Here is a 57,671-nt window from a genome sequence, read left to right on the forward strand (position 1 = left end):
TCTAATACAGCTTCAACTATTGTTCTCAATTGGCTAGAAGTTGAAGGCGCTACGAGTTATAACATTCAATACCAATTGGCCGGAAGCAATTCATGGATTACGACTGCATCGACTACAAATTCAAAAATGATTAGCGGACTCATTGCTGCAACGGCTTATGAATTTAGAGTGCAAGCGGTTTGTGCCTTCACCGGAGATTACAGTAGTGTTGCAAGTTTTACTACTTATAATGATGGTACGGATACTTTTATTGCGGCCAATTCAACCTGGAAATATTTAGACAATGGCACCAATCAAGGAACGGCTTGGCGCGATGCTTCGTTTAATGATGCCGCTTGGGCCAGCAACAATGCAGAATTAGGATATGGTGATGGTGATGAAAGAACCGTTGTTAGTTACGGGCCAGATGCAAACAATAAATACCTTACCACTTATTTCAGAAAATCATTTACGGTACTCAATCCGGCGGCTTATACTGAACTTACATTAGGTGTCGTGTTTGATGATGGTGTCGTAGTGTACCTCAACGGAAATGAAGTCTATAGAGCGAACATGCCTACAGGAATCATCAATTACAATACTCCAGCATCGGTATCGGTGAGTAGTCCGGCGGAATCGGCTTGGAATACCATTGCGTTAAATTCATCGCTGTTTTTGACTGGCACCAATGTATTAACGGCAGAAGTGCACCAACAATCTTATGACAGTTCAGACCTTAGTTTTAATGCTAGATTAACTGCACCAAGCAGCACCATTGCTACGGTTGTTACTCGCGGTGCTTACTTGCAAAAATTAAATTCAAATGGCATTACCATTCGTTGGAGAACTGACATTGCTTCAAATTCTCAAGTACAATATGGAACTAGTATGGCTTATGGTACTGTAGCTTCCAATGCGAATTTGGTTACAGAGCATGAAGTGACTTTAACAGGGTTAACGCCCAATACAAAATATTTCTATTCGATAGGAACAACGTCACAAACCTTACAAGGTGATTTGAAAAATAATTTTATAACTGCGCCAGTTGTTGGCAGCACAACACCGGTTCGCATTTGGGGTATTGGTGATTTCGGTACCGGAAGCAACAACCAATTGAATGTACGAAACTCCTATATGAATTACACCGGAACAACGCCTACTAACATTTGGATGTGGTTGGGTGATAATGCCTATACAACAGGTACTGATTCTGAATTTCAAGATCGTGTTTTCAATCAATATACCGATCAATTCAAAAATATGGCGGTATTCCCTACTCCAGGGAATCACGATTATAATGAAACCGGATATCAGCAACCAGCTACATTGACAACCAATTATCCTTATTTCTCTATTTTCTCTTTACCACAAAATGGAGAATGTGGCGGTGTGGCTTCGGGTTCACCTAAATATTATTCGTTCAATTATGCCAACATTCATTTTATTTCAATAGACAGTTATGGCACATTGAATGCTCCTGGAAGTCCAATGCACTCTTGGCTTACGAACGACTTAGCAGCCAACACACAACGTTGGACCATCGTTTTCATGCACTATCCGCCTTACACTTACGGCACACATAATAGCGATACTGAAACCACGCTAATCGATATGCGAACCATTCTTGTTCCGTTACTCGAAAGTTATCATGTGGATCTGGTGCTTACTGGACATTCGCACGTGAATGAAAGAAGTTATTTAATCAAAGGACATTATGATGTGGCTTCCACTTTTACAGCAGCGATGAAAGTCAGTCCGGAAACCAATAATTTTGTAAAAACACCACCTTACGATGGTACAGTATATGCGGTTTGTGGTACATCAGGTCAAAATCCTGAAGTGGTTAATCAACCAGGATTCCCAATGCCTGCTATGTATTTTAGCAATAATACCAACAACTGTTCTCTCGTTATCGATGTTGATAATAATAAGCTGTCTTGCAAATACCTTGCTTCTACTGGAGCCATTGTAGATGACTTTTCAATCACTAAAATAGGCAGTAGTGCGAGAAATGCTTCATTAACCAATGATGAAGATGTAAAAGATACTTTGAATGTATTTGCCAATAAAAGCACCATCACACTAGATTATACTTTGAATGAAGATTCCGAAGTATCCGCCGAATTGATCAACCTCATGGGTGAAATCATGATGACCATCAAACAAATACCGAATTCACAATCGAAAGGAAGTTATAATTTTGAAGTGCCAACAGGACATTATTTAGCCGACGGTTTCTATTTTATAAGAATGGTTATCAATGGAAAACCTTTAGTTAAAAAAGTATATGTAATGAAATAAAACATTTTTAAAATAACCTTTTTACTAACCGAATTTCACTAATCAGCACCAATTAATTCGTGCTCATTAGTGAAATTCGTGTTTAAATTAATTCCAATAATAAACTACGATTTGTATATTTACCTACTTAAAATTTAAACCCAAAAAAATGCAACACCTCATAGACCGTTTTATCAGTTATGTTACGATTGATACCGAATCTGATCCGAATTCAACTACAACGCCAAGTACAAAAAAGCAATTGGTGCTCGCTAATTTATTAGTTAAAGAACTCAAAGCTATCGGAATGACCGACGTAACGATTGATAAAAATGGCTACGTTATGGGAACTTTGGAAAGCAATGTCGAACATCAAGTGCCTACAATCGGGTTTGTTTCGCATTATGATACCACGCCGGATTTTACGGGTTTGAATGTAAAACCGCAAATCGTCAAGAATTATGATGGCGGCGATATTGTGTTGAATAAAGCACAGAATATCATCTTATCTCCAAATTATTTCAAAGATTTATTATTGTATAAAGGCCAAACGTTAATCACAACGAATGGTTTGACATTACTAGGCGCCGACGACAAAGCCGGATTGACCGAAATCGTAACTGCGATGGAATATCTGATTCAAAACCCTGACATCAAACATGGAAAAATCAGAGTTGGTTTTACGCCTGATGAAGAAATTGGCCGTGGCGCAGATTTATTCGATGTAGAGAAATTCGGAGCCGAATGGGCTTACACGATGGATGGCAGTCAGATTGGTGAACTCGAATATGAAAACTTCAACGCTGCTGGTGCCAAAATTACTTTCAAAGGAAAGAGCGTGCATCCGGGTTATGCGAAAGGAAAGATGATCAATTCGATGTTGATTGCGAATGATTTCATCAATGAATTGCCGAAGCATGAAACGCCTCAAGAAACAAAAAATTACGAAGGTTTTTTCCATGTGCATCATTTGACCGGTTCGATTGAAGAAACCGTTCTTGAAATTATCATTCGCGATCACGATGCGAAAAAATTCAAAAAACGCAAAGAATTGATTCATTCGATTACCAAAAAATTCAATAAGAAATTTGCCAAACAGTTCGGTGAAGATATTGTGATTGCTGAAGTCAAAGACCAATATTACAACATGAAAGAAAAAGTGGAACCTGTAATGTTCATTGTCGACTTAGCCGAAAAAGCAATGAAAAAATTAGGTATTAAACCACTAATTAAACCGATTCGTGGCGGAACAGACGGTTGCAGATTGTCATATATGGGATTGCCTTGTCCGAACATTTTTGCGGGCGGGCATAACTTTCACGGCAAATACGAATACGTTCCTGTAGAAAGTATGCAAAAAGCCGTTGATGTGATTATTAAAATTGCTGAACTTACTGCTACTACAGATTTCACCAAAAAAGACAAGAAGAAGAAAAAATAAATCCGTTGGAAAAGGAATCGAAAAATACCTGGGATAAAACCAATAGTTGGAGCGTGGAGCTTGAACTGCTCAGGGAAATTATCGTCAAAACCCAACTCGTAACTACGAACAAATGGGGCGGTGAAGTGTATACTTTCAACGGAAAAAATGTCGTGGGAATTGGCGGTTTTAAAAACTATTTTACGATTTGGTTTTTTAATGGTGTATTTCTGAAAGACGCTAAAAATGTATTGGTCAATGCGCAGGAAGGTGTGACAAAATCATTGCGACAATGGCGTTTTTATTCGAAAGATGAACTTGACGAAAAACTGATTTTGGCTTATATCGACGAAGCCATCGAAAATGAAAAGCTCGGTATGAAACTGGCGCCTGCCAAAAAGCAAACCATTATTTCTGATTTTTTTCAAAACGAATTGAAAGCCGATTTAGAATTGAAAAAAGGTTTTGAAAAACTCACGCCAGGAAAACAACGCGAATATGTTGAGTATATTGATACTGCAAAGCGTGAGGAAACTAAAGTCACACGCATGGAAAAAATCAAGCCTATGATCATTTCCGGAATTGGATTCAATGATAAATACAAATAAACAAATACAGTATATCTAAAAACACTTTGCGGCTCTGCGTCTTTGCGAGATTAATAAATGTCACGCAAATACGCAGAGCCGCAAAGTTATAAGAGGAAACCAAAATCACGCGTATGGAAAAAATCAAGCCTATGATTATTTCGGGAATTGGACTCAATGATAAATACAAATAGACAAATACAGTATATCTAAAAAAAATTTGCGGCTCTGCGTCTTTGCGAGATTAATAAATGTCACGCAAAGACGCAAAGCCGCAAAGTTATAAAACGAAAGGTTTTATTTTTTCGCCAATGCCGCGCTCATTTCCATCGAAATGGCAGAACGTTCCATTTTTAGTTTTCCTGACATGGTTTCGATGACGATGGTCGTGTCTGCCAATTCAGCGATTTTTCCGTGAATACCGCTTTTGGTAACGATTTTATCACCTACTTTCAATTCTGCTTCGAATTTTTTTTCATCTTTCGCTCTTTTTTGTTGTGGTCGTATCATGAAAAAATAAATCACTACGAACATTAAAATAAACGGTAAGAATTGTTGAATTTGTGCCATATAGTTATTGTGTTATTGCTATCAGGTTTTAAACTGATTATTATTAATTGTAAATTATTGCTGTTTTTTACATCAAACCTCTACCGGTTTTATTGAGTCGATTGTTGGTTTGAAATTCCTTCACCAAATTATCCAAAATACCATTAATGAAAATACTGCTTTTTGGTGTTGAATATTCTTTGGCAATTTCTAGATATTCATTGATGGTCACTTTCATCGGAATCGAAGGAAATTTCAGAAATTCACAAATCGCCATTTTAAGTATGATGGTGTCGATTTCCGCAATACGTTCGGTATCCCAATTGGGTGTTTTGTTGATATATTCTTTGGCGAGTTCGGTTTCGTTGAGAATGGTTTTTCGGAATAAATCCGTTACAAATTGTTCGTCTTCGCTGTCTTTGTAAAGCTTTGGTACCGAGAAATTATCGTTCGATTTCATCGCTTTCAATTGCTTGATGATTTGCGTATTGACTACCGGAATATCATCGACCCAAGTGAGTTTGTAATCTTCGAGATAATCATAAAGCTTGTCATTCGCAGCAATCACTTCCATGAAAAGTGCTACAGCAAATTCTTGATCTTCATCGAAAGTATTGACGCGATTTTTCATGTATGTCGCATACAAATTACTCTTTTTGATATCGGCTAAAAGCAATAGAATGTAATCATCGTTTAATGTCCAATTCGTGATTTTACGATCTTCGATGGCTTGCAGTAAAGATTTGTTTTCCGACAACAATTTGAAAATCGCATTGTTGATAAACTTCTTGTTGGCGTTTTTATCTTCGGCAGTCGCCAAATGTTTGATGCTTGATTTGTCGAGAAAAAGGGCTTCTTTTTTACAGATTTCTATTAAAGTAGAAAACATGAGCAAGTATAAATCTAGAATGTTATCAATACTGTAGCGCAGAAACTTTTCTTGTTTCTCAATATTATCGGAACCATTTTGATGCATCGCATAAATCGATTGCATTACTTTAACACGGATGTGACGTCTGTTTAGCACCTGGTAAGAACTTTTAAAAATTAAACGGAGCGAAAGAAAATCAATCGCTCCGCAAAAATAACAATATTATTGATACCTGATTAGGTATTCTGATTTTCTTTTTTTCTGTCGGTAATGCGTTTCTGAGCAATTGACAAAGCCGCTTGATGCGTTGTAATACCTTGCTTTTCTGCAAAACTGAAAATCTCTAAAGTCGTATTGAAGATATTTTCGGTTCTTTTCAAAGCTTCTTCTTTACCATAACCTACGATTTCTCCGTATACGTTGATGATTCCACCCGCGTTTATTAAGAAATCAGGTGCGTAAGCAATGCCTTTTTCTTTCAAAATTTGCCCATGAATTTGCTCATTCGCCAATTGATTGTTCGCAGCTCCAGCAATGACTTGCGCTTTAATTTTATGAATGGTATCGTCATTAATCGTAGCTCCTAAAGCACATGGCGCGTAAATATCAACATCAGCAGCATACAAATCAGCACCTTTAAATATAGTCGCTCCGTATTTAGACTGCATTTCTTGAAGGCGGTTTTCATTAATATCGGTAATCTGAACCAGTGCACCTTCTTTAGTTAGAAAATCTACCAAAGTTTCACCAACATGCCCGATACCTTGCACCAAAACTTTTTTACCATCGAGTTTTTCTGAACCAAATTTATATTTTGCCGCAGCTTTCATTCCCATATAAACGCCATAAGCCGTTACAGGCGAAGGATTTCCTGAACCACCTCTGGCTTCAGAGATTCCGGTTACATAAGGTGTAATGTCACGAATCATATCCATGTCTGGTGTAGTCGTTCCCACATCTTCGGCCGTAATATATTTTCCGCTTAAAGAATGAACATACTCCGCGAATTTTTTTATCATTTCAGGAGTTTTATCAACCTTAGCATCGGCAATGATTACGGCTTTTCCACCACCAAGGTTTAAACCTGAAATGGCTGATTTATAAGTCATACCTCTTGAAAGTCTCAAGACGTCATTCAATGCTTCCCATTCGTTGGCGTATTTCCACATTCTAGTGCCACCTAAAGCCGGGCCTAAAACTGTATTATGAATTCCTATTATTGCTTTTAATCCAGTATCTTTGTCGTTGCAAAAAACGATTTGTTCGTGGTCATTAAAAGACACTTGCCCGAAGACAGGATCTACTTTTTGCAGCTCTTTTGGGGTAACGATTTCTGTGATCATAATTTTGAGTTTGCTATTGGGGGATTATCAAAAATGCTATGCAAATTTATTATTAAAATCAAAATATCATAATATATTTGGATTTAATTATCGATTTACTAAAATAGTATTGATATACAGGATTTTATACAATTATCAAAACCGCTTTTGCTTTAACAAAATAACAGAGTATTATCTTTAGATTATCATAATAAAATGAAAGAATTACAATATTTGAATAAATATTTCATCAAATACAAATACAGTTTTTTAATAGGAATTATCACTACAATCGTCGCTCAGATTTTCTCGCTATTCACGCCAAAATTAATCAGCAAATCGTTTAAAGCTATAGAAGATTTTTCGAAACAAAATAGCGTCGATTCATCATTGATTCAAAAGGAATTGATTCACAATATTTTACTGATTATTGCTACGACCATCATTGCCGGTTTTTTGACTTTTTTGATGCGACAAACTTTAATTGTGATGTCACGCCACATTGAATTCGATGTAAAAAACGAAGTGTTCCGCCAATACGAAAACCTCTCACAAAATTTCTACAAACAAAACCGAACCGGCGATTTGATGAACCGAATTAGTGAAGATGTTGGCAAAGTCCGCATGTATGTTGGCCCGGCAGTCATGTATACGATCAACACTTTCATCCGTTTCGCCATTGTCATTGTCTATATGTATAATGTTTCACCGCGACTGACCTTATATTCGTTGCTTCCACTGCCGATTTTGTCTTATATCATTTTCAAATTGAGTTCAGAAATCAACAAGCGCAGTACGATTTTTCAACAGTATTTATCGAAAGTATCGAGTTTTACGCAAGAAGTATTTTCGGGAATTCGTGTGATTAAAGCGTATTCATTAGAAAATCAATATCAAAATAACCTCGTTGAATTATCCGAAGAAAGCAAAACCAAAAGTTTGCATTTGGCGAAAGTGCAATCACTGTTTGGTCCGTTAATGCTCGCGTTGATTGGCGTGAGTAACTTGGTCGTGATTTATTTTGGTGGTATGATGTATATTAATGGTACCATTCAAAGCATTGGAACCATTGCTGAATTTATTTTGTATATCAATATGCTAACCTGGCCGGTGGCCTCTTTGGGTTGGGTTTCATCGATGGTGCAAGAAGCAGAAGCATCGCAAAAGAGAATTAATGAATTTCTTAAAATTCAACCGGACATTCAAAACAATCATGCTGAAAAATCAATTATTGATGGTTCAATCGAGTTTAAAAATGTAAGCTTCGTTTATGATGACACCCATATTACAGCATTGAAAAATTTAAGTTTTTCCATTAAAAAAGGAGAAACATTAGCGATACTTGGAAAAACCGGTTCGGGAAAATCGAGTATACTGTCGCTCATTAGTAGACTTTACGATGTAACTGAAGGCGAAATTTTAATCGATGGTCAACCCATCAACCAAATCAATCTTTATGATTTGAGAAATAGTATTGGCATCGTGCCTCAAGATGCTTTCCTGTTTTCAGATTCGATTAGCAACAACATCAAGTTCGGAAAGGAAACTGCCACTACCGAAGAAGTGCAAGCTGCGGCCAAGAAAGCAGTGGTTCATGACAACATCATGCAATTCAACAAAGCTTACGAAACCATACTTGGCGAACGTGGTATTACGATTTCCGGCGGGCAAAAACAGCGCGTTTCTATTGCTCGAGCCATTATCAAAAACGCCCCGATTCTGCTGCTTGATGATTGCTTATCAGCTGTAGATACTGAGACTGAAGAAACGATTCTCAATAACTTATTGACTTTCTGTAAAGACAAAACCACCATCATTGTGAGTCATCGTGTATCGTCAGCAAAAAATGCCGATCAGATTATTATTTTGGATGAAGGAAAAATTATCCAACAAGGTTCTCATAATCAATTAATAAACGAAAAAGGATATTATGCCGAATTGTATTTGAAACAACTTTCGGAAAAAGAATTGTCATAATTTTTGTTTTGTAATACATTTTTTACCATTTTTGAAATGAAATTAACACCAAACTAATTGATTGTAGGATTATGAGAGAAAATGATATGTTAGAAAAAGAGGAAATTTTTTCTAAAGTTTTAAGAGCTGGAAGAAGAACGTATTTCTTTGATGTTAGAGCTACAAAGGCCGATGATTATTACATAACCATTACAGAAAGTAAAAAGTTTACGGAGGAAGATGGTTCTTTTCATTTCAAAAAACACAAGATTTATTTGTATAAAGAAGATTTTGCTGCCTTTCAGGAAATTTTAGAAGATATGACTTCGTATGTGCTGAATCATAAAGGAGAAGAAGTTATTTCTGAGCGCCATCAAAAAGATTTTAAGAAAGAATATACCACCGAAAAAACAGAAGAAGATTCGTCGAAAACCAATAGTTTTACGGACATAGAATTTGACGATATTTAATTTTAGATTGCTGTCAACTTATAAATTAAGTCTAAGAACACTGCGTTTTTAGGCTTTTTTTATGTTTTGATTTACCTTATTTTGTTTGTCATATTATTGTGATTCGATTGTATCATTTATTTAAATTGCTCTCAAAAAAATTAAGTGTAGAAAATAAAGTTAATATATGTTAAAAATTAATCTTTTGATAAGGTGATTTATAATGAAAATAATTTAATTTTGAAACGGAAAATTTAAAATAGAATCTTTTAAAATGGAAACAACAGTCGAAAAAAATAAAGTTTTTAATTGCCGTAACTTTTTGAAAATCAATTTTAATGCTTCCAAACAATTAGTGTATTGAATGAATGTCGTATACATTGCTCTTTTTGATTTAAAAGAAAAGAAGTAACTATTAATATTATGAAAATTATTACCCTCAAATTGAATATAAAAACCTTATTATTATTTCTCTTACTGACCCATAGTTTATTGGCACAGCAAAAAGCCATTGGTCGGAAAGATAGAATACATACTACTAAAGAATTTTCGGAAAGATCTAGTTTAGCACCCAATGCAACGATTACCGGAAATTTCAGTATTTGTTTGCCTGGTCCAAATACCACACAGTTAACGGGTTCCGGAATACCTGACGCAACCACACCATGGACCTCTTTAAATCCGGCAGTAGCAACAATTGACAATGCCGGTTTAGTAACCGCTGTTTCGTTTGGAGCCACGACCATTTCTTATAAAGACAATTTGGGAAATATTGTTTCTGTGAATGTATATGTTAGTACATTTCCAACCATTACATCACCAAGTGGTTCTTTTACAACCTGTGAAGCGGGAACATTACAACTAAACGGTTCTATTTTCCCTAATGCAATAACACCTTGGGAATCTATGAATACGGGTATTGCGACCGTAGACAATACCGGATTAGTAACCGGAGTTGCGGGCGGAGTTGTTAATATTTTATATAGAAATTTAGGTGGATGTACGGTTTTACAACCCATTACTATCAATCCTTTATTATCCCCTACTATTGTTTGTGGTGCTACAACATTCAATCAAATTACATTCAATTGGGGAGCCGTGCCAGGCGCTTCAACATATACAATAGCTTATACTGTCAATGGTGGCGCTTTTCAACTTGGTGGTTTTGGTGCAGCAACAACTTATACACAATCAGGATTATTGCCCGGAGATTATGTAGACATTTATGTGACACCTTCAGGGCCGGTAGGTACTTGTTTTACAAATGGTACCGTTCGTTGTTATACAACAGCATGTACACCTGCTACGAGTCCATTAACACCAACAGTAACAACAACACAACCGACTTGCTCATTGGCTACTGGAACAATAACGATCACTGCTGTAGCCGGAGAAACTTACAGCTTTGATGGAGGTACTTATTCAGCAACTTTAATTTACAGCGGATTGGCGGCTGGTTCTGCTCATACAGTAACGGCTAAAAATGCCGTGGGTTGTATTTCTCCTGTTGCTAATATTGTTTTGAATGCTCAGCCAGCAACACCAGCGGCACCAATATTAACTCCAACTCAACCAACATGTACAGTGGCAACCGGTTGTGTAACAATAACAGCCACAGCCGGAGAAACATACAGTTTCGATGGAAGTGCCTATTCAGCCACTTTAGTATACTGTGGATTAGCAGCAGGTTCTTCTCATAATGTAACTGCAAAAAATGCGGCAGGTTGTATTTCTCCTGTTGCTAATATTGTTTTAAATGCCCAACCGCCTACACCTGCAGCACCAACTTTAACACCTACTCAACCAACATGTACAGTAGCAACCGGTTGTGTAACTATAACTGCTGTTGCCGGTGAAACTTATAGCTTTGATGGAAGCGCCTATTCCGCTACTTTAATCTATTGTGGATTGGCTGCGGGTTCTTCGCATAATGTAACCTCTAAAAATGCTTCGGGTTGTATTTCTACCATTGCTAATATCGTTTTGAACGCACAACCTGCAACACCTGCGGCGCCAACCTTAACACCAACTCAACCAACATGTGCTGTGGCAACCGGTTGCGTAACCATAACAGCAGTTGCCGGTGAAACCTATAGCTTCGATGGAAGTGCTTATTCTGCTACTTTAGTCTATTGTGGATTGGCTGCTGGTTCTTCCCATAATGTCACCGCTCAAAATGCAGCGGGTTGTATTTCTCCTATTGCTAATATTGTTTTGAATGTTCAGCCAGCTACACCTGCAGCACCAACTTTAACCCCTACTCAACCAACATGTACTGTGGCAACTGGTTGTGTAACTATAACCTCCACGGCAGGTGAAACTTATAGTTTTGACGGAAGTGCCTATTCAGCGACTTTAGTATACTGTGGATTAGCAGCAGGTTCTTCTCATAATGTAACGGCTAAAAATGCAGCAGGTTGTATTTCTGCTATTGCGAATATTGTTTTGAATGCACAGCCGCCTACGCCTGCAGCACCAACTTTAACACCTACTCAGCCAACATGTACAGTCGCTACCGGTTGTGTTACTATAACTGCTGTTGCCGGTGAAACTTATAGCTTTGATGGAAGCGCCTATTCCGCTACTTTAATCTATTGTGGATTGCCTGCGGGTTCTTCGCATAATGTAACCGCTAAAAATGCTTCGGGTTGTATTTCTACCATTGCTAATATTGTTTTGAACGCACAGCCTGCAACGCCTGCGGCACCAACATTAACACCTACTCAACCTACTTGTACAGTAGCTACAGGTTGTGTCACCATAACAGCTGTTGCCGGGGAAACTTATAGCTTTGACGGAAGCGCTTATTCAGCAACTTTAATCTATTGCGGATTGGCTGCTGGTTCTTCCCATAATGTCACTACTCAAAATGCAGCAGGTTGTATTTCTGCTATCGCTAATATTGTTTTGAATACACAGCCAGCAACACCTGCAGCACCAACCTTAACACCAACACAACCAACATGTACAGTAGCTACTGGTTGTGTAACCATAACTGCTACAGCCGGCGAAACTTATAGTTTTGACGGAAGTGCTTATTCAGCAACTTTAGTATACTGCGGATTGACAGACGGTTCATCTCATAATGTAACGGCTAAAAATGCAGCAGGTTGTATTTCCAGTATTGCTAATATTGTTTTGAATGTACAGCCGCCTACACCTGCAGCACCAACATTAACACCGACAGAACCTACTTGTACAGTAGCAACTGGTTGTGTCACCATAACTGCTGTTGCTGGTGAAACCTATAGTTTTGACGGAAGCCCATATTCAGCTACTTTAGTCTATTGTGGATTGGCTGCGGGTTCTTCGCATAATGTAACTGCTAAAAATGCTTCAGGTTGTATTTCTGCTATTGCCAACATTGTTTTGATTTCTCAGCCGATATCGCCTTTGGCGCCAACACTAACGCCAACACATCCTAGCTGTACGTTGGCAACCGGAACTATTACCATTACCGGTGTCGCGGGAGAAACTTATAGTTTTGATGGTAATCTATATTCTGGAACATTAGTTTATAGTGGCTTGGCGGCTGGTTCTTCCCATAATGTAACGGCTCAAAATGCAGGTGGTTGTATTTCTCCTATTGCTAATGTTGTATTGAATGCACAACCGACAAGTCCGGTAGCTCCGATTTCAACAGGAAATATTACGGAATGTGAATTATCGCCAATACAAACACTTGATGCTAATAATGCCATCACGCCAATTCCGGGAATAACCATTTCTTGGTATGATGCAGCTGTACTTGGAAATTCCGTTGGAAGCCCAACACTCAATACTGTAGGAACCATAACTTATTACGCAGAAGCCAATGATGGAACTTGTCCTTCATTTACCAGAACTGCTGTGACATTAACCATCAATCCTGCTCCAACGGCTCCGATTTCAACCGGGAATATTACCGAATGTGAAATATCGCCAATACAAACACTCAATGCCAATGCAGCCATCACCCCAATTCCGGGAATCAATATCATTTGGTATGATGCTGCGGTACTTGGAAATACTGTTGGAAGTCCAACACTAAATACTGTCGGAACCATTACATATTATGCAGAAGCTAATGACGGAACTTGTCCTTCTTATTCGAGAACAGCCGTTACATTGACTATTAATCCTGCTCCGACTGCGCCTATTTCAACAGGAAATATTACTGAGTGTGAATTGTCGCCAATACAAACACTTGATGCTAATAATGCCATCTCACCAATTCCGGGAATAACAATTTCTTGGTATGATGCGGCAGTACTTGGTAATTTAGTTGGAAGTCCAACACTCAATACTGTTGGAACGGTTACTTATTACGCACAAGCCAATGATGGAACTTGCGATTCATTAACCAGAACTGCCGTAACATTAACCATCAATCCGGCTCCAACTGCGCCTATTTCGACCGGAAATATTACCCAATGTGAAATATCGCCAATACAAACGCTCAATGCTAATGCTGCTATCACACCAATTCCGGGAATCAATATCATTTGGTATGATGCTGCGGTACTTGGAAATACTGTTGGAAGTCCAACACTAAATACTGTTGGAACCATTACATATTATGCAGAAGCTAATGACGGAACTTGTCCTTCTTATTCGAGAACGGCCGTTACATTAACGATTAATCCTGCTCCAACTGCTCCGATTTCAACAGGAAATATTACGGAATGTGAATTGTCGCCAATACAAACACTTGATGCTAATAATGCCATCTCACCAATTCCGGGAATAACCATTTCTTGGTATGATGCGGCGGTACTTGGTAATTTAGTTGGAAGTCCAACACGCAATACTGTTGGAACGGTTACTTATTACGCACAAGCCAATGATGGAACTTGTCCTTCTTATTCGAGAACTGCAGTGACACTTAAAATTAATCCTGCTCCGGCAGCACCAATTTCAACTGGGAATATTACCGAGTGTGAATTGTCTCCAATACAAACACTCAATGCCATCAATGCCATCACTCCTACTCCGGGACAAACGATAACTTGGTATGATGCGGCAACGCTTGGCAATGTGATTGTTAGTCCAACATTAAATACTGTTGGAACCATTACTTATTATCCAGAATCTAACGATGGAACTTGTCCTTCACTCACGAGAACTGCGGTGACCTTAACAATCAATCCTGCACCTACAGCACCTGTATCGAATGGCAATATCACACAATGCGAACAATCGCCAATACAAACCCTTAATGCCGTTTCCGCAATCACGCCGATTCCGGGACAAAATGTAAGTTGGTATACTACTGCTACGCTCGGAACTGCGGTTGCAACACCAACATTAAATACGGTTGGAACGATTATTTATTATGGAGAATCGAATGATGGAACTTGTCCTTCTTATTCCAGAACGGCGATTACATTAACCATCAATCCAGCTCCTGCTGCGCCAATTTCAACAGGTAATATTATCGAATGCGAATGGTCTCCAATACAAACGCTCAATGCCAATAATGCTATAACTCCTATTTCGGGACATACAGTCACTTGGTATACTGCGGCAACGCTTGGAAGTGTTATTGCCAGTCCAACATTAAATACTGTCGGAACCATTACCGTTTTTGGTGAAGATAATGATGGAACTTGCCCTTCACTTACAAGAACTGCCGTTACATTAACTATTAATCCGGCTCCAACTGCGCCAATTTCTAATGGCAATATCACACAATGTCAACAATCGCCAATACAAACGCTTAATGCCAATGCTGCCATCACGCCAATTCCGGGAATCAATATCACTTGGTATGATGCGGCTGTACTTGGAAATTCCGTTGGAAGTCCAACACTTAATACTGTCGGAACGATTACTTATTATGCAGAATCCAACGATGGAACTTGTCCTTCTTATTCGAGAACGGCGGTTACATTAACCATTAATCCTGCGCCAAGTGCCGCCATTTCAACCGGTAATATTACGGAGTGTGAATTATCACCGATACAAACGCTTGATGCTAATAATGCTATTCCGACTATTTCGGGAATAACCTTAGCTTGGTATGCAACAGCAACACTTGGAATTTCTGTTCCAAGTCCAATAAAAAATACTACCGGAAGTATTACTTATTATGCACAAACCAATGATGGAACTTGTAATTCATTAACCAGAACGGCTGTTACATTAACGATCAACCCGGCTCCGGCGGCACCAATATCAACAGGTAATATTACCCAATGTCAAATCTCACCGATACAAACGCTTAATGCCAATAATGCGATTACACCCATTCCGGGAATTAATATCACTTGGTTTGATGTATTAGGAAATAGTATTGCCATTCCAAAGCTCAATGCCATTGGAAGCATTACTTATTATGCGCAAGCCAATGATGGAACTTGTTCCTCATTCAACAGAACTGCCGTTACATTAACCATCAATCCGGCTCCGGCTGCTCCGATTACTGGAGGTGATATTTTTGAATGTGTACTACCAACTATACAAACCATAACTGCAACTGCGACTGTACCTGCCGGGCAAACCATCGCTTGGTATGATGCGCCGATTGCCGGAAATATTATAAGTCCTCCTTCTATCAACACTGCGATATCCGTTATTTATTATGCGCAAGCCAACGACGGAACCTGTAATTCATTAACCAGAACACCCGTGATTCTAACGATAAACCCTTTACCGGTGACACCAACAATAGGCTTAGTTACCCAACCGGATTGTTTCACTGCTACGGGTTCTGTTACGATTTTCCCTGTTCAAGCTGGAGTAACATATAGTTTAGACAGCGGTCCGTTCACCAATACTGCATTCTATGATTTGCTAAGTGCCGGAACAACACATACTTTAATTGCAAAAAATGCCGGTGGTTGTCTTTCTCCGACAGCTTTAGTCAATATTATAACGCAACCAACAACGCCAATCAGACCAATACTTGTAGCTACTCAACCCACTTGTACAGACCCAACTGGATCAATATCCATAAGTGGAGTTTCGGGAGAAGTTTATAGTTTTGACGGTGGTCCGTATACCAATACACTAACTTATACAGGTTTAATCGCGAGTTCAACGCATACTGTTAAAGCTAAAAATACTTCCGGTTGTATATCGCCGATTGCTACACTTACTTTAAATGTACAGCCATTAACACCATCAGCACCAACGCTAACACCTATACAACCAACTTGTACAGTTGCCACAGGAAGCGTTTTGATTTCCGGAGTTGTTGGAGAAGCCTATAGTTTCGATGGCGGTGCATTCACCAATAGTTTAACCTATGCGAATCTAACGGACGGATCAACCCATAATGTAAGAGCCATCAACGGATCAGGTTGTATTTCCACCGCAACGACAATTACTTTGGATATACAACCACCAACGCCAGCCGCGCCTTCATTCATAACCACTCAACCAAGTTGTACTTCAGCTGTTGGAGAATTCATCATCCTAAATGTCGCTGGTGAAACCTATAGTTTTGACGGAAGCACGTATTCCAACACTTTACTTTATAGTAATGTCGCTCCGGGCACTTATCCATTGACAGCGCAAAACGGATTCGGTTGTATATCTGCCATCGCCAATGTCATCATCAATCCACAACCGATAACAGCTACACCGGCTATTACTGATGGTGTCATTTGTGTGGATCTAATCACGGGAATTCCTTTTCAAACCTATACATTAGACACCCGAATGGATGCTGCAACCCATACTTTTGTTTGGGCTTTAGACGGTGTCTTTACTTCAGATTCAGGAAGCTCAGTAATCGCCACACAACCCGGAATTTATACGGTTGTCGCAACCAATATCGCTACCGGATGCCCATCGCCAACAGCAACAGCAAGCGTTACCGAATCGTTCCCTGGCTTGGGTATAACAACGCTTGTCGAAGGTCAATTTAGTAATGATACGAGTATTATAGCAACCGTGAACACGGGAACAGGACCATTCTACTACCAATTAGATCATGGTCCGATGCAAGAATCAAATGTATTTGCTTCAGTAGCTCCGGGCACTCATACCATCATAGTTAGAGATGCTAATGGTTGTACTTACTTAACCACCGATGTAATCGTTCTCGGCTATATGAATTACTTCACACCCAATAACGATGGCTATAACGATGCGTGGAATGTTATTGGATTGAAAACCCAACCATCGGCTAAGATTCATATTTTCGATCGATATGGTAAATACATCAAACAAATAAGTCCCGCAGATGAAGGCTGGGATGGTACATTCAATGACCAAGCAATGCCATCAACAGACTATTGGTTTACAGCAGAATACACTGAAAATGGACAACAAAAAGAATTCAAAAGCCACTTTTCATTAGTACGATAATTTTCAAAAACTTTCATAATAGGAGTTTAATTGTGAGCGATTTCAATAAAAAACAAATCCCGCTTCCAATTAAATTCCTATTTTTGTCTTGAAAACTATAACCCAACTATTGTATGCTAATTATTGGAATTGCAGGCGGAACCGGTAGCGGAAAAACTACCGTAGTGCACCAAATCATGAATGAATTGCCCGAAACTGAAGTCGGCATCATCTCGCAAGATTCGTATTACAAAGACAACTCCAACCTGAGTTTCGACGAACGTGCCCTAATCAATTTTGATCATCCGCGCGCCATCGATTTCGATTTGTTAGTGAAACATCTCCAAGAATTAAAAGCAGGAAACACTGTAGATCAACCCGTATATTCTTTCGTGACGCACAACAGAACCGACGATACCATTTTTACACACCCAAGAAAAGTCATGATTGTCGAAGGCATCCTAATCCTAGCCCATCCCGAATTGCGCGACCTTTTTGATGTTAAAATTTTCGTACACGCCGATTCAGACGAACGATTAATCCGTCGTTTAAAACGTGACATCGCAGAACGTGGCCGCGACATGGATGAGGTCCTCAACCGTTACCAAACCACGCTCAAACCCATGCACCAGCAATTCATCGAACCCACAAAAGCCTTCGCCGACATCATCATCCCGAACGACAAATACAACACCGTCGCCATCGATGTGGTGCGCGCTGTAATAAATCAAAGAATATCCTAAAAATTTCATACTTTTATGCTGCTTTTTCAGGAGCTAATCCCGCTATACGTTCCCAATCTTTTGCGCCACCCGAGCCTTGGCGAACTGACGAAGTAAACAACGGCACAAAAGGATACCACTGCAAACACGAAGTGTTCATCGAACACCTCTGAAAATAAAAGTTAAGTGAGATAATCGGGGCTAATACACTAGAATACCATGGAAGAATCGCATCAAGAGAAACACTGGTTCATCAAATTCATCAGCAACAAATACGTTTGGGTATTGCTGTTCTTTTGCACTTGGATGTTGTTTCTGGACAATTATTCCTACTTCGATCATCGCGTGCTCAACAAAGAAATCAATGAACTAGAAGCCAACAAAAAATACTACCAAGAAGAAATCAAAAAAGATCAGGAGAATATCAAGTTGCTCAAAAATCCTGATCAAATCGAAAAATTCGCACGTGAGAAATACTATATGAAACGCGACAGTGAAGACATTTACATCATCGAATACGAAGGCGACACGGTAAAAAAACCATAAAATTTCAAATACCAAATTCCAATGGCTGACAATTTATTTAACGAATTTGAACCCGTTTCTTCCAAACAATGGAAACAACAAATACAGTTCGAACTCAAAGGTGCCGACTACAACGACACCCTACTTTGGAATGCGCCTGAAGACATCAAAGTCAAACCTTTCTACCATATTGACGAAGCTGCGAAACCATTGTCGGTAACCACCAAAGCCACCGAATTCAAAATCGGGCAATCCATTTTCGTACACGACCTCGACAAATCCATAGCAAGAGCGATTGACAGTTGCAAGCGTGGCGCCGAAAGCCTTTATTTTACCATAGAAAACGAACAAACCGATGTTGTGAAATTGCTTGAAAATCTTCCTTTAGATTCAATTACAATTCACTTTCACTTGCAGTTTCTTTCCATCGATTTCGTAAAAAAAATCGAGGTTATTGCTAAAACGAAAAACGCCAAGATATTTCTAAACCTCGACCCGATCGGGCAATTGGCCAAAGAAGGAAATTGGTTTACCACAAAAGAAAAAGACAACTTCGAAACGTTGCATTTGCTTTCAACTGAAAGTGCATTACTAAGCGTCGACGGAAGTTTATACCAAAATGCCGGTGCGAATATGGTGCAACAAATTGCTTATACTTTGGGTCACGCCAACGAATATTTCAATCGATTTGCATTCATCAACAAGCCGATTGTTTTGCGAATTTCAGTCGGAACCAATTACTTTTTCGAAATTGCCAAACTGCGTGCACTTCGATTATTATTCAACCTAATTGCACAAGAATACAACCACACACAAGATTGTCATTTATTAGTCACACCAACAAAACGCAACAAAACGATATACGATTATAACGTCAATATGCTGCGTACAACAACCGAATGCATGAGCGCGATTTTTGGTGGCGCCGATACGATTGTCAATTTGCCTTACGATGCGTTGTACCATAAAGACAACGAATTCGGCGACAGAATTTCAAGAAACCAATTGCTGATCCTCAAAAAAGAAAGTTACTTCGACAAAGTCGATAATCCCGCTGACGGCAGCTATTATATTGAAAGCTTGACGCAGCAACTTGCAGAAAAAGCCTTAACTTTATTCAAAGACATCGAAGCCAATGGTGGGTTTTTAAAACAACTCAACGAAGGAACCATCAAAAGAAAAATTCAGGAAAGTGCCGATACAGAACAAAAACTGTTTGATGAAGGCAAGGAAATTCTATTGGGCACGAATAAATATCCAAACAAAAAAGACAAGATGAGTCATGATTTGGAACTGTTTCCATTCGTTAAAATCAAACCTAGAAAAACTTTGATCACACCGATTATCGAACGAAGATTGGCGGAACAAAACGAGCAACATCGACTTGAACTAGAGAAAAGCAATTCCAATGCATAAACACCTTTTGATATACTTTGTATTGTTTGCCGGATTTGCTTTCAGTCAAGGCAAGGTCAGGATTCCGCCAACGTATTGCCCTAGCAAGCCATTCAATCCTATTACAGTCAAACACAACGACACCATTGTTTCCCTAGCGGCTGTTGGAATAATAAAACCTGAATTTCCGGGTGGCATCAATGCATTCTACAAATCTTTTGGAGCAGCATTTAAAATGCCAACAGAAAAACCCGATTTGACAGGACGCATTTTCGTCTCATTTGTTGTTAGAAAAGACGGCTCGATGTCAGACATCAGGATTTTAAGGGATTTAGGATATGGAACTGGTGCAGAAGCAATTCGCGTCATCAAAAAAATGACAAAATGGAAACCTGCACAATATCAAGGAAAAGCGGTTCATTGTGATTATTCTTTGCCGATAAAAATTCCTTATGAACCTTTCAAACCTAGCATTTCAAAATTGAAAGTAGTTGAAATTCCTGATAAACATTAAGATGAGAAAAGACCTCCAACATATAACACTGAATAATTCCGAACCGAATGTCTCCCCGAGCACAGTCGAGGGATTCCTCACGGCTGAAGGCATCGAACTCAAATCCAACTACTCCAAAACCGATATCGAAAATCTCGAACACATCGGTTTCGCTGCAGGCTTTGCTCCCAACCTGCGCGGTCCGTATGCCACAATGTATGTTCGTCGCCCATGGACCATTCGCCAATACGCAGGATTTTCCACCGCTGAAGAAAGCAATGCTTTTTACAGAAGAAATCTCGCCGCCGGACAAAAAGGATTGTCGATTGCGTTCGATTTACCGACACACCGAGGTTACGATTCCGATCACGAACGCGTGGTTGGTGATGTAGGAAAAGCTGGCGTTGCAATTGATACGGTCGAAGATATGAAAGTGTTGTTCGACCAAATTCCACTTCAGGAAATGTCGGTTTCTATGACTATGAATGGCGCAGTTTTGCCGATTATGGCTTTTTATATTGTCGCTGCTGAAGAACAAGGTGTTGCTCCGGAACAACTTTCGGGAACAATTCAAAATGATATTTTAAAAGAATTCATGGTGCGGAATACCTACATCTATCCTCCGACACCATCGATGCAAATCATTGCCGATATTTTTGAATTCACGAGCAAAAAAATGCCGAAATTCAATTCGATTTCAATTTCAGGTTATCACATGCAAGAAGCTGGAGCTACAGCTGATATTGAGTTAGCCTACACTTTAGCCGATGGATTGGAATACATCCGAACCGGTTTAGCCACCGGAATGAAAATCGATGAGTTCGCACCAAGACTTTCGTTTTTCTGGGCCATTGGTATGAATCATTTTATGGAAATCGCGAAAATGCGTGCCGGAAGAATGATTTGGGCGAAACTCGTCAAACAATTCCATCCCAAAGATGATAAATCACTGGCATTAAGAACACATTGCCAAACTTCGGGTTGGAGTTTAACCGAGCAAGATCCATTCAACAATGTCGCACGAACTTGCATCGAAGCAGCCGCTGCAGCTTTTGGCGGGACACAATCTTTACACACCAACGCCTTAGACGAAGCCATTGCATTACCAACAGATTTCTCGGCACGAATTGCAAGAAACACCCAAATATTCCTTCAAGAAGAAACCAAAATCACCAAAACCGTCGATCCTTGGGCCGGCAGTTATTACGTAGAAAGTTTAACGAATGAAATTGCGCAAAACGCTTGGAAACTCATCGAAGAAGTGGAAGAACTTGGCGGTATGACGAAAGCGATTGAAGCCGGAATTCCAAAATTACGTATCGAAGAAGCCGCAGCCAGAAAGCAAGCGCGCATCGACAGCAATCAAGATGTCATTGTAGGCGTTAATCAATATCGTTTAGACAAAGAAGATCCATTGCATATTTTAGATGTCGACAATCAAATGGTACGCAAGCAACAAGTCGAACAGTTGCAAAACATTAAAGCTTCAAGAAATACAGAAAAAGTAAAAGAATCACTGAATCAATTAACCCTTTGTGCACAAACCGGACTCGAGGCGCAGCCGAACAGGGCGCAGCCAAAAGGCAATTTACTCGAATTGGCTGTAGTTGCGGCTCGAAACAGAGCTACACTTGGCGAAATCAGTGATGCGTTGGAATCGGTTTTCGGAAGATACAAAGCACAAATTAAATCCTTTAGTGGCGTGTATAGTAAAGAAATTAAAGACGACAAAAGCTTCGAAAAAGCCAAACAATTGGCCAATGCTTTTGCCAAAAAAGAAGGCCGTCGCCCAAGAATCATGATTGCCAAAATGGGACAAGACGGTCACGATCGTGGCGCGAAAGTAGTAGCAACAGGTTATGCTGATGTTGGTTTTGATGTGGATATTGGTCCACTATTTCAAACACCTGCAGAAGCTGCCAAGCAAGCCGTAGAAAATGACGTGCACATTTTAGGAGTTTCCTCATTAGCAGCAGGTCATAAAACTTTAGTACCACAAGTCATTGATGAACTCAAAAAATATGGTCGCGAAGACATTATGGTGATTGTTGGCGGTGTCATACCCGCACAGGATTATCAATATTTATTTGATGCCGGAGCGGTTGCTGTTTTTGGCCCGGGCACTAAAATCAGTGAAGCCGCAATTAAAATTTTAGAAATTTTGTTAGATTAATTTAATGATGAATATGAAAAATAAAATCCCATCAAGTCTTTTTAAGTTTTCTTTGTTGCTTTTTCTAATGGTCTTAAACTCCTGTTCTTCTTCTAGTGATGACTATGTAGCGGTAGAAACTTCTCCTGTGATTCTCAATTTAGCAGAAGTTCCTTATTCTAAATTATCCGATTACAAATTCTTTGAAGGCGATATCAAAAACCTACAACCTGCTTACGGCGTTTTGCCTTACAAACCTACTAGTGAACTTTTCTCAGAATACGCCAAGAAAAGCCGCTTTGTTTGGATGCCAAACGGAACAAAAGCCACTTACACTAGCGATGCTGAAGTCTTAAATTTACCCGTAGGCGCGGCGCTTATTAAAACCTTTTATTATAATAATGTACAACCTGCCAATGCTACAAAAATCATTGAAACCCGTGTCATGATTCGAAAATCGACGGGTTGGATTTTCGCAGAATATGTTTGGAATGAAGATCAAACAGACGCATTGCTTCAAATGACTGGCAGTACTGTTTCAATTTCTTGGTTGGATGAAAATAATGCACCACAACAAGTTGATTATAAAATTCCGGCGGCCAATGATTGCCGCATGTGCCATGATGTTAGTGCTGAAAGTAAACCAATTGGCATCAAACCTCAAAACCTAAACAGCAATTATAACTATACTTCGGGAACCAAAAACCAACTTTCAAAATGGGTTGAATTTGGTTATTTAGAAAATAATTTACCCGCAACGATAGTTTCTATAGTGGATTATAAAGACACTTCTAAAAGTTTAGATTTACGTGTGCGTTCTTATTTCGACATCAACTGTGCACATTGTCATCAAAACGGTGGAAATGCTGATTTCACAACCATAAGAATGGCTTTTAGTGAAACTGCAAACCCAACTAATATGGGCGTTTGTATTGGAGGACTTCAAGTTCCCGGTATTACTCATGGTTATATTGTTACGCCACAAGATACCAGTCAATCTACTTTATTTTACATGATGAATACCACGAATCCCGGTTTTCGAATGCCGCGAGTAGGCAGAACCATTGTGCATCAAGAAGGCGTTCAACTTATAGAACAATGGATTAATTCACTTCCGATTTGTAATTAATCTTGTGTAAGTTTTGTTGATTCATTATTATTGTATCTTTCCATTGCTTCTAGCCATTAATACAAAACAAAAATGAACCATTCGATTCCAATAAAAAGCAAAATTAGGCTTACGCTATTTTTGTTTTTACTGTTTTCAGCTTTTAATCTTCATGCACAACGCGGTTATTTTGACGCGCCCTATTTGCGTTATGAAACCGATGCAGGAATCCTTTCGAATGGTGCTGTCAATACCACAAAATCTTTTGCTCAGGCGGATTTGCAATCGGAAGCTTCGCAACAACAATGTACCAATTTGAGTGCGACCAACGCAACTGTAGCATGGACACTCACGTCAACAGCCAATGGGCTCGTTATACGTTACAGCGTTCCCAACGGAGAAACCGCTACAATAGGCGTATACAACGGAAATACCCAAATTACAACACTAACATTAACTTCACATTGGTCATGGGAATCGCTCTGGAACAACGGCAATCCGAATAATGTTGGTGTCGTGAATCAAAATCCAAAAATGCGCTTTGATGAAGTGCGGTATTTACTTCCAACGCCTATTCTTGCCGGAGAAAATTTAAAATTAATCAGAGAAAGTGGCAATCCACACATTGATTTCGTTGAATTGGAAGCTATTCCACTGGCTGTCACAGCACCAGTCGGAGCCGTAATTTACACAGGTAACGGCAGCAATCTTCAAGCGTTTATTAATGCCAATGGTGGACACAAAATATTCATTCCAACTGGTGTTTATAATGTTTCGAGTGAATTGTATTTCGGTGTTGCCAACACATCATTACTTGGCGCGGGAATGTGGTATACGCAAATCAACTTCACTGCAACAACTTCAAATAATGGTGGATTGCGTGCGAATGCAACCAATATTTCGTTTGCCGATTTTTACTTGACTACTAATAACGCTTCGAGAAGTAATGCTTACAAAGCGATTAATGGCGTGTTTACCGCAACTTCAACGATTACCAATATCTGGGCAGAACATTTTGAATGCGGTGCCTGGATTGCACAATACAATGTTGGCGGTCCAGCAATAGCTGATGGTTTTACACTATCCAATTGTCGATTCAGAAACAATTATGCCGACGGAATCAATCTGTGCAAAGGCACTTCGAATGCGATTGTTGAGCATTGCAATTTCAGAAACAACGGCGATGACGATCAAGCCATTTGGTCTGCGAACGGGTTGGAATGCATCAACAATACTTTCCGATATAACACCTCCGAAAATTGTTGGCGCGCTTCCGGACTTGCTATTTATGGAGGAAAAAATAACAAAGCTTACAATCTGCTTATCAGAGATAATTTAGAATCAGGAATACGATTCAGCAATTCTTTTCCCGGCGTTGGATTTAACGCTTCGGGGCTTCATGACATTCACGATATTAATATCTATTGTTGCGGAACTTTCAATGATTTGTATAATCAGCCTGTAGGTTCTATTGATATTTTCTGTGCCAACAGTGCAGGAACGCAAGTAAGAAACATTCAATGCTATAATATTAGTGTCACAGATTCTAAAAATGATGGCATTTTGATACAAAAAAAATCTGGGGATGGTATTTACAACCTTTCCTTTTTAAATATGGAAGTGGCCTGAACCGGTAAGGAATATCCATTCAATAATACCAACAATAGTGCGGCAGCTAGAGGTTTTTTTGTAAAGATTATGAATGCGCCCAATGGAAACGCAACGTATTGCAACATGAATTATTTGGAACGCGGCGGCAATGCAGCAACCGATGAAAATAATAGCGGTATTGGAACCTTTTCATGGACATCGAATGCGACATGCACGCCATTGGGTTTGGAAGAAATCAGCTTGGAGTCGATTGCAATGTATCCGAATCCGGCAACCAATCAATTGGTGGTTAATGGACTTTCCTTGAATGAAAAAATCAGCATTTATGATTTAACCGGAAAACTTTTATTGCAAAAAACTACTTACAACGCAACCGAAACCATTGACACAAGTCATTTGAAGTCAGGACTTTACTTCATCTCTTTAGAAAACGGTATGGTGATTAGAAAAGGGAAATTCATCAAACAATAAGACATTTTGAAATGTAATATTTTGTGCTATCTTTGAACTTCTTCAAGCAATTCATAATTCTCATTAACTGATTTTCTAGTAATCCTATGAAGAAGTATTTTTGCTATATCCTATTGTTATGTTACGGGTTGATTTTTGCCAATCCACAAGACAATATCTTGCTACAAAAAGGCTGGAATGCCTTAGTAAAAGACCAAGAAAATGAAGCGTTCAGCTATTTTTGGCAAGCCTTTGAAAAAGCAAAAAAAGAGAACAATACTGAAGACAAAGCCGAATCATTATTGTATTTGGGCATTTGCTCTTTTGGTGCCAGTTCTGAAAAAGGTTTGCGTTATGCTACCCAATCTTTAAGTGAATACAAAAAATTATCTTCTTCACATCCGGAGCTAGCCAAAAATGGTCGCAGCCGTTGTTTGCAACTCATTAGCACGATATATAGCAGACAAAAAAAATACACAGAAGCCATTGCATTAAGTAAAAATGTAGTCGCTGATTTGGAAGGAACCAACGACAAAGAAGGCACATTAGGTTTGGCATACACTAGTCTTGGGACATTGTATGAAATTCAAAAGCAAAACGATTCTTCAGCTTATTTTTTTAAACACGCCGTTGCAGAATTCGAAAGAGCCAAAAACATTGCTTATTTACCGAATGCCTACATCAAAATGGGCGATTTGGCGAAGAAGAAAAACGGCAAAAACATCAGTTATAATTACTATACAAAAGCATTGCAACTTTCCAATACATCGGAAAACAAACAAGCTCAAGTTTCGTGTTTGGTGGCTTTAGGAAAATGGGAATTGGCGTTTAATAATGATGAAGCACAAGCTGAAATTCATTTTCAAAAAGCAAAACAAATTTCTAGTGGATTATCTGATAAAGTATTTGAAATCAAATCGATACAAGCGTTGATTGAATTGAAAAAAAAGCAAAAAAAATACTTGGAAGTGAGTCAACTTCAAGATGCACAAATCAAAATTAAAGACCATTACTATTCTTTAGAAAGAGAACAAATTGCCAAAAACCTCGAAGTGCAATTTGAAGTAGCCGAGAAAGACCGCAAGTTAGAACTCATTTCAAAAGAAAAAGAAGTATCACGATTGACCAATTCGTTATTGTTTAGTTTGGTCATGCTGTTGGTTATTGTATTTTCCTTTTGGTATTTTTTCCTAAAACGCATCAACAAGCGCGACAAGCAATTGCTCAAAACCAAAGAAGAATTGTTTGCCGTATTAGAAGAACAGAAGAAGCTCAAAGAACAACAATTTGAGAACGACATCGAGCATAAGGAAAGTCAATTGAGCGCCATTACGCTTCAAATGTTGCAGAAAAACGAATTGCTTGAAGAGATCAAATCGATCATTCATAAAAAAGAAGATACTACGGAAAAGCAATTGTCAAAAGTCATCAACAGCCATTTTACGAAAGACAACAATTGGAATGACTTTGACAAATATTTCGAAAGTGTCAACAAGAATTTCTACAACAAACTCAAACAAAAATATCCTGATATCAGCTCGAATGATTTGAAAATTTGTGCTTTAATCAAGCTCAATCTTTCGATAAAAGAAATGGCATCGATTCTCAATATTTCACCAGACAGTGTCAAAACAGCGCGCTATCGTTTGCGAAAAAAATTACAATTGACTACTGAAGACAATCTAACGGAATTTATTTTGTCGGTGTAAGAAATTATTTTTCGATAAGTCTACCCAATATTCATCAGTATTTATAGCTTTGTATACCTTTTGTCTACCTGTTTTTTAATCCAACATATTACAAATTGATTATTTTTGAAACGTGAAATTGCTATGAAGAAGAAGTTTCATCGATTGTTTTAACTTTAAAAAAAGTATTATGAAAAAAAATTATTTTTTTAGTATAGTGGCACTGCTAACTGTTTCGTTAGGGAGTATGCAGGGACAAGTAGTAAATGGGACTTTTGAAAACATCAAAGACAATGGTCTTATCAGCAATTGGGGAATGAATTTTTTTACACCAATAACCATTGATGCTGAAACCGGCGAAACCACTCAAGATTTTATCACGTTTGGATGTTGGCCAGGATTTGTTTTCCCGAGTTGGGATGCGAATCACGGGCAACATGCTATGCAAATGACCAATGGATTGAATGTTACAACCAATACAATAATTCCTGCCAAATCGATACTTTTCAATGATCCAAAACAGGATATTCCGGGTTGGAATCCAGGAATTCCGGTAGATTTATCGGATCAAGTAGCCATGCTTGGATTTGATTATAAATTTACTCGAATGGGAAATGATATAGCTGAAGCGGAGCTTGTTGTTTTTGGTACTGATGGGCAAGAATTGGGCAGAGCAACGGTAGACATTAGTCAAACGAATACGCAGTACCAATATTTATACGAACCTGTGCAATTTACATCATTTGGTATACCAGCTTCTATCCAGGTTTCATTTTCAATGGCTAAAGAAGGTTCGGTTCCGGCATTTGGTAGTACATTAATTGTTGATGATGTTATTGTGAGTTATGCTGCGTTAGCCAACGACGAGTTTCAATCAACACAATTTATAGTTTATCCAACGGTGGCCAGCAGTGAAATCAATATTGTTAAAGGAAGTACCGCTCCGAGTGGTAACTATAATTTTACAATCACCAATATGGAAGGGAAAACCGTAAGCAATCAATCAATACAATTATCAGATAATAATCCTTTTACTGTGGATGTGAGTCAACTTTCAAAAGGCATATACTTCATTTCATCTAAAGGATTTTCGACGAAATTTATGAAGCAATAATATACCTCAAAATTCCAATAGAAGCCTGACCGTTATAAAACCGTCAGGCTTTTTTTTTTTTTACTTTTATTTCTATTGATTATTTTATTACTTTGGTCCAACCATTATTTTTGGTCCCCAAAACCGCCGCTTAATATCCTACAGATTTAAATCGCATGTCTTTCATTAAAAGAAATTGAATGAAACTAGTAGGCTATATCAAAGAAAAAAAAGAAAATTCGTTTCGAATTCCGGTTTATGCCAACACCAAAGGCGCATTGTTTTTTCATGCGGTTGATGAACGTTATAATATTACTGATTTTGTGACGGCCACTTATAATGAAAAGAATTTTCAGAAATTGTATTTGTCTAAAAAATTCGAAGTTGGGAAGAAAGGTGCCATAGTTTTTGTAGGTTCCGAAAGTTATCTTCATTATAATAATGCTCCCACTGCGATTGAAGAAATCATCCATTTTCTGAACGATCACAGTACCGTATCGAACATCAATGTGATTTTAGATGAAGCCATGCTTTTGAAAAACAGAATTTTTTCTGACCATTTTGTAGTCGATAATTTTGTCGTTAAAATGGACCCTACAGAGGAGCATATTATTTTATCATTTGATTTTCCATCACCTAAGAAAGAAGTGGCAGTTGAAAAAAATAACATCACGGTCAACTCAGAAATGCCGCAAAGGAAGAAAGAACGAACCGTATATCTCGAACAAGAAAGCGACCCGGCTTTTACCAATGCCATCAAGCAATTGAATTCTGTGGATATGAATTTTGAACTCAAACTCAAACTGCGGGCTGAAGAAAGAAGAAGCAAATTAAAAACGTTCAATTACCAATTCAAATTGAATCAGAACTCAGCTAAGAGAAAAAATTCAGCGGAATAATTTCAATGGCAAAACTTCCGCAACAAACCAGTATTTTTTCAATCATGACGCAAATGGCCAACCAATACAACGCCATCAATCTTGCGCAAGGTTTTCCAAATTTTCCTGTTGATACGGTTTTAAAAAACATCGCATCAAAGTGGATTCATGAAGAAATTCATCAATACTTACCAATGTCTGGTTATCCGCCGTTATTAGAAAAAATCTCCCAATTGACTTTCGAATCTTATACAAGAAAAGTAAATCCGGCTACTCAAATACTCATAACTGCAGGCGCCACACAAGGAATATTTACCGCCATTCAAGCTCTAGTGTATCAAGGGGAAGAAGTCATTATTCTCGATCCGAGTTATGATTGTTATGAAACACCCATTTTACTGCGTTATGCAAAGCCCATTCGCATTCCTATGAAAGATGATTTCATGCCCAATTGGGTAGCCATTTCCGAGTCGATGAATGCTAAAACACGCATGATTATCATCAACAATCCACACAATCCGTCAGGCAGAATTTGGACGGAATTCGACTACATACAATTAGAAAATCTATTGGAACTTTACCCAAATGTTTTGGTGCTTGCTGATGAAGTTTATGAATCCATTACTTTTGAAAACCCTCATATTTCAGTACACCATCGCCCGAAATTATGCGACAAATCCATCAGTGTTTCCTCATTTGGAAAATCATTTCACATCACCGGTTGGAAAATCGGTTATTTGATTGCTTCAGAATCGTTGATGGATGAAATCAAAAAAGTGCACCAATACCTAGTGTTCAGCGTCAATAGTGTTGCGCAATATGCCATTTGTGAGTATCTCGATCACGTAAAAATGAAAGAGCTCAGCCATTTCTACCAACAAAAAAGAGATTTGTTTCGACAATTGCTGCAACCTTCGCGTTTTGAACTGTTGCCTTGTGATGGTTCGTATTTTCAAACCGTTTCTTATGCTGCAATTTCAAAAGAAAGCGATTTGGATTTTACGAAAAGACTCGTGAAAGATTTTGGCGTAGCGGCCATTCCGCTTTCTCCTTTCTATGGTGACAGTAAAGATTCGAAATGTATCAGGTTTTGTTTTGCCAAAGATGAAGCTACTTTAGTTGAAGCAACGAAACGGATTAGCGGCCTTTAGAAAAAATAACCGCTAAGACCGCTAAGTTATTAGCAAAGTACACAAGGATTTTGCGTTAATATAGAATTTCAATAGCGAACTTTGCGGGAATCTTTGCGTCAGTTGCGGTTAAAAGAAAACCACATACTAATATGACAATGAAAACCTAAATCACATTCACTTCCGCTTCAATCCGAATTCCAAAAGTGTTGTAAATGGTTTCCTGAATATCCTTCGAAACATTCAAAATTTCCTGCCCCGTTGCGTTGCCATAATTGACCAAAACCAAAGCCTGATTTTTATGAATACCCGCATCACCAAAGCGTTTGCCTTTGAAACCTGCTTGTTCAATAAGCCAACCTGCAGGCACTTTGACTTCAGTTGGCGACACATCAAAATATTTCATTTCGGGAAATTGCTGGTGAATTTTCTCAAAATCAGTTTTCAATAAAATCGGATTTTTGAAAAAACTACCGCTGTTGCCAAGCTCTTTCGGATCGGGTAATTTGCTCTGGCGTATTGCAATCACAGCATTACTTACATCTTGAATCGTTGGATTTTCAATACCTTGCTTAGACAATTCCGATTGAATATCACCATAAGCCGTATTGATTTTATGATGGCGTTTGGTCAATTGAAAAACAACTGAAGTAATAATATAGTGGTCTTTCGCTTCCTGTTTGAAAACACTTTCACGATACCCAAAGTGACAATCCGCATTTGAAAAGGTCTTCATGGCTTGCGAATCAATGGTCATGGCATCACAGGAAACCATCGTGTCTTTGATTTCAGTGCCGTAAGCGCCAATATTTTGAACCGGCGTCGTGCCAACATTTCCGGGAATTAAAGACATATTTTCGAGTCCACCGAAATTTTTCGACAAGGTCCACAGCACAAACTCATGCCAATTTTCACCGGCTTGACATTCTACCCAAACCCAATCATCGGTTTCTTTAATGATCTTTTTGCCTTTTAAATCGATGTGAATTACTAACGCATCAATATCTTTGGTCAACAACATATTGCTTCCGCCGCCCAAAACAAACTTTTTTTCGTGAGCGTATTTTTGCAAAATCGATTGCAATTCTTCAACAGAATGCACTGCAACAAACTGCTTTGCTTTGGCTTCGATGCCGAAAGTATTGTAGTTTTTTAAAGAAAATTGATTGTGAATTTCCATGCTGTTTTTTTCAAATTTTGGGTAATCGGATTACAGTACTTCCAATACGGTTGAAAATTTTTCGACATAATACTTCATCCAAATGTGCATCATGAATAAAGGCATAATATAAGAAACCATTCTCGTATCGCCTTGCTGCAAATTCTGAATTAGTTTCTTGATGTTGATGTGTTCAAAATATGGCATTTGAAACATATCACTTCTGGAGAAAGATTCTAATTCTTCCTTAAATTCAGGGCTTTTCGTAATATAATCGCCCCAAGGTGTACTCAATCCGACTTTTCTAAATTTCAGAATTTCATCAGGTAAACGATTTTCCATAGCGGATTTTAGAATGAATTTTCCTTTCTTTCCCGTAAACAACCATTTGTCTTCTAGCGAACCTAAACCGGCAATCAGACGTTGGTCTAAAAACGGTTCACGGCATTCTATTGACGCGCCCATAGTGCAACGATCATTGCGGTCTAACAGCGAACATAAATACGTGTTTTGATCGAAGTAAAGCGCTTGTCTTCTTAAATTTTTTGGATATAAAGATTTCGCTTCTTCGTATACTTTCTTTCTGTATTCGTTTTTCGGGGCACCGTGAATTCCAAAAGTATTGGCAATATCTTTCGGAAAAATATTGCAACCATTAAACATAATTAAATCGCGGTTGTTTTTAATCTGAGCATAGCGAACCAGTTTTTCAAATCGTGGTTTTTTAGAAAACACATCAATATTGGATAGTGCCGCAACTGCATGCAACAACGATGGATATTCTAAAGGTTTGTATCGCACATAACCGCCCATTAATTCGTCAGCGCCTTCACCCGAAAGCAATACTTTTACCGCCGGTTTGGCCAGTTGCGAAATGGCCAACAAATGGGGTTCGCTCAAATGCATTAAAGGTTCATCTTGAAAATAAGTCGCTGTCAATAAACGATCATACAATTTCGAACCTTCCAATTGTAAAGTATTGAATTGATAATGATACTGTTCGGTCAGTTTTTTAGCCAAATGCGATTCGTTGTGTTCTTCTTCTTTAAACCCGATTGTATAGGTTTGGATGTCTTTATATTTTTGGGTGTACAATGAAGAAAGCACCGAAGACGAATCTAAACCCGCACTCAACAATACGCCAACAGGAACATCACTAACCATTCTGAGTTGAATTGAGCTATCGAAAGTTTCGCGAAACCAATCAATTGGATTTTTAATATCGGCGTGATTTTGAATTTCACTTTTTAAATCCCACCATTTGTTCGTTTCTATTTTTCCACTTTCGTGAATGGTCATTGCGTGTCCTGGCAATACTTTTTGTACAAGTTCGAACATCGTATTTTCTCCGGCGACAAATCGATTGAAAATATATTCTTCGACGCCGGCATGTGCAATTCGCAAAGGAACACCGGCTTTGAACAGTGCTTTTTGTTCGGAAGCAAAATAGAAAGTTTCTTTATAGAACGCATAATACAAGGGCTTCACTCCCATTCTATCGCGAACTACAGTCATCTTTTTTTCGAGTTTATCCCAAATAGCAAAGGCAAACATTCCGTTGAGTCGATTCAGCATTTTCAAACCTTGCCATTGAAATAACTTCATCAATACTTCCGTATCTGAATGCGTTTTGATTTCGTAGCCGTGGCTTTTGAGTTCGCCGTAGAAATCTTTAAAATTGTAGATTTCACCATTAAAAACCATAGCGTATCTGCCGTCTTCCGACAGAAAAGGTTGATGTCCGGCTGCCGAAGTATCTAAAATGGATAACCTTCGATGTCCTAAACCAATATTTTGGTCAATGAAAATACCTTTATCATCAGGTCCACGATGCTCTAAGGCGTCGCGCATCTGAGTTAAAATGCGTTCATCTACTTTTTTTTGCGATTGCAAATGCAAGATGCCATTAATTCCACACACGCTAATTGACTTTATAATTGGTTATTAATTCATGGTATCTATCGGCAATAATTTTCATATTGATCGCATAATTCGCTTTCTCTTCCACAAATTTTCTATTTTTTATAATCACTTGTTCTCTGTATTCTTTGTTTTCAAATGCCCAAATTAATTCTCTTGCCAACATTTCTTTATCATCTACAGCAATGAGCTGTCCGTTTTCCCGATGCGTTATCCAACTCTGATTTCCCAAAACATCGGTAACAATCGGATAACAATCGGCAGCCATAGCTTCAAATAAAGAAGCAGAAACGCCTTCTGTTATGGGCATACTAATGTATAAGTTGGCTTGGTGTAATAATTCCGGTAGTTTGTCATTTGGAATCCTTCCCGTAAAATTAACTTGATCCGCAATGTGCAATCTTTTAGCCAATTCTTTCAAGGCTGCCAATTGTTGTCCGCTACCAACAATGGTGAGTTTAAAATCAATTCCTTTTTCATGAAGTATTCCGAAAGCTTTTAAGATCGTGCTGTGACGGTATTCCGCCAATAAGGAACGTGTTACTATGGCATGAATATTTTCTGTTTTTTGAGCTTCATTCTTGAAAATATTGATATCGACTCCTTTGGGCAATACCAAAACTTTATTCATATCGACATGGGCTTTTTTCATAGAAAAAGTCATTACTGTTCCCCAAGCATGAATCAATGTAGCTTTTCTGAAAGCATAATTCTGTATCATCTTTTTAACAGGAAATAACAATGAATTTTCGGGCCACAAATCCGTAATGCCTTGCTGTGCGATGGCGAATGGTTTTACGCCTGACAAGGCAGCAAGAAATCCATAGCTAGTGGTTCTTTCGGCAATGACCATATCGGGTTGTTTGGCGTTAATGAGTTTTTTGATATTGAAAACGGCACCGCAATATTCTAAAATACGAGACAATCTATTGACAAAACCAGTGCTTGGCGATTTCAATTCCCAAGTTAGGATTTCAAAGTCGCCAAATTCTTGAAGGCCTTTAATCCAAGTAATGGCGTCGGCTCGATACGTTTCGCCCAGAAATAGTATTTTTCTTTTTTTAGTATGCACTATTCCTCAGAAGTTAAAGCTCGGTTGATGTAATCGTTTAAAGGTTTCAAGGCAATTAATTTCTTGCTGATGTCAGCAACAAAATCCTTTTGAGTGGTTGTCGCAGCATCAAATTTTTGAGTGGCAGTGAAACTTTTGAGTTTGAGATATTCGATTGCAGGATGTTCTTTATCAAAACCTCGCGGTGGATTTTTGAGCGTTGAATTTTCATTGAAATTCAAATTTCCAAAAGTAGATTGAAAAGATTTATCATGAATAATTTGTTCTAAATCGTCATAAAAAAAATTGATTTCCTTTCTTATTTTTTGAAGTTGATCCGGCATCGGGCAATACATTCCGCCTCCAACAAAAGAATTCTCTTTATCGATTTGCAAATAATAACCAGAGGATTCAGCGTTTTTAGCACCAGACGCCAACCAAATGCCCATATGGGTTTTATAAGGCGATTTGTCTTTAGAAAAACGAATGTCGCGATTGATTCGGAACGTGCAATTCTTTACTTCGAGCATTTCCAATGAAGCGTCCAAAGGTTTCATCACTTCGAGTAAATCGCTGATGAGTTTATGGTAATCGGATTTGTAGGCTTCGTATCGTTTTTTATTCGCCAAAAACCATTCACGGTTGTTGTTGGCTTTCAAATCTTCAAGAAATTGAAGCGTATCTTTTGATAACATTGTTAACTTATTGTAATTGTTTTTTCAAATCTTCTTCACTCACAAAACCTACATTTTTCCATTTAAGTGTGGCATTTTCATACAACAATAAAGCGGGAAGACCATCCAATTTTAAATCGGAAATCAGCGTTTTGTTTTCATCGGCATTCAATCGAATTATAGTTACTTTACCCTTCAAATCGGTTTGCATTTGTTTAATATATGGCGTCATTTTTTTGCAAGGTTCACACCAATCCGCGTAAAAATTAACCAGCACTTTTTTGTCTGATTTCAATAAATCTCCGTATTCTTGGGAACACATGCCAATAATTTTATCGGAAGGTTTCGCCAATCCGGCTGCGTTCCATTTCATAATGCCACCTTGCAAATCATATACTTTAACGAAGCCCATTGTTGCCAATTGATCTGAAGCTTTTTTACTGCGACCACCAACCATACAATACACAAAAACGGGTTTGGTTTTGTCTAATTTTCCGGCTTTACCAACAAAATCATCACCGTTCCAATTGATGTTGATGGCATTATCTAAATGTTGACTAGTATATTCTTCGGGAGATCTTACATCGATCACTTGTGCGTTTGGCGTTGTTTTTATTTTTTCAGCAAAATCTAGAGGCGCTACATTTTCATAATTATCGTGCGTTTGTGCGTGACAAGAGAAAAGTATAAAACCCAATAACAGCAGAAATGAATGTTGAACTTTCATGAAAATCATTTTAAAAATGAGCCTCGCAAAATTACTTAAATTTTAATATTGTAAACCAAATTTATACTTAAATTATAGGTTAAATATTTTATAGCTTTGATGGGTCAATTTTACAATGTTTTCAGTACGTTCGGCGTGAGTGTCAGAAATAAATAATTGCCCGAATTCGTCATTATTGACCATGGTTACGATTTTACTGACTCTATTTTCATCGAGTTTGTCGAAAACATCATCGAACAGCAAGATGGGCTTTTCACCGCATTGCTTTTTGATGAATTCGAATTGCGCCAATTTTAATGCAATTAAAAACGATTTCTGTTGGCCTTGTGAACCAAATTTTTTAATCGGAAAACCATCAATTTCAAACGATAAATCATCTTTGTGAATACCTGTTGTGGTATAATATACGATGCGATCTTTAGCAAGGTTTTCTTCGAGCAATTGCAATAGTTCTTTATCATGCAATTGACTTTCATAAACCAACTGCACCGATTCTTCCGAGCCTGTAATCGCTTGATGATGCTCATTGAAAATCGGAATAAACTCGGCTAAAAAGTGTTTTCTTTTCTCGAAAATCAAATGACCAAGTTGGTGCAATTGCTCGTTGTATATCGACAGCGTATCATTTTCAAAAACATGATTCAATGCAAAATATTTGAGTAAAGCATTGCGTTGCTGCAAGATTTTTTGGTATTGAATGAGTTGTTGTAGGTAATTTGAATCCGATTGTGAAATCACCGTATCCATAAATTTTCTGCGGGTTTCGCTGCCTTCTACAATCAAATCGCGATCGGCCGGCGAAATAATCACCAGCGGAATCAATCCGATATGATCTGAAAATTTCTCGTACTGTTTTCCGTTGCGTTTCAGAATTTTCTTTTGGCTTTTCTTTAAACTACATACGATTTGCTCGGTTCTGTCTTTAATTTCAAAAGTGCCATCAATGACAAAAAACTCTTCACCATGCTTGATATTCTGAACCGCGAGCGGGTTAAAGTAACTTTTACCATAAGCCAAATGATAAATTGCATCAAGCACATTGGTTTTTCCCACGCCATTATTTCCAACAAAACAATTGATTTTGTGATCAAATTCGAAATTGGCTTCCGAAAAATTTTTATAATTGAATAAAGCAATCGATTTTAAATTCATGAGAATAGCGAACGAACGTATATTTTACTGAAGAATTTTCGTTTTTTAAGCGCCTGCAAATTATTGAAAAATATCCATAAAACAGCCTTAAAACGTTTTTCTATTGGAAATAATTTAGTTCAAAATAACCTGATTATGGAAGCAACGCGCTTTATTTGAAAAAAATCAATATTAAATCCATTTTTTTTGTGTGGGTTTGAATAAAAATTTTATTTTTGCGGCTCACTAATTTAAAATAGATGGCAACATATAATAAGAGAGGTTACAAAACTCCAAAAGAAAAAGTAGAAAATGACGGTGCTTTTATCGAAGCTGATGTAAAAGTTGATGAAAAAGATAGTACAACCGCTGGTGTTTTTAACTCTTTAGATCAAACCGCTTCTAAAACAGAAGAATGGGTTGCCAGAAATCAGAAATATATTTTTGGTGTTGTAGCTGTTATTGCTTTGGTAACCGTAAGTTATTTAATGTATCAAAAATTCATTGTTCAACCAAAAGAAGACGAAGCAACAAGCGAAATGTTTGAAGCACAACAAAATTTCCAAAAAGCGGTTGATGCTACTAAAAGTACCGATTCGTTATTCAATTTAGCCTTAAATGGTGAAAAAGGAAAATTCGGATTTAAAGCTATTGCTGATAAATATTCAGGGACCGCTGCCGGAAATTTAGCCAATTATTACGCTGGTATGGCTTACTTGAATACCGGTAAATATGCAGAAGCAATCACTTCATTAGAAAGTTTCAAATCAGACGATATGATTTTAAGCGTATTGGCAGTTGGCGCAATTGGTGATGCATATGCTCAGAAAAAGCAACCAACTGAAGCGTTAGCACAATATGTTAAAGCGTCTGAAATGAATAGAAACGATTTAACAACGCCACGTTTTTTATTGAAAGCAGGACAAACCAGTTTGGCTTTAGGTAAAAAAGCGGATGCATTGAAATACTTTACAGAAATCAAAGAAAAATACGAAACTACACCAGAAGGTTCTAGCGTTGATGCTTTGATTGGTTTGGCTCAATAATTTTAGATTTTCGATTCAGGTTTTATATCTTACAATCTTAAAATCTAATCATCTTAAAATCTACAATCAAAATGGCTACTGCAAATAAAAACTTATCCAATTACGATAAAAACACAATCCCAAATGCGAAAGATTTTCGGTTTGGGATTGTTGTTTCTGAATGGAACGATCACATCACCAACGGTTTGTTTTCAGGTGCTGAAATAGCACTACTCGACTGCGGTGCCAAACAGCAAAACATCCTTCGTTGGAATGTTCCCGGAAGTTTCGAGCTCATCTACGGTTCAAAAAAAATGATTGAAACCCAAAATGTAGATGTTGTCATTGCAATCGGTTGTGTCATCAAAGGCGAAACAATGCATTTCGAATTTGTATGTGAAGGCGTCACGCAAGGCATCAAAGATTTGAATGTGATGTCAGATGTGCCGGTAATTTTCTGTATGTTGACCGACAATAACGAACAACAATCCATCGACCGAAGCGGCGGTATTCATGGCAATAAAGGAACAGAAGCCGCAATTGCCGCGATTAAAATGGCTTACTTAAGACAACAAGCTGGTTTGAATTATCAAGTAAACCAACAAGCATTGACTTCAGGGCAATTACAAATTGAAGAAAAACCATTGAAACTTAAAGAATAGCAACAATAAATTACGAATTAAAATAATAACAAACCTGCTTTTATCCGAGTAGGTTTTTTGTTTTTTATGATTATCTTGGCTGTAAAAGCTAATAGAAATTAGTTAAATTTGTACGCCTTGCGCGAAAAAACATTAAATCATTAAATAGCATAATGTCGAGCATCATTCAATTACTTCCCGATCACGTTGCCAACCAAATTGCCGCCGGCGAAGTGGTGCAACGCCCTGCATCTGTCGTAAAAGAATTGCTTGAAAATGCCGTTGATGCCAAAGCGACCGATATCAAACTCATCGTTAAAGATGCCGGAAAAACCTTAATTCAAGTCGTTGATAATGGACTTGGCATGAGCGTTACCGATGCGCGTTTGTGTTTTGAAAGACACGCCACATCTAAAATTCGCCAAGCGGAAGATTTGTTTAAACTGCACACCAAAGGTTTTCGTGGTGAAGCTTTAGCATCCATAGCAGCGATTGCGCATGTTGAATTGAAAACCAAACAAGATCAAGAAGAATTAGGCACGCATTTGATTATCGAAGGCAGTAAATTTCTGTCGCAAGAAGTCGCGGTGATTCCAAAAGGCACGTCGTTTTCTGTGAAGAATTTATTTTTTAATATTCCGGCGCGGCGCAATTTTTTAAAGTCAGACACAATTGAATTCCGCCATATTATGGATGAATTTCAACGTGTTGCCTTGGCGCATCCCAACATTCATTTTGCATTTTATCACAATGGTAATGAAGTGTATATCTTACCTGCAAGCAATTCAAGACAACGTATCGTGACGATTTTTTCAGGAAAAACCAATGAGAAATTGGTGCCAGTTCAAGAAGAAACCGACATACTCACGATTGATGGTTTTGTAGGCAAACCTGAGTTTTCAAAAAAGAGCAAAGGCGAACAATTTTTCTTTGTCAATGACCGCTACATCAAAAGTGGTTATTTGCATCATGCGCTGATGAATGCTTATGAAGGATTGCTCAAAGAAGGTGCACAACCGAGTTATTTTTTATTTTTGAATGTACCACCGAATACTATCGACATCAACATTCATCCCACAAAAACGGAAATTAAGTTTGATGATGAGCAGGCGTTATATGCGATTCTTCGTTCTTCGATTAAGCATAGCTTAGGCCAATTTAATGTCGCACCGGTTTTGGATTTCGACCGAGATTCGAATTTAGACACACCTTATCATTACAAAAATACAGAAGCGCCTTATCCAACGATTCAAGTCGATGGGAATTACAATCCTTTTGCAGATGAAAAACCAACGAAGCTTCATAATAGTGAAAAACCAAAGCCTAGAAAGGAAAGTTTCAATGAAAACAACCACGCCAAACAATCTGCTTCTTGGGAAAGTTTGTATGTTGGATTGAAAGACGCCGCCGATAGTATTTCGGAAGTGGGTGGCATGCAATTCGAAAGTGAAGATTTGACTGCGCCTTTGTTTGGAGACAATGAAATCGAACAACAGGTCAATAAAACGTATCAAATTCACCGAAAATACATCGTCAATCCAATCAAATCAGGAATGGTGATTGTCGATCAACAACGCGCACACCAACGCATTTTATACGAACAGTTTCTGACCAATATGACAGTGCTACATGCCTCGAGCCAACAATTGTTGTTTCCGTTGCACTTATATTTTTCAACGAATGAAATGGCATTGATTAGAGAATTACAACTCGCTTTATCCAACACCGGATTTGTTTTCGAATCGACCAATGAGGACAATATCGTCATTTCAGGTATTCCTGCCAATGTCACCGAAAGCGAAGTCAATGCAGTGTTAGAACAGCTTTTGCGAGATTTGCAAGATGGTGTTCCTGAAAACAGCTTCAGTCAAAATGATACGATAGCCAAATCGATGGCGAAAAGTTTGGCAGTAAAAAACGGAACTTATCTAACGGAGGTAGCGCAGGAAAACCTTGTCAATGGTTTGTTTGCTTGTAAAGAACCTAACGTTTCTCCTTTTCAAAAACCCACTTTCATCACAATGCGTGTGGAAGATTTAGACAAAAAATTCGCGCTATGATGCAGATTACACCAACGGTAAAACAATTGTTGATTATTAATATTTTGTTTTTTATCGGAACCCAAATGGTGGGTGAACAAGCCTATGATTATTTATCGCTTTTCTTTTTTGAAAATGCAAAATTTCAATATTGGCAACCCTTGACCCATATGTTTATGCATGGCGGCATCATGCATATCACTTTCAATATGTTTGCCTTGTATTCATTTGGTTCCGCTTTGGAGCATTTTTGGGGCAGCAAAAAGTTTTTGTTTTTCTATATTTCTTGTGGATTGGGAGCGGCTTTATTGCACACCGCGGTGAACTATTTTATGTTTCACCACGGATTAAATGCATTAATTGAAGCTGGATTCAATCCAACAGAAATTTATTCATTGCTTAACGACGGTAGAATGGATAGCCGATGGGTTGATACGCTCGGTAATTCTGGTTTGTCAAATTTCGCAGGCGCTTTTGCTTCTCCTGCTGTTGGTGCTTCAGGCGCTATTTACGGGCTTTTAGTAGCGTTTGCCTTCATGGTTCCCAATGCAGAATTGGCATTGATGTTTATTCCGATTCCAATTAAAGCCAAATATTTTGTTCCAGGTTTATTAGTGGTCGATTTGATTCTAGGCGTTTCGGGAGAATCTATTTTTGGAGGTGCGAGCGGTATTGCTCATTTTGCTCATATTGGTGGCGCACTCGTTGGTTTTTTAATGATGTGGTATTGGAAGAAAAATCAATTCAGAAAGAACCGTTGGAATTAAATCTTAATATCTTACAATCTCAAAATCTTACAGTCTAAAAATCTAATAATCGAATAATCTAAAAAATGAACATCTTAGACGATTTAAAATTACAATACAAACTAGGTGGTTTTGAACAAAAACTCATCTATTGGAATTGTGGCGTTTTCTTATTGTCGATTTTGTTTTTCTATCGATTCAAATTAGGATTTTTTGATTACCCAACTTGGATTGCTTTGTCGTCAAACAGCATGGAAGTACTATACAAACCATGGACGTTACTAACATATTTCTTTTTCCACGCAGGTTTTTTTCACCTATTATTCAATATGATGGTGTTGAATTTCGCCGGTCGACTTTTCCTGACTTTCTTTTCCCAAAAACAACTTTTAGGATTGTATTTGTTAAGTGGCATTTTTGCCGGACTCGCTTTTACATTCATTTATAAACTCCTAAGTCCAGAAAGCAACTCGGCTATTGTCGGTGCTTCGGGAGCGATTATGGCCATTTTGGTGGCAACCGCTACGTATTCTCCGTTTATGAATTTGCGCTTGCTTTTGATTGGCAATGTCAAGTTGTGGCAATTGACGTTTGTGATTTTATTGCTCGACTTGATTCAGATTTTTACTGAAAACACCGGAGGTCACATCGCGCATTTATCGGGTGCATTTTTCGGATTTTTGTATATTAAATTATTGCAAAACGGAACCGACTTGAGTAAAATCGTATCTTTCATTACGGATGGAATTTCGGGCGGATTAAATACAAAAAAAGCAACGCCATTCAAGAAAGTGCATCGAAATTACAATACCAAACCAGCCGAGAAAGTTTCTAAAATCGTAACGAAAGACAAAACACAACAACAAATCGATGAGATTTTAGATAAGATCAGCAAATCAGGTTACGACAGTTTAACCAAAGACGAAAAGGAATTTTTGTTTAAAGCCGGAAAGCAATGATGAAAAAGCTATCATGGTTCAATAAAGGCATGTTTTTTTTCAATATAGTATTGACTGTATTGACATTTCTCGCCTATGTCCTACCCTTTTTAGCGCCAAAATTGTTTCCTTTATTGTCGGTATTAACTTTAGTATTACCGTTGTTTTTAATTTTGAACGGTTTGTTTTTCTTGTATTGGTTGATTCAATTCAAAAGACAAATTTTCTTATCGGGATTGGTGTTGCTCATGGGCATCACATTCATCAATAAATTCTATAAATTTTCCGCTGTTGATTTGCCCAAAACCGATCAGGATTTTGTGGTGATGAGCTATAATGTAAGACTGTTCAATTTGTTTAGTTGGTTGCCTGATACCGATGTTGTGACTTATATCAGAACCTTTATCAACGATAAGAATCCTGATATTCTTTGTATTCAGGAATATTCAGCAGCCGCGCAAATTGATTTGAAAGTGTATCCGCACCGTTATATTTTTATGCAAGGCAATAAGATCAAAACCGGTCTCGCTATCTTTTCGAAATTTCCCATTATTGATGAAGGGCATTTGGTTTTTCCGAAATCGAATAACAGCGCCATCTTTGCCGATATTAAAAAGGGGAAAGACATCATACGCGTATACAACATGCAGTTGCAATCGATTAAAATTTCACCTGACGTTAATGAAATTTCGGAGAATATTGATGAGATTAACCAGCAAAAATCGCAGTTGGTTTTCAATCGCATCAGCATTGCTTTTCGAAAACAACAGCAGCAGGCCGAGATTATTATGAATCATAAAAACGGGTGTGACTATCCTGTGATTATTTGTGGTGACATGAACAATAGTGCGTATTCGTATGTATATCGCAGCATCAAAGGAAAACTAAACGACACTTTTGAAGAAGCCGGAAGCGGTTTTGGAAACACTTATAACTTCAAATATTATCCTGCGCGCATCGATTATATTTTTGCTGATGGTCAGATGAAAGTCAAAAGTTTTGAGAGTTTTCCCGACTTTGTCAATTCCGATCATTATCCGATTATGACGCGTTTGGAAATGGTGGAATGATTTAAATTGTTTGGTTTTTGAGGTAATCTAACGCAAATCTGCCTTCATTAAACAGCAAATCTAAAATGCTTAAGTTGTTTAGAAAACCATGTTTATCTCCAAAAACTTGGGTGTACGATTCGAAAGTAGCTGTATCTTTTTTTCCGTTAGTCAGATTTCTAAAGTCATTGAAATCGGGAACTTCATGAAAATATTCAACCGTTTGATTGTATTCAAAAGGCATTCCAAGACATTTCGAAACGATCGCCATGGTTTCCAGATTTAAATCCATTAAGAACGTGTGTTTCTTGGTGAAAATCGGTGTAATGGCATCTTCAAAATATTCAAAAAACGGCGAAGTACGATAAGCGGCTTCTAGCGATTTGAAATGTTGTTTTTGCCAATCGAAAGCCGTTTCGAGTTTGACATCTTTGGTTTTTTGATGTTTCTCTTTGGAATGTTTTATTGGAATATTGAGCAGTTGCAAACCGTTTGGGCTGTAAATCAACGTTCGGTTTCTGTTGGTTTGCTTTTGGTAATTATCTTCCATTTCAAAAGTAATCGAATCCGCTTGCGCTATTGCTACGAAATGGCTTATTGATGGGAAGTATGTGGGATGAATTAGGATGTTCATTTTTTTGTTTAATCGTTGATTTGTTTAATCGTTTAATCGCCAGTCCTGTTGTAGATGGTTGCCCTAGCCCCGATAGAAGGGAAAATCCTTGGCGTTGCGCCGTTGGCATCAAACAGATTGCTTCACTTCGTTCGCAATGACAAGATTGGAATGATAGCGGGATTAGCTCCTAAAAAACCAATAGCAATTGAACGATTCTTCGATTACACGGTTAAACGATTCCACTCCAATTAACTATTCTCTTTTCTCTTATTGAAAAAGAACGTGATTCCAAAATAAGCAACCAAAGCGATCAAGAAAAATTTGAAATACGAATACGGTTGTCCTTCGCCGCCAACGGTTGTAAACAAACGCTCCCAACGAATTTTACCCAATCCGCTTGCATGCGAATCCAAACTCATCCAAATGAAAACCGGTTTCCCTACAATATGATTTTCCGGAACATAACCCCAATAACGGCTGTCTTCTGAGTTGTGGCGGTTGTCACCCATCATCCAATAGTAATTTTGTTTGAAGGTGTAGGCATTCGATACTTTGCCATTGACTCTGATTTCATCGCCGGTTACTTTGAGATCATTGCCTTCGTATTCGGTGATAATTCTTTTGTAGAACGGCAAGGTTTGCCCATTTAGAGGCACTGTTTTTCCTGCTTCAGGAATATAAATTGGTCCGTAATTGTCCTTGTTCCATCCGTCTGCAATTTGTGGAAAAACTGCAGGTTCGGGATCGTGCGACACATTTCTGACAATACTGGTTACGATTGGATTGTTCTTTAATCGAGTTGCTGATTCTTCGGTCAAGGCTGAAAAAATAAAGGTATTGGCACTGGTTTGATAGACGCCATCGGTAATATGTAAATCTTTCAAAATATACGTTTGATCGAAAGAAGAACCATTGGTTGAAACCGTATAAGAATACTGCGGCTTGGCTCTTTCAGGCAATACCAATTGTTTTCCATTGATGAAAACCACACCATCTTTAATTTGTAGCATATCGCCTGGTGTTCCTTGACATCTTTTTACATAATTCGATTTTTTGTCGATGGGTTTGTCGGCTTTTCTTTTGGAAGTATCGAAGAATTTATAAACGGTATCTACGGGCCAATTGAAAACTACAATGTCATTTTTCTCAATTTTTTGCAATCCAGGGAAACGGAAATAAGGCAATTGCGGTTTGTTCAAATAAGATTTTTTGTGCAACAATGGAATAGTATCATGCACCATTGGTAATGCTATAGTTGTCATCGGAACACGAGCACCATAATGAAATTTACTTACAAACAAAAAGTCACCAACCAACAAAGATTTCTCTAAAGACGACGTTGGAATCGTATAGGGTTGCATCACATACGTATGAACAATAGTAGCAACAACAATAGCAAACAATAATGAACTAATCGTATCAGCTGCTTTATTTTCCGGAATTAAACTGCGATCCGGAATGTGATTTAAAGATTGGGTGTAATTAACATAAGTCACATACAGCCCTAAAGTAGCAATCCCTAAAATGGTATCGGTAGTAGAATTTTTACCGAAACTGCGCAAGGTTTCTACCCAAACTACAGGAAACATAATCAAATTGACAATCGGCACGAACAACAAAATGGTATACCAAGTTGGGCGATTGATAATTTTCATCAAAACGATAGCGTTGTATATCGGTACCGCAGCTTCCCAACGTTTTCTACCGGCAGCTTCATACATTTTCCAAGTTCCGATGAAATGAATTACTTGAAGGATTAGGAAAAACACAAACCATTGCAATAGTGTCATAATTTTGGATTTTTAGATTTTTAGACTATTAGATTTTTAGAAAAATCAATTTATATATTCAATACATCTTTCATTGTAAATACGCCGGTTTTTCCGACTATCCATTCTGCCGCGATTACAGCTCCTAACGCAAAACCTTCTCGGTTGTGTGCGGTATGCTTGATTTCGATGGCATCCACTTCTGAATTGTAAACTACTGTGTGCGTTCCTGGAACATGCTCAATTCTTTTGGCGTCGATTAAAATCTCGTGTTCCTTAGCATTTTTCAAAGCCCAACTAGAATAATCGGAATGGTCGATGATATCTTTTGCCAAAGTAATCGCCGTTCCGCTTGGTGCATCGAGTTTTTGTGTGTGGTGAATTTCTTCCATCGATACTTTATACTGTTCAAACTTCGACATTATTTTGGCCAAATGTGCATTCAATTCAAAAAAAATATTGACGCCCAAACTAAAATTTGAACCGTAAATAAATGCGCCATGTTTTTCATTACACAACGCCACCATCGCTTCATATTCTGAAAGCCAACCGGTCGTGCCAGAGACAATCGGAACATTAGTACGCAAACAAACCGAAATGTTACTCACTGCAGCATCAGGAATGCTAAAATCTATTGCAACATCGGCATTTTCGAGTCCATCGAATGTGCTTCTGCTCGTCTTGCGCAATACGATTTCATGGCCACGCGACAAGGCCACCTGCTCGATCACTTGCCCCATTTTTCCATATCCGAGTAGCGCTATTTTCATTTGAATGTATAATTTAAAGCCAATCCAAATGTAGGTTTTTTATACCTTTCATCAGGATACAAATCAGTACGAATCGACAGATTATCATTAACATTGAATTGCCCTAAATGCGCGTCAATATTAGCGTCGATAATATTCAAAGCATAAAATCCTACCGTTAACAGCATCGATAAATCTCGATTTCTGCGGTAAAATCGCTGTGCTTGAATCAATCGCGAATCATCGAGATAATCGTATTTCGGATTTGGATTTCCTGCCAACCGGTCTTTGTATGCGTCGCGAAATTCGTGGTATTTGCTGTTGTTGGTCGAATAAAAATAAAGTGTAGCACCTAAAGCACCATACACCAAAGGAATTTTCCAATATTTTTTGTTGTAAGCTTGACCCAAACCAGGCAATATCGCTGAGTAAAAAGCAGCCTTAGCAGGCGCCAAAGGGTTGATCTCTTTATCTTTTATGGAGTCTTTGGTAATCAAAAGCGGTGCGTCTTTCTCTTGACTGAAAACCGAAAAGTTTCCGCAATACAAAAGCAAGAGCAGTATGACAATATACTTAAGCACTTAGCCTTTAATCAGTTTGATGATTCTGTTGAAATCTTCTTCAGAATGAAATGGAATCGTGATTTTCCCTTTGCCATTACCCGCCATTTTCACATCGACTTTTGCTCCGAAGTAATTTGCAATCGCTTTCTTTTCGTCTTCAGCAATGGCATAAGTCGTTGGCTTGGCTGTTTTTTTGGTTGCAGGTTTGAGGCTTTCTTGATAGCTTTTCACCAAAGCTTCGGTTTCACGAACCGATAAATTTTGACTGACAATTTTTTGGTAAATATCGGTCTGAACATCTTGATCTTCAATATTGATAATCGCACGACCATGGCCCATACTGATAAAGCCATCGCGAATACCGGTTTGGATAATCGGATCGAGTTTCAACAAACGCAAATAATTCGCAATCGTAGAACGTTTTTTTCCAACGCGCTCGCTCATTTGTTCCTGCGTCAATTGAATTTCATCAATCAAACGTTGGTACGAAAGCGCAATCTCAATCGGATCTAAATCGTGTCTTTGGATGTTTTCAACCAAAGCCATTTCAAGCGATTCTTGGTCATTGGCGATTCTGATGTAAGCCGGAATCGTAGTCATTTTATTGATTTTCGAAGCACGCAAACGACGTTCTCCCGAAATCAATTGGTATTTATTGAAGTCTAATTTACGAACTGTAATCGGTTGAATCACGCCGAGCTCACGAATCGAAATCGCCAATTCCTGCAATGATTCCTCATTGAAATTGCTTCGGGGTTGAAACGGATTGATTTCAATCGCGTCAATTTCTAATTCGATAATATTACCAACCACTTTGTCGGCATTCTTATCATTGACCGACTGAATATTATTATCAGGATCTTTCAACAAGGCAGATAATCCTCTTCCCAATGCTTGTTTTTTTACTGCTTGTGACATAAATCTAAATCGTGTTTTTCTTAATAATTTCTTGAGCCAAATGCAGATAATTCGTAGCGCCTTTGCTCGTTGCGTCGTAATTGATGATGCTTTCCCCGAAACTCGGCGCCTCGCTCAATTTGACATTTCGTTGTATAATCGTCGCAAAAACCATGTCGTTGAAATGCTTCTGCACTTCCTCAACCACTTGGTTCGACAAACGCAATCTCGAATCGAACATCGTCAGCAACAAACCTTCAATATCGAGCTCGGGATTGTGTATTTTCTGCACACTTTTAATCGTATTGAGCAATTTTCCCAAACCTTCCAAAGCATAATATTCGCATTGAATTGGAATAATCACCGAATCGGAAGCTGTCAACGCATTCAACGTCAACAATCCCAATGATGGCGCGCAATCAATCAAAATATAATCATATTGATCTTTGACACTTGCCAAAGCTTGCTTGAGCATGTATTCACGATTTTCTTTGTCAACCAATTCTATTTCAATCGCCACCAAATCAATATGGGCAGGAATCACCCACACATTCGGTGCACTCGATTTAATCGTCGCTTCTTCGGGCGTGTTGCTGTGCTCGAGCATTTGATAGGTTCCAATCGTCACATTGTCGATGTCGATACCCAAACCTGAACTCGCATTCGCCTGCGGATCGGCATCAATCAACAACACTTTCTTTTCTAAAACACCTAATGATGCTGCCAAATTTACCGAAGTGGTCGTTTTTCCAACACCGCCTTTTTGGTTGGCAATAGCAATGATTTTACCCATTTATTTTTTTCAATTTTGAGCCGTAAAAATACAATTAATTATGGGTTTTTCAAGGGTTATTTGTTAACAAAAGTTAATAAGCTGATGTTGTTGGTTGTAAGTTGTATGTTGTATGTTTTTAGGAGCTGTTTCCGGCTATCCACTATATCTTTTGCGCCGAACAACGGCACAAAAGGATAACGTTCCTATCCGGGCTAGGGCATCCCGTGATTATTAATTACTTTTTTTCGCTTTAATCATCATCTCGAGCATATCCCACATTTCCTCCGGAATCGCCTCAAGCAAATTGAATTGTCCAGCACCTTTAAGCCATTCACCACCATCAATCACAACGACTTCCCCATTAATGTAGGCTGAAAAATCAGACACCAAATACGCCGCCAAATTCGCCAATTCCTGATGATCACCAACGCGTTTGAGTGGCACTTTTTTCGCCATATCGAACTTCTCCGCCAAGTCGCCCGGAAGCAATCTGTCCCAAGCGCCTTTCGTTGGAAATGGTCCGGGTGCAATCGCATTAGAACGAATGCCATACTTCGCCCATTCGACTGCGAGACTTCGCGTCATGGCCAAAACACCTGCTTTTGCTGTAGCACTTGGAACGACATAAGCCGAGCCTGTAAAAGCATAAGTGGTTACGATATTGAGTATGGTTGCTGATTCTTGTTTGCTGTCAATCCAATGTTTTCCGAAAGCTAAAGTGCAGTTTTTGGAACCTTTGAGAACGATGTCAATTACGGTATCAAAAGCGTTTGCGGATAATCGTTCGGTGGGTGAAATGAAATTCCCCGCAGCATTATTGAGCAACACATCGACTTTTCCGAAAGCCTTTAAAACTTCTTGCAACATCGCTTCCACTTGATCGTAATGACGCACATCGCAAGCCAATGGCAAACAAGTTCCGCCGGTTTTAGTTTCAAGTTCTTGGGCTGTGGTTTTTAGTTTTTCTAAATCTCTTGAAGTGATCGCTACCTGCGCACCGAGTTCTAAAAAATATTGCGTCATCGCTTTGCCTAATCCGCTGCCACCACCGGTTACGACAATCACTTTTCCTTTGAGTGCGTCGTCGCGGAGCATTTTTTGTGTAAAATCCATCTGGTTCAATTTGGGCTAAAGATAGCAAAATGATTTTAGGAATTGAAATGGATTTATGCTTTAAAAACAGAACACGGATTTAGCTCATGCTGATATATTCTTTATGGTATTGCTGATTTTCAATTCACGGATTAACACAGATTAAATCCGTGGTAATCCGTGAAATCCGTGTTCAATAAATTACTCTACAATCAGTTTTTGAGAATAACTTGCAGCATCAGTAGTGATCTGAACGAAATAAATTCCTTTGCTTAAATTGGGTGTAATGACAAACTCACTTTGGCCCACTTTTTCAGAAAAAACAATTTGTCCAACAGCATTGCAGATAGCAATTTTATCAACTTGATGGTCACTTGAAATATTAATGGTTTCCCCATTCGATGGATTTGGAAATACTTGCAAATTTACTGCTCCAATCGGTTGATGAACCCCAAGCAGGGTGCTTTTTGTATACAATCCGTCGGCTTTGGCTAAAAATAACTTGTCCTGAAACTCCAAAAGTGCATAAGAAAATCCTGTAGTTAGCAATTCTTCATTCTCTTCCCAACTGCTGCCAATAGAAGCAAGTTTGTCTCTTTCCTGAATCCAAGTGCCTTCTGGAAACATATTGGTTATTGTATAATGTTTGGCCGAACCTTCATAAATGGTGCGGTATGGACCATTATGAGATCCGACATTATCCTCAGTCCAAGTTACTCCAGCATCTTTTGTCTTAATGATCCGATTGCCGTTGACCGCAAAAAAGGTATCACTGTTATTGATCAGCTTGTTGATTTGTAAGCCAGGCTGCAGCGTTCCAGTATAATATTCTTCATTCCAGATGCTGTTATTAAAGTCGTATCTGTAATTCGTACCATTAGCTCCAGCAGCAATCAGCATATAATTTGGTGAACTTATGATACTGTGAACATTCATAGAGTAATCTGGTAATGAAGCATTCAAATAGGTCCAATTGTCTGAATCTGGATTCTTCAGCGCAACGCCATTGCCCAGCGTTGAAACTAATAAACCGCTATTGTGTATTGCAAATTCGCTTATCCAAAGTGGGTGAACACCACTGTTTTGCCATGAAACGCCATTGTCATCGCTATAGAAAACCCCATGATTATAAGTGCCTACATAGAGTTTGTTATTAAAAAAAATAAATGCTGTGATTTCAATTGGGTTGTTGCTAACAGTTATTGGTATCCAACTTGTCCCGCCATCATTACTTTTATAAATAATATTGGAGCCTGAAGCGGCGTAAATTGTATTGTTGTTTACCATTAACGCAACGATACTTTGTGTTGGAATGGCGTTGATTTTGGTCCATTGCGCGGATGAAGTATTGCAATATAAAAGTGTAATGGCAATTAATAATAGGCTCTTGTTCATTGTTTTTTAAGATTTAATTGTTGTAATTCTGTGAGCCAAAATTAAATATAACCTACAAAAACCAACTAAAAAACAAGTAGACAAAAGGTCGACACGCTATCTTTTCAAAGTAAAATGCCCCCGATGCGTTCGCCCGTCTTGGCGATTCACTACAAACCAATAATCGGTAGAAACTGCTTGATGCCCATTATACGTACCATCCCAGCTTTCCTTAGCACCTAAATATTTGATTAATTTTCCGTAGCGATCAAAAATAGCAACGTTCAAGTCGGGTTCGAAATCAGCATTGTCTATAAACCAAGTATCGTTATAAGCATCGTCATTGGGTGTGAAAAAATTAGGATAATACAACAGCCAAATGTCTTTTTTGGTAAAACCACAACCCAATTTGTCTTGCACATAAATCGTGTAAATACCGGGTTTTAAATTGCCGAACGTATTTTCATTTTGATAATTAATGCCGTCTAACGAATATTCAAACGAACCATTGTTGGATGTCAATACGGTAATACTATTCTCATTAGCCGTCCAATCGCTGATTTCAAAATGGTCGATGACGGGTAAATCTGAAATCGTCACTTCAATGTTTTTGGTATTTGAACAAGGCAATGCGTTGGCTCCGTATAAATTCGCTGCCGTTACAGTGAGATTGGTCACGCCAAGTTGACTCACAGTAATCGTCGAATTGGTAGAACCGTCGGACCACAAATAAGTGGTTGTTGGCAAATTTCCTGGCGCAACATCTAACGTTATCGGGTTCGAAAAACAGCTTAAATAAGTTGGATCAACAATCAATTTTGGAGTCTGTCCAACCAACAAATCGAACGTGGTGGTTTCATAACAATTCGGCAGTGGATTGTAAACCAAACGCACGAAAATTGTTTTAGGATTTGCATTCGGATTGTAGGTTACCAAATTTAGAATCGGATTGCTATTGCTTTGAGCATCAGTCATCGAATCGTGATAACTTAAGGTAAAATTGGCCGGATTTTGTGTGCCTAAAATAACAGCATCTTGCGAAGTCAAATCAAAAACTTCATTGTCAGTAATCACCTCTTGGCATTGCAAAATATCATTGGGTTTGGTGATTGTGACGAGCGACAATAGACTATTGACATCGAAAAGTCGGTTCACAATATTACCGCAATTGTCTTCGACTTGAAACGTATAAATCGCAGGAGCTAAATTCGAAAAAATGTTGGAATTGAAATTGTCAAAACTAAAAGCTACACCATCTTTTTCGATAATGGTGTAATGAATCGGTGCCGTTCCGTTGGCTGTGAGCACGACATCCAAATTGCCATTACTCGAACACGGCATGCGATAAGCATCGGTAATTTCGAGCACCTGATTGAACGATAACGTTGGACTCAAAATCTCAACACAATCTTTATCTACAGTAGTTACTGTTCCGTCATTAAAATCTTTACCATTATTATAAGTCGCGAAATTGCGTATGATTCGAAAAGTACCATTGAACGTTAGGTTGTAATTCGTCGCATTGTTATTCAAAAAATAACTGTTCAAAACATTAGGAACAGAACCTGCCACATAAGCAATACCAGTATCCGGATTTCCCCAAATATTGTTCGTCGCATCGATTAATTTTTGCAACCAAAAAGATTGATTGGTTGTTCCGTTGCTTACAAAATTCAATGGAATATCGAACGAACCACAATTCGCCTGCAACGAAAAAGTGCTAGTGGTAATAGCATAACCGCCGATGTTTATTGAAATGGTATTGGTGAAATTACAATGGTCTGTTGCGATAAAAGTATAGTTTCCATCAGGCAAATCATTCATATAAAAACTACCGTCCGTTGCGATATTGATTGTGCCGTTATAGGGTAATGTAGGAATGAAATTAGTAGGCGCTGCAGTAATCGTTATAGTACTGAGTCTGGTATTAAGGCTTGAAATTTTCACGGAGCTTTTCGTTAAGTCGCAGCCTGGCCTGACATCGCTTGACAATCCTTGATCGACGTAAACAGGCACGGTAATATTCAACGGACTCATTAGTGTGCCACAATTGTTGGTGGTGCTAATTACATAATCGCCTAGCGGCACCGGATCTAATGTTAATACCCCAAAAGTAGTATTTACAAATGCTGTAACATCGTGCGGCAAAGGAAAAGGATAAGTACTCGGAGCACTAATAACAATGGCTGTTACTACTTTATAAGCGGGAATAGCAACTACAATTTTCCCTGAATTACTCGCACAACCATTATTCGTTGCCAAACCACTTGCCGCTGCGGGGAAATCGACAATATTAAATGTGATGGTGTTTGATCTTCCGCAAACATCAAGAATACTCACATCGTAACTTCCGATTGGAGTTTGCGCTGATGCACCACCAAAAGTTACGGTGTCAGTGTTGTAAGGTCCGGGATAATTTGCGTTGAAATTGATTGGATTAAATCCAACAGGAGCATTGATGAAATTTAACGTGTAAGGCGGTGTAAAATTACCGGCTTTCAAATCGAAATAATACGTATTACAATTCAAATCATATATAATTGGCGCTATGGAAATATTTTGGTTTACAATAAAATTCTGCGAAAAAACAGAACCGCACGAATCTGTAATGATGACATCGTAATCGTAATTTTGATTGGGGAAAGCGGGAATGGTTTCTGAAATATTCTGTGAAGTTAAATTGCCTGACGCTAAAGTACTGTTGAAAGTCTGCGTGGCTCCACCACCCGGAGGATGCACGACAAACTGAATTTGTAATGGATAACCTATAACCGTTCCTGCTGTCGGCGTAATCGTATGATTGGCCACTGTTTGCGTACAGGATGGCACCGTTGTATTCGTAAAAGAAGGCGGTCCAATGGTTAGTCCTGTTGGGTTTAATGTAACGGTGAATGTAGAAACGACTCCAGTGCCGCAATTGTCAAAAACACGAATTCTGTAAACACCTACCGGCAATCCTGAAAAGGTGTTTGTGGTTTGAAGTGGAAACGTTACCGGGCCGAAAAAAATTTCATACGAAACACCAATTCCGGAAGTGGTATTGACTAAAATATTACTATTGCTCGAACAAGCTTGATTGAAACTTTGAACATCAATGACCAATGGCACCACTTGATTCGTAATGGTCACATCTTGTTGCTGTGTTGTGACTACGGTACCAACAGTTTCTTTGGCTATAATTCTGTAATTTCCTGCTGAAAGTCCGTTATAAGTATTGGCATTTACGGTTGCAATCGGAACTGTGGTATTGGGCAATTCATAAATTTCATAAACAATCGTTCCGTTAGGATCGGCGTTGCTTGGCGTGAAGGTTAGCATACCATTTCCTGTGCAACTTTCGGGTGTTGGTGTTACTGTAAATGTAAATCCAAATCCCATCAAGGGCATTAGAAAAAGTGTTAAAGCGATGCGCAACCCTGTGTTCATCTGGTAAAAATAAATTTAAATTTTCATTACCAATACCTTGATAACCATTTCGTTTACTTCAAGTATACTTTTAATAACGAAATTTAGGTTTTTAAATTTTATCATAGCATTAAATTACAAGAAGTGAAGCTGTTGGTTATACTTTTATTGAATCACTAATGCTTATGGTCTTAAGTTTTTAAATTGCATTGTAAACGAAGTTTTTTTACCAAATTTAGAATCAACTTTAATACTGCCTTGTATTTTTTCAACGATTTCTTTTACAATATACAATCCTATACCTGAACCGGCTATTTCTCCTGATAAGCGAAAGAACATATCGAATATTTTATCGAAATTCTCCGCTGCGATTCCGATACCATTATCGCTTACAACTAATGTCAAACTACTTTTATTGGCAATACCCAATATTTTAATAAAGCTACTGGTTTTATTAGTATCCTGAAATTTTATAGCATTCGAAATTAAATTTTCTATCACCGTGCTAAAGCTTTGTTTGTCGGTATAAAAAGGCTCTTTTTCGTGAATATCCACTTCAAAAGTAATACGTTTGGCTTCCTTGGAATGAATCAACGAATTGATGATTTCTTCTGTTATTTTTTGGAGATCAATTTTTTCAATTTTGAGCTCCATTCGATTGTTGCGCGAATAATAGAGAATATTTTTAATGTATTCATCAAGGCGATTGATACTATTTCGAATCATGGCTGCATGACTTGCCGTTGATGGTTCTTCAGTATCTTCTTCAATAAAAGCAAGCAATCCAAGAACAGAAGTCAACGGCGATCGCAAATCATGAGACACACTATACACAAACCGATCGAGTTCGAAATTGGTTTTTTTAAGTTCATCATTGTTACTAATCAGTTTGTCTTCTGCTAATTTGCGTTTCGAAATATCCTGATGCGACACCACGATCAATTGTTCTTCTCCATCAAATGGCATCGCAAGCATCGCAAACCATCGGTCTTCTTTATCGGAATGGCAAGGATATTCATAATAAAAAGCGGTGTTTTGTTTGTCCATCACTTTCTTCATGCCTTTCAAAACAATTTCGGCGGTTTCGTCTCCAGTTTTAGCAGAATTAGCACACACATGAAAATAATTACTGCTGATGCCCGTTCGTTGCAAAGTCGTTTCTCCATTTTCAGTAGCAAAGCGACTCCAAGCTTCATTCACTGCTATAATGGCTCCTTTTTTATCTATCACGGCAATGTGTGAACTTAGTGAGTTGATGATATTTTTGCTAAATGCTTCACTTTTTTTGAGCTGTCGTTCGACTCTTTTCTTCTCAGAAGCATCTCTAAAATTGGCTACAAATGCATTGACACTCGGTATGTGAAGCATATTGGTTATCGTACCTTCACACCAAATCCAATCGCCATTTTTGTGATGCAATCTCATTTCAAACAGAAATGACTTTCCTGGTGTTGCCGTGATTTTATTTCTTTTTTCGATATAAGTTGCAATATCATCGGGGTGAATAAAATCTAAAACCTTGATATTAAGATATTCTTTTAATGGGTAACCTAGTACTTTGCTGACTGATGGACTTCCGTAGATAATTTCCCCTGATTCATTAGTCAGCGATTGCATATCGGGACTTTTTTCGATCAAGGCTCGGAACCTTCTTTCGTTTTGAAGCACCAATTCTTCTGTTTCTTTATGCTTTTTTGCTTTCTCAAACAAATCTAAGGCAAACGAAATATCGGTTATCACTTCTATAAGCAAATCAATTTCTTCTTTATCAGAAAATTCAAGTTTTTCAGAATAGAGATTCAGCGTGCCAATAATTTTACCCGCTTTTTTGAAAGGAAGTACAATAATAGAATGGATTCCGTACTGTTTAGCAAACGGAGCCCACCTGAAGAGATTAGGTTCGTTTTGAATATCATTGCTCATAAAATAGGATTCCGACTTTAAAACACAATCCTGTGGACCGCCCTCATAAACGATTAATTCTTTAAAAATGTGAAGATGCTCTTTGGGTAATCCAGATTGGTCAATCATAGTAATCGTTTTGTAATCGGAATCAAAAAGTCCTATCCAAGCCATTTTAAATTTACCGAATTCAACTGCGATTTTACAGGAATTTTTGTAGAGCGCTTTTTCTTCCCTGACGCGAACAATACCCTGATTCACTTGACTGATAAAAGCATAAAGATCTTTTATTTTCAGAAGCTTCTCATTGACTTTTTTTTGTTCACTTCTATCAATGGAAAGTATTAAAAGGCCTTCAGGTATAGGCACCATGCTAAGTTCATAATTTCCAATTAATCCGTTGGGAGATTTAAAATCTGTTACGATTCTTTCTGAAACTCTTTTTGTCATGCAACGTTGCATCACTTTAAACAAATCGGTTTGCTCAATGTCAGGAT

At 38.2% G+C, this 57,671-nt stretch carries 44 protein-coding genes (2 of these 44 running past the window's edge); 24 read left to right on the top strand and 20 right to left on the bottom strand.

Annotated features, from left to right (window positions below; genetic code table 11):
• The 3 genes from RMO03_RS03890 to RMO03_RS03900 all read left to right on the top strand — a co-directional run.
• Positions 1-2,280 carry the 3' portion of a fibronectin type III domain-containing protein gene (locus RMO03_RS03890; protein WP_309640777.1) on the top strand. Its footprint begins 3,510 nt before the window's first position, so 2,280 of the gene's 5,790 nt are visible here — the last part of the coding sequence; its start codon lies off the left edge, out of view; it ends in the stop codon at positions 2,278-2,280.
• A 148-nt stretch (positions 2,281-2,428) separates the two neighbouring features.
• Positions 2,429-3,700 carry a peptidase T gene (gene pepT, locus RMO03_RS03895; protein WP_309640778.1) on the top strand — a complete coding sequence of 424 codons (1,272 nt, stop codon included), beginning with the start codon at positions 2,429-2,431 and terminating at the stop codon, positions 3,698-3,700.
• A 5-nt stretch (positions 3,701-3,705) separates the two neighbouring features.
• Entirely contained in the window at positions 3,706-4,287 is a 582-nt protein-coding gene (locus RMO03_RS03900) for a YdeI/OmpD-associated family protein (RefSeq protein ID WP_309640779.1), read from the top strand.
• A 276-nt stretch (positions 4,288-4,563) separates the two neighbouring features.
• Here the strand turns inward: RMO03_RS03900 and yajC are convergent, their stop codons facing one another.
• The 3 genes from yajC to RMO03_RS03915 form a co-directional block, all read right to left on the bottom strand.
• On the bottom strand, positions 4,564-4,836 hold the full coding sequence (yajC, locus tag RMO03_RS03905; RefSeq protein WP_309640780.1) for a preprotein translocase subunit YajC: 273 nt from the start codon (positions 4,834-4,836) through the stop codon (positions 4,564-4,566).
• 67 nt (positions 4,837-4,903) lie between these two features.
• Complete coding sequence (gene nusB, locus RMO03_RS03910; protein WP_309640873.1) at positions 4,904-5,809, bottom strand: transcription antitermination factor NusB; 906 nt, start codon at positions 5,807-5,809, stop codon at positions 4,904-4,906.
• A gap of 113 nt (positions 5,810-5,922) precedes the next feature.
• Positions 5,923-7,029: a Glu/Leu/Phe/Val dehydrogenase gene (locus RMO03_RS03915; RefSeq protein WP_309640781.1), complete on the bottom strand. Its 1,107-nt coding sequence runs from the start codon at positions 7,027-7,029 to the stop codon at positions 5,923-5,925.
• A 195-nt stretch (positions 7,030-7,224) separates the two neighbouring features.
• On the opposite strand from RMO03_RS03915, the gene RMO03_RS03920 reads away from it, so the two are divergent.
• The 4 genes from RMO03_RS03920 (at position 7,225) to udk (ending at position 18,430) form a co-directional block, all read left to right on the top strand.
• On the top strand, positions 7,225-8,985 hold the full coding sequence (locus tag RMO03_RS03920; RefSeq protein ID WP_309640782.1) for an ABC transporter ATP-binding protein: 1,761 nt from the start codon (positions 7,225-7,227) through the stop codon (positions 8,983-8,985).
• A gap of 71 nt (positions 8,986-9,056) precedes the next feature.
• Positions 9,057-9,434: a PUR family DNA/RNA-binding protein gene (locus RMO03_RS03925; protein ID WP_309640783.1), complete on the top strand. Its 378-nt coding sequence runs from the start codon at positions 9,057-9,059 to the stop codon at positions 9,432-9,434.
• 402 nt (positions 9,435-9,836) lie between these two features.
• On the top strand, positions 9,837-17,708 hold the full coding sequence (locus RMO03_RS03930; RefSeq protein WP_309640784.1) for a T9SS type B sorting domain-containing protein: 7,872 nt from the start codon (positions 9,837-9,839) through the stop codon (positions 17,706-17,708).
• 113 nt (positions 17,709-17,821) lie between these two features.
• Positions 17,822-18,430: a uridine kinase gene (gene udk / locus RMO03_RS03935; protein WP_309640785.1), complete on the top strand. Its 609-nt coding sequence runs from the start codon at positions 17,822-17,824 to the stop codon at positions 18,428-18,430.
• A gap of 13 nt (positions 18,431-18,443) precedes the next feature.
• Here the strand turns inward: udk and RMO03_RS03940 are convergent, their stop codons facing one another.
• Complete coding sequence (locus tag RMO03_RS03940) at positions 18,444-18,569, bottom strand: hypothetical protein (protein WP_309640786.1); 126 nt, start codon at positions 18,567-18,569, stop codon at positions 18,444-18,446.
• A 59-nt stretch (positions 18,570-18,628) separates the two neighbouring features.
• Between RMO03_RS03940 and RMO03_RS03945 the strand changes: the two genes are divergently transcribed.
• From RMO03_RS03945 to RMO03_RS03995, 11 genes are all read left to right on the top strand, one after another.
• Positions 18,629-18,955 carry a septum formation initiator family protein gene (locus RMO03_RS03945; RefSeq protein WP_309640787.1) on the top strand — a complete coding sequence of 109 codons (327 nt, stop codon included), beginning with the start codon at positions 18,629-18,631 and terminating at the stop codon, positions 18,953-18,955.
• Positions 18,956-18,976: 21 nt separating this feature from the next.
• On the top strand, positions 18,977-20,350 hold the full coding sequence (locus RMO03_RS03950) for a methylmalonyl-CoA mutase subunit beta (RefSeq protein ID WP_309640788.1): 1,374 nt from the start codon (positions 18,977-18,979) through the stop codon (positions 20,348-20,350).
• Entirely contained in the window at positions 20,343-20,843 is a 501-nt protein-coding gene (locus tag RMO03_RS03955; RefSeq protein WP_309640789.1) for an energy transducer TonB, read from the top strand. Before RMO03_RS03950 ends, RMO03_RS03955 begins: the two co-directional genes overlap by 8 nt.
• Before the next feature lies 1 nt (position 20,844).
• The gene (scpA, locus tag RMO03_RS03960; protein WP_309640790.1) at positions 20,845-22,995 is read left to right on the top strand and encodes a methylmalonyl-CoA mutase; all 2,151 of its coding nucleotides are present in this window, start codon (positions 20,845-20,847) and stop codon (positions 22,993-22,995) included.
• Positions 22,996-23,008: 13 nt separating this feature from the next.
• Positions 23,009-24,103 (top strand): hypothetical protein, encoded by a 1,095-nt coding sequence (locus tag RMO03_RS03965; RefSeq protein ID WP_309640791.1) that lies wholly within the window; start codon positions 23,009-23,011, stop codon positions 24,101-24,103.
• Positions 24,104-24,175: 72 nt separating this feature from the next.
• On the top strand, positions 24,176-25,711 hold the full coding sequence (locus RMO03_RS03970; RefSeq protein ID WP_309640792.1) for a right-handed parallel beta-helix repeat-containing protein: 1,536 nt from the start codon (positions 24,176-24,178) through the stop codon (positions 25,709-25,711).
• A 69-nt stretch (positions 25,712-25,780) separates the two neighbouring features.
• A complete protein-coding gene (locus tag RMO03_RS03975) occupies positions 25,781-26,164 on the top strand; it encodes a T9SS type A sorting domain-containing protein (RefSeq protein ID WP_309640793.1) in 384 nt (127 codons plus the stop codon).
• A gap of 86 nt (positions 26,165-26,250) precedes the next feature.
• Positions 26,251-27,852 carry a hypothetical protein gene (locus RMO03_RS03980; protein ID WP_309640794.1) on the top strand — a complete coding sequence of 534 codons (1,602 nt, stop codon included), beginning with the start codon at positions 26,251-26,253 and terminating at the stop codon, positions 27,850-27,852.
• A 169-nt stretch (positions 27,853-28,021) separates the two neighbouring features.
• On the top strand, positions 28,022-28,945 hold the full coding sequence (locus RMO03_RS03985) for a T9SS type A sorting domain-containing protein (RefSeq protein ID WP_309640795.1): 924 nt from the start codon (positions 28,022-28,024) through the stop codon (positions 28,943-28,945).
• 179 nt (positions 28,946-29,124) lie between these two features.
• Positions 29,125-29,823, top strand: coding sequence for a hypothetical protein (locus RMO03_RS03990; RefSeq protein ID WP_309640796.1), 699 nt, complete (start codon positions 29,125-29,127; stop codon positions 29,821-29,823).
• A gap of 5 nt (positions 29,824-29,828) precedes the next feature.
• A complete protein-coding gene (locus RMO03_RS03995; protein ID WP_309640797.1) occupies positions 29,829-30,953 on the top strand; it encodes a methionine aminotransferase in 1,125 nt (374 codons plus the stop codon).
• A 145-nt stretch (positions 30,954-31,098) separates the two neighbouring features.
• Here RMO03_RS03995 and murB read toward each other — a convergent pair whose 3' ends face one another.
• From murB to recF, 6 genes are all read right to left on the bottom strand, one after another.
• Complete coding sequence (murB, locus tag RMO03_RS04000; RefSeq protein WP_309640798.1) at positions 31,099-32,112, bottom strand: UDP-N-acetylmuramate dehydrogenase; 1,014 nt, start codon at positions 32,110-32,112, stop codon at positions 31,099-31,101.
• Positions 32,113-32,142: 30 nt separating this feature from the next.
• A complete protein-coding gene (gene asnB / locus RMO03_RS04005) occupies positions 32,143-34,011 on the bottom strand; it encodes an asparagine synthase (glutamine-hydrolyzing) (protein ID WP_309640799.1) in 1,869 nt (622 codons plus the stop codon).
• Position 34,012: 1 nt separating this feature from the next.
• Positions 34,013-35,083, bottom strand: coding sequence for a glycosyltransferase (locus tag RMO03_RS04010; protein ID WP_309640800.1), 1,071 nt, complete (start codon positions 35,081-35,083; stop codon positions 34,013-34,015).
• Positions 35,083-35,757, bottom strand: coding sequence for a DUF2461 domain-containing protein (locus tag RMO03_RS04015; protein ID WP_309640801.1), 675 nt, complete (start codon positions 35,755-35,757; stop codon positions 35,083-35,085). The genes RMO03_RS04010 and RMO03_RS04015 overlap by 1 nt, the downstream gene beginning before the upstream one ends.
• A 7-nt stretch (positions 35,758-35,764) precedes the next feature.
• Positions 35,765-36,463 (bottom strand): thioredoxin domain-containing protein, encoded by a 699-nt coding sequence (locus tag RMO03_RS04020; protein ID WP_309640802.1) that lies wholly within the window; start codon positions 36,461-36,463, stop codon positions 35,765-35,767.
• A 72-nt stretch (positions 36,464-36,535) separates the two neighbouring features.
• Positions 36,536-37,615, bottom strand: a complete 1,080-nt coding sequence (gene recF, locus RMO03_RS04025; RefSeq protein ID WP_309640803.1) for a DNA replication/repair protein RecF — start codon at positions 37,613-37,615, stop codon at positions 36,536-36,538.
• A gap of 239 nt (positions 37,616-37,854) precedes the next feature.
• Here recF and RMO03_RS04030 point away from each other — a divergent pair, with 239 nt between their 5' ends.
• The 6 genes from RMO03_RS04030 (at position 37,855) to RMO03_RS04055 (ending at position 44,053) form a co-directional block, all read left to right on the top strand.
• Positions 37,855-38,640, top strand: coding sequence for a tetratricopeptide repeat protein (locus tag RMO03_RS04030; protein WP_309640804.1), 786 nt, complete (start codon positions 37,855-37,857; stop codon positions 38,638-38,640).
• A 71-nt stretch (positions 38,641-38,711) separates the two neighbouring features.
• A complete protein-coding gene (gene ribH, locus RMO03_RS04035) occupies positions 38,712-39,281 on the top strand; it encodes a 6,7-dimethyl-8-ribityllumazine synthase (protein ID WP_309640805.1) in 570 nt (189 codons plus the stop codon).
• Between the two features lie 152 nt (positions 39,282-39,433).
• A complete protein-coding gene (gene mutL / locus RMO03_RS04040) occupies positions 39,434-41,320 on the top strand; it encodes a DNA mismatch repair endonuclease MutL (RefSeq protein ID WP_309640806.1) in 1,887 nt (628 codons plus the stop codon).
• A complete protein-coding gene (locus tag RMO03_RS04045; RefSeq protein WP_309640807.1) occupies positions 41,317-42,066 on the top strand; it encodes a rhomboid family intramembrane serine protease in 750 nt (249 codons plus the stop codon). Before mutL ends, RMO03_RS04045 begins: the two co-directional genes overlap by 4 nt.
• 65 nt (positions 42,067-42,131) lie before the next feature.
• On the top strand, positions 42,132-43,004 hold the full coding sequence (locus RMO03_RS04050; RefSeq protein ID WP_309640808.1) for a rhomboid family intramembrane serine protease: 873 nt from the start codon (positions 42,132-42,134) through the stop codon (positions 43,002-43,004).
• Complete coding sequence (locus RMO03_RS04055; RefSeq protein ID WP_309640874.1) at positions 43,004-44,053, top strand: endonuclease/exonuclease/phosphatase family protein; 1,050 nt, start codon at positions 43,004-43,006, stop codon at positions 44,051-44,053. The genes RMO03_RS04050 and RMO03_RS04055 overlap by 1 nt, the downstream gene beginning before the upstream one ends.
• 1 nt (position 44,054) lies before the next feature.
• Here RMO03_RS04055 and RMO03_RS04060 read toward each other — a convergent pair whose 3' ends face one another.
• The 10 genes from RMO03_RS04060 to RMO03_RS04105 all read right to left on the bottom strand — a co-directional run.
• Positions 44,055-44,666: a WbqC family protein gene (locus tag RMO03_RS04060; RefSeq protein ID WP_309640809.1), complete on the bottom strand. Its 612-nt coding sequence runs from the start codon at positions 44,664-44,666 to the stop codon at positions 44,055-44,057.
• Between the two features lie 230 nt (positions 44,667-44,896).
• Entirely contained in the window at positions 44,897-46,438 is a 1,542-nt protein-coding gene (gene lepB, locus RMO03_RS04065) for a signal peptidase I (protein ID WP_309640810.1), read from the bottom strand.
• A gap of 50 nt (positions 46,439-46,488) precedes the next feature.
• Entirely contained in the window at positions 46,489-47,187 is a 699-nt protein-coding gene (dapB, locus tag RMO03_RS04070) for a 4-hydroxy-tetrahydrodipicolinate reductase (protein WP_309640811.1), read from the bottom strand.
• Positions 47,184-47,747: a DUF5683 domain-containing protein gene (locus RMO03_RS04075; protein WP_309640812.1), complete on the bottom strand. Its 564-nt coding sequence runs from the start codon at positions 47,745-47,747 to the stop codon at positions 47,184-47,186. Before RMO03_RS04075 ends, dapB begins: the two co-directional genes overlap by 4 nt.
• Positions 47,748-48,647 (bottom strand): ParB/RepB/Spo0J family partition protein, encoded by a 900-nt coding sequence (locus RMO03_RS04080; protein WP_309640813.1) that lies wholly within the window; start codon positions 48,645-48,647, stop codon positions 47,748-47,750.
• 4 nt (positions 48,648-48,651) lie between these two features.
• Positions 48,652-49,419, bottom strand: coding sequence for an AAA family ATPase (locus RMO03_RS04085; RefSeq protein ID WP_309640814.1), 768 nt, complete (start codon positions 49,417-49,419; stop codon positions 48,652-48,654).
• Between the two features lie 213 nt (positions 49,420-49,632).
• The gene (locus RMO03_RS04090; protein WP_309640815.1) at positions 49,633-50,514 is read right to left on the bottom strand and encodes an SDR family oxidoreductase; all 882 of its coding nucleotides are present in this window, start codon (positions 50,512-50,514) and stop codon (positions 49,633-49,635) included.
• Positions 50,515-50,694: 180 nt separating this feature from the next.
• Positions 50,695-51,888, bottom strand: a complete 1,194-nt coding sequence (locus tag RMO03_RS04095) for a T9SS type A sorting domain-containing protein (RefSeq protein WP_309640816.1) — start codon at positions 51,886-51,888, stop codon at positions 50,695-50,697.
• Positions 51,889-51,984: 96 nt separating this feature from the next.
• A complete protein-coding gene (locus RMO03_RS04100) occupies positions 51,985-55,293 on the bottom strand; it encodes a T9SS type B sorting domain-containing protein (RefSeq protein ID WP_309640817.1) in 3,309 nt (1,102 codons plus the stop codon).
• A gap of 162 nt (positions 55,294-55,455) precedes the next feature.
• Positions 55,456-57,671: the 3' portion of a PAS domain S-box protein gene (locus RMO03_RS04105; protein WP_309640818.1), read on the bottom strand. The gene runs 211 nt beyond the window's last position; the window shows 2,216 of its 2,427 coding nt (coding positions 212-2,427); the start codon falls outside the window, past its right edge — the gene reads right to left on this strand; the stop codon is at positions 55,456-55,458.

Origin of the sequence: Flavobacterium sp. (assembly GCF_031411595.1) — a bacterium.
Lineage (GTDB): Bacteria > Bacteroidota > Bacteroidia > Flavobacteriales > Flavobacteriaceae > Flavobacterium.

Excerpts from the sequence above, each read along its gene's own strand:
- pepT (WP_309640778.1), top strand. The coding sequence starts at position 2,429 with ATGCAACACCTCATAGACCGTTTTATCAGTTATGTTACGATTGATACC.
- yajC (WP_309640780.1), bottom strand. The coding sequence starts at position 4,836 with ATGGCACAAATTCAACAATTCTTACCGTTTATTTTAATGTTCGTAGTG.
- nusB (WP_309640873.1), bottom strand. The coding sequence starts at position 5,809 with ATGCAATCGATTTATGCGATGCATCAAAATGGTTCCGATAATATTGAG.
- RMO03_RS03915 (WP_309640781.1), bottom strand. The coding sequence starts at position 7,029 with ATGATCACAGAAATCGTTACCCCAAAAGAGCTGCAAAAAGTAGATCCT.
- RMO03_RS03920 (WP_309640782.1), top strand. The coding sequence starts at position 7,225 with ATGAAAGAATTACAATATTTGAATAAATATTTCATCAAATACAAATAC.
- RMO03_RS03925 (WP_309640783.1), top strand. The coding sequence starts at position 9,057 with ATGAGAGAAAATGATATGTTAGAAAAAGAGGAAATTTTTTCTAAAGTT.
- RMO03_RS03930 (WP_309640784.1), top strand. The coding sequence starts at position 9,837 with ATGAAAATTATTACCCTCAAATTGAATATAAAAACCTTATTATTATTT.
- udk (WP_309640785.1), top strand. The coding sequence starts at position 17,822 with ATGCTAATTATTGGAATTGCAGGCGGAACCGGTAGCGGAAAAACTACC.
- RMO03_RS03940 (WP_309640786.1), bottom strand. The coding sequence starts at position 18,569 with ATGAACACTTCGTGTTTGCAGTGGTATCCTTTTGTGCCGTTGTTTACT.
- RMO03_RS03945 (WP_309640787.1), top strand. The coding sequence starts at position 18,629 with ATGGAAGAATCGCATCAAGAGAAACACTGGTTCATCAAATTCATCAGC.
- RMO03_RS03950 (WP_309640788.1), top strand. The coding sequence starts at position 18,977 with ATGGCTGACAATTTATTTAACGAATTTGAACCCGTTTCTTCCAAACAA.
- RMO03_RS03955 (WP_309640789.1), top strand. The coding sequence starts at position 20,343 with ATGCATAAACACCTTTTGATATACTTTGTATTGTTTGCCGGATTTGCT.
- scpA (WP_309640790.1), top strand. The coding sequence starts at position 20,845 with ATGAGAAAAGACCTCCAACATATAACACTGAATAATTCCGAACCGAAT.
- RMO03_RS03965 (WP_309640791.1), top strand. The coding sequence starts at position 23,009 with ATGAAAAATAAAATCCCATCAAGTCTTTTTAAGTTTTCTTTGTTGCTT.
- RMO03_RS03970 (WP_309640792.1), top strand. The coding sequence starts at position 24,176 with ATGAACCATTCGATTCCAATAAAAAGCAAAATTAGGCTTACGCTATTT.
- RMO03_RS03975 (WP_309640793.1), top strand. The coding sequence starts at position 25,781 with ATGAATGCGCCCAATGGAAACGCAACGTATTGCAACATGAATTATTTG.
- RMO03_RS03980 (WP_309640794.1), top strand. The coding sequence starts at position 26,251 with ATGAAGAAGTATTTTTGCTATATCCTATTGTTATGTTACGGGTTGATT.
- RMO03_RS03985 (WP_309640795.1), top strand. The coding sequence starts at position 28,022 with ATGAAAAAAAATTATTTTTTTAGTATAGTGGCACTGCTAACTGTTTCG.
- RMO03_RS03990 (WP_309640796.1), top strand. The coding sequence starts at position 29,125 with ATGAAACTAGTAGGCTATATCAAAGAAAAAAAAGAAAATTCGTTTCGA.
- RMO03_RS03995 (WP_309640797.1), top strand. The coding sequence starts at position 29,829 with ATGGCAAAACTTCCGCAACAAACCAGTATTTTTTCAATCATGACGCAA.
- murB (WP_309640798.1), bottom strand. The coding sequence starts at position 32,112 with ATGGAAATTCACAATCAATTTTCTTTAAAAAACTACAATACTTTCGGC.
- RMO03_RS04015 (WP_309640801.1), bottom strand. The coding sequence starts at position 35,757 with ATGTTATCAAAAGATACGCTTCAATTTCTTGAAGATTTGAAAGCCAAC.
- RMO03_RS04020 (WP_309640802.1), bottom strand. The coding sequence starts at position 36,463 with ATGAAAGTTCAACATTCATTTCTGCTGTTATTGGGTTTTATACTTTTC.
- recF (WP_309640803.1), bottom strand. The coding sequence starts at position 37,615 with ATGAATTTAAAATCGATTGCTTTATTCAATTATAAAAATTTTTCGGAA.
- RMO03_RS04030 (WP_309640804.1), top strand. The coding sequence starts at position 37,855 with ATGGCAACATATAATAAGAGAGGTTACAAAACTCCAAAAGAAAAAGTA.
- ribH (WP_309640805.1), top strand. The coding sequence starts at position 38,712 with ATGGCTACTGCAAATAAAAACTTATCCAATTACGATAAAAACACAATC.
- mutL (WP_309640806.1), top strand. The coding sequence starts at position 39,434 with ATGTCGAGCATCATTCAATTACTTCCCGATCACGTTGCCAACCAAATT.
- RMO03_RS04045 (WP_309640807.1), top strand. The coding sequence starts at position 41,317 with ATGATGCAGATTACACCAACGGTAAAACAATTGTTGATTATTAATATT.
- RMO03_RS04050 (WP_309640808.1), top strand. The coding sequence starts at position 42,132 with ATGAACATCTTAGACGATTTAAAATTACAATACAAACTAGGTGGTTTT.
- RMO03_RS04055 (WP_309640874.1), top strand. The coding sequence starts at position 43,004 with ATGAAAAAGCTATCATGGTTCAATAAAGGCATGTTTTTTTTCAATATA.
- RMO03_RS04060 (WP_309640809.1), bottom strand. The coding sequence starts at position 44,666 with ATGAACATCCTAATTCATCCCACATACTTCCCATCAATAAGCCATTTC.
- lepB (WP_309640810.1), bottom strand. The coding sequence starts at position 46,438 with ATGACACTATTGCAATGGTTTGTGTTTTTCCTAATCCTTCAAGTAATT.
- dapB (WP_309640811.1), bottom strand. The coding sequence starts at position 47,187 with ATGAAAATAGCGCTACTCGGATATGGAAAAATGGGGCAAGTGATCGAG.
- RMO03_RS04080 (WP_309640813.1), bottom strand. The coding sequence starts at position 48,647 with ATGTCACAAGCAGTAAAAAAACAAGCATTGGGAAGAGGATTATCTGCC.
- RMO03_RS04085 (WP_309640814.1), bottom strand. The coding sequence starts at position 49,419 with ATGGGTAAAATCATTGCTATTGCCAACCAAAAAGGCGGTGTTGGAAAA.
- RMO03_RS04090 (WP_309640815.1), bottom strand. The coding sequence starts at position 50,514 with ATGGATTTTACACAAAAAATGCTCCGCGACGACGCACTCAAAGGAAAA.
- RMO03_RS04095 (WP_309640816.1), bottom strand. The coding sequence starts at position 51,888 with ATGAACAAGAGCCTATTATTAATTGCCATTACACTTTTATATTGCAAT.
- RMO03_RS04100 (WP_309640817.1), bottom strand. The coding sequence starts at position 55,293 with ATGAACACAGGGTTGCGCATCGCTTTAACACTTTTTCTAATGCCCTTG.